Below are 42,037 nucleotides of genomic sequence, written 5' to 3' on the forward strand. Positions count from 1 at the left end.
CCCCCGAGGGGCCGGCGGGCGTCGCTGTCGGAGACGGGTGCGGGATCAGGCGTCGCCGCCCGCGTTGCCGGTGGTGCCGGCGGTGACCTCGTCCAGGCGGTAGCGCTCGAACGCCCGGGCCGGGGCCCCGTCGTCCACCTCCCCGCGGTCGGCGAGCATCTGCAGTGCCCGCACCACGATGGAGTGGACGTCCGTCCGGAACCAGCGCCGGGCCGCGGCGCGGGTGTCGGAGAAGCCGAAGTCGTCGGCGCCCAGGGTCGCGAAGTCGTTCGGCAGGTACTGCCGGATGCGGTCCGGCAGCTCCGAGACGAAGTCCGTGGAGGCGATGACGGGCCCCTCCGCCCCGGCGAGCTGCTGGGCCACGAACGGCACCCGGCGCGGTGCCCCGGGGTGGTGGAACGCCTCCCGCTCGGCGGCCAGGCCGTCGCGGCGCAGCTCGTTCCACGAGGTCACCGACCACACGTCCGCAGAGACCTGCCACTCCTCGGCCAGCAGCTGCTGGGCCTGCAGGGCCCACGGCACGGACACGCCCGAGCCGAGCAGCTGGACCTTCGGACCGGGGTGCTCGGAGCGGGCGACCCGGTGGATGCCGCGCACGATGCCCTCGACGTCGACGCCCTCCGGCTCGGCCGGCTGCTGGTACGGCTCGTTGTAGACCGTCAGGTAGTACATGACGTCCCGATCGGGCGAGTCCGGGCCGTACATCTGCTCGAGCCCGTGCCGGACGATGTGCGCGATCTCGTAGCCGTAGGCCGGGTCGTAGCTGCGCACCGCCGGGTTGGTGCCGGCGAGCACGGGGGAGTGGCCGTCGGCGTGCTGGAGGCCCTCGCCGGTGAGCGTGGTTCGCCCGGCGGTGGCCCCGATGACGAACCCGCGGGTCATCTGGTCGGCGGCGGCCCAGAAGGAGTCGCCGGTGCGCTGGAAGCCGAACATCGAGTAGAAGATGTAGACCGGCACCATGGGCTCGCCGTGGGTGGCGTAGGCGGTGCCCGCGGCGGTGAACGCCGCGACGGCGCCGGCCTCGTTGATCCCCGGGTGGAGCAGGACGCCCTGCGGGGACTCCTTGTAGGCGAGCATGAGCTCGCGGTCCACGGAGAGGTAGTTCTGGCCGTTGGGGTTGTAGATCTTCGCGGTGGGGAAGAAGGAGTCCATGCCGAAGGTGCGGGCCTCGTCGGGGACGATGGGCACGATCCGGTGGCCGAAGTCCTTGGCCCGCATGAGGTCCCGCAGCACGCGCACGAAGGCCATGGTGGTGGCCGCCATCTGCTTGCCGGAGCCCTTCTTCGCGGACCGGTAGGCGTCGTCGTCGGGCAGCTCCACGGGCGCGGGACGGTTCCGGCGTGCGGGCAGGCCTCCGCCCAGCGCCCGGCGCCGCTCGAGCAGGTACCGGATCTCCGGGGCGTCGGGGCCCGGGTGGTAGTACGGGGCGCCGTAGAGGTCGTCGTCGATCTGCTCGTCGGTGACCGGGATGCGCAGGAGGTCGCGGAAGGCCTTGAGGTCCTCCAGGGTCAGCTTCTTCATCTGGTGGGTCGCGTTGCGTCCCTCGAAGGAGGCGCCCAGTCCGTAGCCCTTCACCGTCATCGCGAGCACCACGGTCGGCCGGCCCTCGTGCTCGGTGGCGGCCTGGTAGGCGGCGTAGACCTTCCGGTAGTCGTGGCCACCGCGCTTGAGGGCCCAGATCTCGTCGTCGCTCATGTGGGCGACGAGCTCCTTGGTCGTGGTGGACCGGCCGAAGAAGTGGTCGCGGACGAATCCGCCGGACTCGGCCTTGAAGGTCTGGAAGTCCCCGTCGAGGGTCTCGTTCATGATCCGCACCAGCTCGCCGTTCGTGTCGGCCGCCAGCAGGGGGTCCCACTCCCGTCCCCACAGCACCTTGATCACGTTCCAGCCGGCGCCGCGGAAGAACGCCTCCAGCTCCTGGACGATCTTGCCGTTGCCGCGCACCGGCCCGTCGAGGCGCTGCAGGTTGCAGTTGACCACGAAGTTCAGGTTGTCGAGCTTCTCGTTGGCGGCCAGCTGCAGGAGGCCGCGGGACTCCGGCTCGTCCATCTCGCCGTCGCCCAGGAACGCCCAGACCTGCTGGTCGGAGGTGTCCTTGATGCCGCGGTGCTGCAGGTAGCGGTTGAACTGCGCCTGGTAGATCGCGTTCATCGGTCCGATGCCCATCGAGACCGTGGGGAACTGCCAGAAGTCCGGCATCGAGCGGGGGTGCGGATAGGACGGGATGCCGTTGCTGCCCTTGGACTTCTCCTGCCGGAACCCGTCCAGCTGCTCCTCGGTGAGCCGGCCCTCCAGGAACGCCCGGGCGTACATGCCCGGGGAGGCGTGGCCCTGGAAGAAGACCTGGTCCCCGCCGCCGGGGTGGTCGGGGCCGCGGAAGAAGTGGTTGAAGCCGACCTCGTAGAGGGTCGCCGCGCCCGCGTAGGTGGAGATGTGGCCGCCCACCCCGATTCCCGGGCGCTGGGCCCGGTGCACCATCACGGCGGCGTTCCAGCGCAGCCAGCGGCGGTAGGTGCGCTCGACGTCCTCGTCGCCGGGGAACTCCGGCTCCTGGTCCACGGCGATCGTGTTCACGTAGTCCGTGGTGACCGCCGGGGCGGCAGGGGTCGCCGATCCGGGTCGGGGGGCCGACGCCTGGAGGATGTACTGCGTCCGCTCCCGCACCTGCTTCTCGATGAGGTCCTCGAACGATCCCGCCCACGCCGCGGTCTGTCGCGGGGAGCCGTGGGGGAGATCGGGTGCCGGTCGGTGGTGGGTCTCGACCAAGGGGTCAGGGTTCACGTCAACTCTTTCTCAGTAGTGATGGGTGGAGAAGAGATCTGTCCGGTGCACGACCTGCGGCGCCGGGGTCCCCGGCGCCGCAGGAGGTTCACGGTGGATCGATGCTGGTGCGTCAGTGCGCGGAGGAGCCGCCGGGGCCGCCCGGGGTCCTGCAGACCCTGGTGTCGATGATCTCGCCGGCGGCGGTGACCACGGGGACCGGATTGCCGTCGCAGTCCACGAGCTTGCCGTCCTTGACGGTGTCGCCCTCCTGCAGGTGGTCCTGCAGGTGCTCCAGGCTCTCGTAGCGCACGGCGCGCACCGGGGCGTTGGCGAAGACGGAGCCCGTGCCCCGCGCCGGGTTGCCGGCGCGGAACTCGTTGTAGAGCAGGTTCAGCAGCACGGCCATCACGGCCGCGGAGCTGATGCCCGAGTGGAAGATGGTCTCGAACCAGCCCGGGAAGTTCGCGTAGATCTCCGGGACCGCGATCGGCAGCATGCCGAAGCCGATGGACGTGGCCACGATGATCAGGTTGGCGCCGTTCTTGTAGTCCACCTTCGCCAGGGTGCGGATGCCGGAGGCGGCCACGCTGCCGAAGAGCACGATGCCGGCCCCGCCGAGCACGGGCGGCGGCACCGCCGCGACGACCCGGCCGAGGACGGGGAGCAGGCCGAGGACCACCAGGATCACACCACCGGCCGTGACCACGAAGCGGCTCTTGACGCCGGTGATGGCGACGAGCCCCACGTTCTGGGCGAAGGCGCTCTGGGTGAAGCCGTTGAAGAGCGGGGCGACCGCGGAGGCCGCCATGTCGGCGCGCAGGCCGTCGGCGATGCGCTTCTTGTCGACCTTGGTGTCCACGATCTCGCCGACGGCGATGATGTCGGCGGTGGTCTCGGTGAGGATCACCAGCACCACGATGAACATGGAGAGGATCGCGGCCACCTCGAAGACCGGGGGCCCGAAGGCCAGCGGCTCCGGGAAGGCGAAGATGTTGCCCTCGAGCACCTGGCTGAAGTCGGCCTTGCCGAGCAGCGTCGCGGCGATCGTGCCCAGCACCAGGCCCAGGAGGATGGACAGCCGGGAGATGACGGCGCTGCCCACCTTGGACAGCAGCAGGATGATCAGCAGCGTCAGGCCGGCCAGCCCGAGATTGCCCACCGAGCCGTACTCGGGGGACTGCGCGTTGCCGCCCATGGCCCATCGGGCCGCCACGGGGAACAGCGTCAGGCCGATCGCGGTGATCACCACGCCGGTGACCACCGGGGGGAAGAAGCGCACGATGCTGGCGAAGAAGGGCGTGATGAGGAAGCCGAGGACCGCGGAGGCGATCACGGCGCCGAAGACGGCCTGGATGCCGCCGTCGCCCTGGGCGATCGCGGTCATGGTGGCCACGGACGCGAAGGAGGTGCCCTGCACGAGGGGCAGCTGGGAGCCGAAGAACTTGATGCCCCACGACTGCAGGATCGTGGCGAGACCGCCCACGAAGAGGCAGGCCGCGATGAGCAGGCCCTGCTCCTGGGGGCTCACCCCGGCGACGCCGCCGATGATGAGCGGTGGTGCGATGATGCCGCCGTACATGGTGAGCACGTGCTGCAGCCCGTAGCCGAGGCTGCTGCCCACCCCGAGGTACTCGTCCTCCGGACGGGGTCGGGTGCGGGTGCTGGGCGGCTCGGCGGTGCGTGACCTGGCCATGGTGTTCTCCTAGGGATCCTGGTGACGGGAGAGACCCGGTGCCGGCGTCGGGGCGGGACCGGGGCGGAGCGAGGAGGTCGAGAGAGGTGCGCGGTGCGCGGTGGTCGCGGCAGGAGTGCCGGACGGGCGGGCGGCGGGCTCGCCGGCCGCAGGAGGGTGTGGCGGGGGCCCGTCGTCGTCGTGCGCGGACGGCGACGACGGACCCCGGTGGCGCCGCCGTGGGCGGCGCCGGGCGGGGCGCGGCTCAGCAGAAGCCGGCGATGCCCATCCAGGCGTGCTCGTTCTCGGGCGCTCCCTTGCGCTGGACGGTGGCCTCGATCAGGCCGAACGGACGGTCCGCCGCGTAGTGCGTCTCGTTGTTGTTCGGCAGGTCGCAGAACCCGAGGTCGTAGACGAAGTGGTGCTTGTTCGGGCAGGAGAACTTGATCTCGTCGATCTCCGGGTGGGCCTCGATGACGGCCTTGCCCATGAGGTAGAGGGTCTCCTGCAGCGCCCGGGAGTAGTGGTCGGTGAACTTGCTCAGGATGATCTTCTTGACGTCCTCGTAGACGGCGTCGAAGTCCACGTCGGTGGTGTTGTACCGCCAGCGGGTGGCCACGTCCGTGGACATGATCCGGTCCTCGGTCTCGGGCAGCGTCGTGTACTGGTCCTTGGGGTAGCCCGCGAAGCCGGACTCGGTGGACTTCAGGACCGTGAGGTCCTTGAACCCGGAGATCACGGTGCGGGACCCGCCCTCGGCCACGACCACCGCGGTGCGCACCTCGTCCTTGTTCTGCACGAAGCAGTGGTCGTGGTCGTCGATCCGGTTCCAGGCGTGCTCCTGGGCGGCCCAGCGGCCCCCGGTGATCCACTCGAACTCACCGGTGAAGTGGTCGGCGAGCTTGAGCAGGAACTGCTCGGGCGACTCGATCCCGTACTGCTGGGCGAAGGCGAAGACGGTGTTCTTCTGCGTGTCGGTCGGCACGCAGTGGGCGTTGTCGCCCTCCGTGTGCACCGCTTCGAGGTCGCCGCGCAGCTGCGAGGTGACCACGAGGTCGCGGATCTCGTGCCGGTCGGTGGCGCGGTCGACGCGCACGACGTGGTTCTCGGCCTTGCCGTACTGGTTCTTGCCCAGGACGACGGTGTCCGTGGCCGTCCGGGTGGTGACGTCGGTCATGACGGTTCTCCTTCGAGTGTGCGAAGTGCTCTCTGCTGCTCGGGGCGGTCGAAGACGGGCGGACCCGTCAACTCCTGGGTCAACTGCCCCGGTAGGTGGAAAAGGCGAACGGGCTCAGCAGGAGCGGCACGTGGTAGTGCCGCTCCTCGGCCTGCACCGTGAAGTTCACCGTCACGAACGGGTAGAACGTCGGCTGGTTCCGGCCGGCGAAGTACTCTCCCGTGGCGAAGGTGATCCGGTAGTCGCCGGATTCCAGGGTCTCTGGGCCCAGTTCGGGCACGCGGCCGTCGGCGTTGGTCTCGGCGGTCGCGACGGAGGTGCCGTCGGCGGCCTCGAGGGTCACGGCGATCCCCTGGGCGGGGGTGCCGGTGACGGAGTCGAGGACGTGGGCGGTGACGTAGCTCATGGGGTGACGAGTCCTTCGAGTCGGAGGAGGGCGATCTGGCGCAGCTGGTCGGCGACCACGGCCTGTTCCGTCCCGGGGTCGTTGTCCATGCGGGCGGAGAGCTGGTCGAGGATCTCCTCGGGGGTGCGCCCGGCGGCGCGGATGAGGAACACCTGGCCGAACCGCTCCTCGTAGGCGAGGTTGCCCTCGCGCAGGCGCTGCTGGACGCCGGCGTCCGACGGGTCGACCGCAGACTGCTCCGCGCGCGAGAGTCCCGCCTCCGCGTGGTCGCCCTCGGCCCGCTCGCCGATGCGAGGGTGGTGGGCCAGGGCCCCCTCGATCTCCTCGGCGCTGAACGGCTTCGCGGCCGTCCGGGCCGTGGCGAGCAGGGCATCATGGTGGGCGTAGGGCCGGGCGTCGACCACGGCCTCCAGCCAGCGCGGGACGTCGAGCGCCGGCCGGACGACCTCGGTCGCCTGGGTCCTGTTGAGGGTGTTGAACTCGGTGAGCTTCATGGGGTGCGCCTTACGACCTTTCCGGATTCCATAATGTGGAATAAAACTTTCACTACATACAGTGAACTGGCTCACAGGCGAGAAGTCAATGGGTCGGGGAATATTCCACCGACCATGACGGGCCCGTGGTCGCGGCGTCCGTGCACACCAGGATCGAGGAGGCAGAGATGCAGGCAGCGAGAGATGTGGCAGAGGGGTCGGGGCAGGGGGCGGCGCACGAGAAGGTGGCCGTGGTGACCGGGGCCGGCTCGGGGATCGGCCGGGTCGTGGCCCGGCACTTCCTGGCGGCCGGATGGGTGGTCGTGCTCGCCGGCCGGCGGCGCGCCGCGCTGGTCGAGACGGCCGGAGGGGATCCGGGTGCCCACATCATGCCGGTCGACGTGGCCGACGCGCAGAGCGTGTCGGAGGCCTTCCGGGAGATCGAGCGGCTCACCGGGCGGATCGACGTGCTGTTCAACAACGCGGGCACCTTCGGGCCCCGCGGCGAGGTGGACGAGATCGATCCGGAGGAGTGGGGGCGCACGCTGGGGGTCAACCTCACCGGGGCGTTCCTGTGCTCGGCGCAGGCCGTCCGGATCATGAAGCGGCAGACCCCCCGGGGCGGGCGGATCATCAACAACGGCTCGATCTCCGCGCACGCGCCCCGGCCGCTGTCCGCCGCCTACACCGCGAGCAAGCACGCCGTCACCGGCCTCACCCGGTCCCTCGACCTGGACGGGCGCCCGTACGGCATCACCTGCGGGCAGATCGACATCGGCAACGCGGCCACGGAGCTGCTGGCGGGGCTGGGCGTGGACGGCGGCGCCCTGCAGGCCGACGGCACGCTGCGGCCGGAGCCGAGCTTCCCCGTCGAGGAGGTGGGACGGGCCGTGCTGATGATGGCCCAGCTCCCTGCCTCCGCCACGGTCAACTCGCTCGTGCTGACCGCCTCCGGGATGCCGTTCGCCGGCCGCGGCTGACGGGGCGGGGGTGCACTGCGACGCATCGGCGGCGGCGCCCCCGAGGTCGCGGCCCCTCTTGACGGCGAGCCCTGGAGTCGCTAAATTCCATATTGTGGAAACATAATTCCGTAGTACGAATCCAGGAGGAACCCGTGAACCACACCGCGCCGTCGCCCGCACCTGCGGTCTTCTTCGACTACACCGCCATCGACTGCGACCCGGACCTCAGCCGCCCGCTGCAGCGGCACCGGCGGACCGCCCCCCTGTGGGCGCTCGCGGTGTCCTCGGCCTGCGTGGGCGCGATGGTGGGCCGCGTGGCCGCTCGACGCCTCCCCTAGCCACGTCCTCCAGGAGCCGGAACGGACCAGCGCGCCGGCTCGCTTCACCGATCCACCCCTTGAGGAGCTCCCATGACCCAGCAGATCCAGACCGGCCGGCAGGCCCCCGACCTCGCCCTCACCGACCACGAAGGACGGCGGGTGCGGCTCTCCGAGCTGCGCGACCGCAAGGTGATCGTCTACTTCTACCCCAAGGCCTTCACCCCCGGCTGCACCTCCGAGGCGTGCGACTTCCGGGACAACCTCGCCTCGCTCCAGCACCTGGGCTACACCGTGCTCGGCGTCTCCGGGGACGACCCCGAGACCCTGTCCCGATTCGCCGAGGAGCACCACCTTCCCTACCGGCTGCTCTCCGATCCCGACGGGCAGGCCGCCCGGTCGTGGGGTGCCTGGGGGGAGAAGACGGTCAACGGGCAGATCCGGACCGGCCCGCTCCGCTCGACCTTCGTCATCGCGCAGGACGGCACCGTGAGCTCCGCGGAGTACAACGTCCAGGCCGAAGGCCACGTCAAGAGCCTGCGGGAGCGGCTGGGCGGCTGAGCAGCACCGGTCCGGACAGCGGCGCGCGACGACGAGCGCACCGAGCTGCCGAATCCCTCCCCCTTTCCCGCGTGCCGATGACAGGACGTTCCATGAGACGAGCGAAGATCGTTGCCACCTTCGGCCCTGCCGTGGCCGGCCGTGCCCGGACCCGGGCCCTGCTGGCGGCCGGGGTCGACGTGGCGCGGCTGAACATGAGCCACGGCGACCACCGGGTCCACGAGACCACCTACCTCGACATCCGGGCGGCCGCGGCCGAACTGGGCCGCGAGGTGGGCGTCATGGCGGATCTGCAGGGACCGAAGATCAGGCTGGGCCGATTCCTCGACGGCCCCCACCACCTGGCCGTCGGCGACCGGTTCACCATCACCGTCCGGGACGTCGCGGGCACCCCGGAACTCTGTTCCACCACCTTCACGGGCCTGCCCCGGGACGTCCGCGCCGGCGATGCGCTGCTGATCGACGACGGCAAGGTCGCCCTGCGGGCCGTCGAGGTCACGGAGCACGAGGTGGTCACCGAGGTGACGGTGCCCGGGACGGTGTCGGACAACAAGGGCATCAATCTCCCCGGGGTCCCGGTCGATGTTCCCGCGCTGTCGGACAAGGACGAGGCGGACCTGCGCTGGGCGCTGCGCCGGGGGGTCGACTTCATCGCCCTGTCCTTCGTCCGCGACGCGGCCGACGTCGACCGCGTCCACGAGATCATGGACGAGGAGGGCCGTCGGGTCCCGGTGATCGCCAAGATCGAGAAGCCCCAGGCCGTGGCCGCCCTGGAACGCATCGTCGACGCCTTCGACGCCCTCATGGTCGCCCGCGGCGACCTGGGCGTGGAACTGCCCCTCGAGCAGGTGCCGATCGTGCAGAAGCGGGCGATCGAACTGGCCCGGCGCTGGGCCAAGCCGGTCATCGTGGCCACCCAGGTCCTGGAGTCCATGATCGACAGCCCCCGGCCCACCCGCGCGGAGGCCTCCGACTGCGCCAACGCGGTGCTCGACGGTGCGGACGCGGTCATGCTCTCCGGGGAGACCAGCGTGGGCGCCCACCCGGTGGGCACGGTGCAGACGATGGCCCGCATCATCACCTCCACCGAGGCCCACGGACTGGAGCGCATCCCGCCCCTGGGCAGCGCACCGCGGACCCGCGGTGGGGCCGTCACCCTCGGCGCGGTGGCCATCGCCGACCAGCTCGGGGCGCACTCCATCTGCACCTTCACCCAGACCGGGGACTCCGCCCGCCGGCTCTCCCGGCTGCGCCCGCTCCGACCGGTCTACGCGTTCACCCCCGCCCGGGACGTGCGCAATCAGCTCACCCTCGCCTGGGGCGTGCATCCCGTTCTCGCCCCGGCGCCTGCGCACACCGACGCGATGGCCGCCCACATCGACACCGCGCTGCTGGGCATGGAGCTGGCCGCGCCCGCGGACCTGGTGGTGATGTCGGCCGGCTCGCCTCCCGGGGTGCCCGGATCCACCAACCTCATCAAGCTGCACCAGATCGGCGACGCATCCGGCCGAGCCGCTGATCCGTCCCCCGGGGTCTGAGCCCGTCGAGCGCTCCGGCCCCGGAGGGCGGTCGGGGCTCAGCCCCGGAAGGTCAGCTCGGTGCAGAGGTCGTCGCCGAGCACGAAGCGGCGCACCGGGGCGCGCAGGGCGCCGGAGAGGTGGTCCGCACCCGGGAACCGGATGCCGGGCACCCCGTCCCCGATGAGCATGGGCGCGGTGGTGAGGTAGAGCCGGTGCAGCGTCCCCGCGGCCAGGAACCGGGAGACGGTGCGTCCGCCGCCCTCGACGAGCACGCGCTGCAGGCCGCGCCGGGCCAGCGCCCCGAGCACGACCGGCGGAGCCAGCCCGTCCTCGCCGACGGGCACCCGCAGCACCGTGACGTGCGACGCAGGCGCAGCGGGCACGTCCGCGTGCGCACCGACCACCCACAGCGTGGGCGCGGCGCCGTCCGTGAGCACGGCCGAGGTCAGCGGGGCCCGCGCCGAGGGGTCCAGGACCACCCGGGCGGGGTGGGCGCCGGGCACGGCGCGGACGGTCAGCCGGCAGTCGTCGGCGACGACCGTGCCGACGCCCACGACCACGGCGTCCACCAGCGCCCGCAGCCGGTGCAGGTGCTCCCGGTCCTCCGGGCCGGTCACGAACTCGGCGTGGCCGGTGCGGGAGGCGATGAACCCGTCCAGGCTCTGTCCCAGCTGCGCGAGGACGAGGGGGCCCCGGTGCGCCACGAGCGGTCCGTAGCGCTCGACGAGCTCCGCCCCCGGCTGCGGGACGGACCGGGTCCGGCCGGCGAGCAGGGCCTCCCAGGCCACGGCCGCGGCGCCGGTCGTGGCAGGGCCGTCGTCGTCGGGGGACGGCGGGGCGTCTCCGGCGACGCGGGGCGCGGGGCTCTCGGGCACGGGGGCAGCCACGGGGTCCGTCACGGGGTCAGTCCCGGGCGAGGAACCGGTCCCGGGCCGTCTCCTCGGCGATGGCCCGCAGCCGGTCGTACTGGTGGGCGGCGCTGGACTCGAGCGTCCGCAGCTCCTCTGCGTCGAGGCGCGGTTCGGCGGGGACGAGCTCCAGGAGCGTGACCCACATGCTGCGCTTGGCGACCACCAGGGACTGCAGCATCTCGAGCTCCCCGTGGGCGGCGATGCCGGTCCGCTCCCGGATCCTGCTCAGCGGATTGAGCCGGGAGGCGATGCCCGTGACGGTCCCGAGCCCCTTGGCCACCCGCCGCCGGGCGGAGGCCGGGCGGCCGGAGCCCGGACGGCCGGAGCCCAGCCGGTCGAGCATCGCCTCGAGGCGGCCGATGTCGTTCTTGATCTCGTCGACGAACGTCGCGAACCGGTCCCCGTAGGGGGTGCCGGCCCACGTGGTGGCCGCCTCGTCGAAGAGCCGCACCCCGGAGAGGGCGCCCATGTAGTGCCCGAGCATGTACGCCTCGAGCTTGTCGGTCTGGACCCGTGCGTCCGCGGTGCCGTTCGGGCCGGCGTGCGCCTGCTCGCTCATCTGCTTCTCCTCGCTCGTGGGAAGGACCTTGCCGGTGCGCGCCAGGAGCCTGCCGGCACCCCGTGCGGATCACCCCGGTCCTCCACCCTACTGACTCCGTTCCCGCCGCGGCAGGAGGGCCGCGGCGGGAGCAGTGCGGCGGGAGCCGGTGCGGGGCGACCGGCGGGGAGGGAACCATAAGGGATGTGACTATCATGGGGCCCATGACTGAGAACGCGAGCGGATCCCCGGATCCCGACGAGCAGCAGACCATCGGCGCCTCCAGCCCCGAGCCGGGCAGCGGGCTCGACCGCGACCCGGACGACTGGGCCACCGGCGAGGAGCCGATGACCAGCGCCCAGCGCAGCTACCTCGACACCCTGGCCCGCGAGGCCGGCGAGGAGCTGCCGGCGGACCTGACCAAGGCCGAGGCGTCCAAGCACATCGACCGTCTGCAGGGCGAGAGCGGCCGGGTCCAGGACCAGTAGGTCCTGGACGGGCGGAGGGGGAGCACCGTGAAGATCGTCGTCCTGGGAGCCACGGGCAACGCGGGCACCGCGGTGCTCCGGCGGCTGCACGCCGCGCCGGAGGTCACGCGGATCGTCGGAGTCTCCCGCGAGGGGCCGGAGCGGGACGGTGAGCCCTACGACGGCGTGGAGTGGCACACCGTGGACGTCGCCGCGAAGGAGTCCACCGCGGCGCTGGCGGAGATCATGGCCGGCGCCGACGCCGTGATCCACCTCGTGTGGCTCATCCGCCCCAACCGGGACTTCGCGCTGATGCACGAGACCAACGTGGACGGCCTCGTCCACGTGCTCGACGCCCTGGTCCTCGCGGGTGTGCCGCAGATCGTCTACCCCTCCTCGCTCGGCGCCTACAGTCCCGGCCCCAAGGACCGGACCGTGGACGAGTCCTGGCCCGTCGGCGGCGTCGACACCTCGCACTACAACGTGCAGAAGGCCGAGACGGAGGCGCTGCTCAACCGGTTCGAGGAGGCCCACCCCGACGTGGTGGTGACCCGGCTGAGGCCCGGCTTCCTGTTCCAGGCGGGCGCCGCCCCCGAGATCGGGGACTACTTCCTCGGCGCCCTCGTGCCCAAGGGCCTGATCGCCCGGCTGCGCCTGCCCGTGCTGCCGTTCCCCGAGAAGTTCCGCTTCCAGACGCTGCACACCGACGACGTCGCGGACGCGTTCTGGCGGGTGATCCAGCACCGCGCCGGCGGGGCGTTCAACATCGCGGCCGAGCCGGTGATCGGCGCCGACGGCGTGGCACAGGTGCTCGGCGCCCGGCGCGTGCTGCCCGTGCCCCCGGCCCTGGTCCGGGCGCTCGTGGCGATCACCTACCGGCTGCGGCTGCAGCCCACCGACCCCGGCTGGATCGACCTCGCCGGCGCCGTGCCGATCATGGACACCACGCGGATCCGCGAGGTCACGGGCTGGTCGGAGTCCGTCAGCTCGCTCGAGGCGCTCCGCCAGCTCGTGGACCACCTCGACGACCGCGAGGGCCTCGGCAACCGGGAGCACCGGCCCCGGTCCCCACTGGTCTAGCCGCACCGGACCGCCGCGGGCGTCAGCGCACGGCCGGGGCGGCGGGACGTCGCCGCAGCCAGAGCTCCGCCGCCAGGGCGTGGAGGCCCAGGCCCAACCAGAACGCCGGCGCGAAGGCGTCCTGCAGCGTCATGCCGCCCGCACCCACGAACACCCCGATCCACAACCGGATGGTGCCCACCCCCAGGCCGACGGCGAAGGCGCGGATCATCCACCTCCGGTGCGCCGCGATCCTGCGGCTGCGAACGGCGCGGTAGGCCAGCACCAGAGCCACCAGGAAATAGGCGCCGAACACCGCGGTCGCCGCGGACTGCCAGAAGCCTCCGTAGGAGAACGGGATCCCGAAGGCCAGGGCGAACACGCCGCTGACCATCCCCAGGGAGAGGACCGCCCTGCCCATCCGCCGGTGCAGGCGGAGATGCCGTCGGCGGAATCCGCGGGAGAGCTGGAACGGGGCGCCCACGAGGTACAGCACCCCCGGCACGATGTGCAGATAGGCCGGCCAGGGACGACCCACGTACCGTTCCTCGAACGAACCGGTCGCGGCGGGGAGCCCCAGCACGATCAGCGGCAGGTCCGTGCTGACGCGGATGACCGCGAAGACCAGCACCACCGCCGTCAGGAGGACCACCGCGGACCAGATCGCGAACCGGCCGGACGACACGCTCACCCCGCCAGTCTAGGGGCCCCGGTCACCGGACCGGCAGCCCGCGTCCGAGCGATGTCGCGGAGCGGTGCCGCCGGTCAGCGCCCCCGTCGCCGGAGGGCGGCCATTGCCGCGCTGATCACGACCATGGCGCAGGCCGCGCCGACCGCGGCGGCGAACGCGCCCCGGTGCCCGGCGCTCTCGGCCAGGAGACCGGCCAGCGCGGCGCCTACCGCTGAGCCGAGGACCACACCGCTCGCGAGCATCGTCATGACCGTGCCCAGCCGCTCCGGCCGGGCGACGTCCCCGCCGATGGTGTAGATCGTGACCATGGCGGGCCCCAGCGGCAGACCGGCGAGCAGCAGCACCACGAGCATCGCGCCGATCCCGCTCGGCAGCAGGAACAGCAGGCTCAGGGCGGCCATCGCGGCGGAGCTGACCACCCAGCGGGCGGCGGGCCGGAAGCCCTGCGGCCACCACGCCACGGACAGCGCCGCGGCCGCGGAGCTGATGCCGAGCACGGCGTAGAGCAGCCCGGTGGCACTCTGGATGCCGAACGCGCCGCCGAAGGCGTTGAGGCCGTTCTGCACGGCGCCGAAGAACGCGCCCATCGCCACCATCCCCAGGACGGGGAGCAGCACGAGGAGCCGCTCGCGGCCCGGGACGGGACGGACCGCGGCCCGCCGCCGGTCCTCGCGGGAGACGGCCGGGACCGCGAGCCGGGTGGGGTGCACGGCGAAGGTCGTGACCATCGTGAGCGTCAGGGCCGCGGCGAGGAGGAAGGGGGACCAGGGGGCGACCAGGGAGGCCAGCAGACCCACCAGGGCGGGCCCGAGGACGAAGGTCAGCTCGTCGGCGGTGGACTCGTAGGACAGTGCGGTGTCCAGCTCGCGCCGGTTCCCGCCGACCAGTCCCCGCCACCGCACGCGGGCCAGCGGGCCCACCTGGGGGCAGGTGGCGCCCACGAGCAGGGACGCGCCGACGAGCAGCGGCACGGCCGGGGCGCCCGGCCCCGCGGGTGCGTAGGCGGTGAGCAGCAGCAGCCCGATGGCCACGGCGTGGGCGAGGGCGGAGACCAGCAGCACGATCCGCTGGCCCAGCCGGTCGGCGAGGTGGCCCATCAGGGGCCCGCCCAGGGCGGAGCCGATCCCGACGCCGCCCGCGGCCAGCCCGCCGACGACGTAGGAGCCGGTGACGGCGGTGGCGAGGGTGAGCGCGCCGACCGTGAGCATGGCCAGGGGGAGCCGGGCCGCGAAGGCGATCGGCAGGAAGTCGCGCCCGGCGAGCTGCACGAGCCGGGCGTACCGGCCGCCGGACGAGGGCGTCGTCCGGCGGCCGGTGTCGTGCGGCGGGGCGGTCGCGGGGGGAGCCGCGGCGGGGGCCGGGGCGGCGACCGGGGTGGTGGAGGCGCGGGCGGCGCGCTCCGCGGTGGACGGGGTGGTCGGCGGGTTCACGGGGGTCCTCGAAGGATGTGCGCACCGTCCCCCCTCCCGGTGCGCCCGACCCGGACAACAGGGACCAGTCTACCGTCGGGACGCCCCGCTGCCAGGGGTGGGGACGCCGTCGCCGTACGTGATCTCCGCCGCGCCCACGGCCGAGGAGACGTACAGGCAGGGGCGGTCGTCGGGAACGGCGGCGCAGACCGTGGCCGCCGTGAGGTCCTCGGGGTCGCGCTCGTCCGCGCCGGCCACGGCGGGGGTCCACCAGTCGGCGTCCGGGACCGAGGCCTCGACGGCCCCCGTCCGGGTCGTGACGGACACGCGCTGCGGCGCCTCGCCGACGAGCCGGACCTCGGTGGCGCCGACCTCGGTGTGCACGTCCAGGTCCTCGCGCACCCGCACGCCGTCGAGGTCCACGGCGCCGAAGTCCGAGGCCGCCCACAGGGTGTTGGCGCCGCCGCTCACCTCGATCACACCGGCCCGGGTGTCCAGCCGGACGTCGCCGAAGTCGCCCTCGACGCTCACGGCGCCGGCGTCCCCGGAGAGCCGGAGGTCCACGGGCTCGTCCTCGGCCGGGACGGTGATCCGCACGTGCATCCCGCTGCCGGCGCCCGGCCACGAGGAGGACGGGGCGGCGTCGATGCTCAGCCGGCCGTCCTCGATCCGGGGCTCGGGGGCGCTCTCGAGCCGGAACCCGGCGTGCACGGACTCCACGCGCAGGTCCGGGACGTCGGCGGTCACGACCTCGATGACGGCCGACCGGCCGTCGACCACGACCGTGTCCACGTCCTCGGTCACGGTGGTGTCCGTCCGGTGCTCCTGGACGGACAGGGACGCGGCAGCGGTGGCGCCGCCGGCGCCCAGCAGGAGGAGGGCGCCGATGCCGCCGAGCACGGCGGTCGGCACGAGCCAGGCGGTGCGCTCGTTCGCGCTGGGGACGTCCGGGGCGGCGGGGTGCTCGGGGTGGGTGCTCATGGCCGGTGCTCCTGGTGGGACGGGTGGACGGGCGGGGTGTGGCCGGGCCCGGGGTCGGGGTAGCCGAGGTAGCGCAGGACCGCGCGGACGCGGCGGTTGCCGCCGTCCTCGTGGGCGAGGCCCAGCTTGGTGAACACGGAGCGGATGTGCTTCTCCACCGAGGACTCGGTGAGGAAGAGGTTCGCGGCGATCGAGGCGTTGGAGAGCCCCTGCGCCATGAGCCCGAGCACCTCGTGCTCCCGCGGGGAGAGCAGGTCCAGGTCCTGACGGTGCCGCGAGCGCACGAGCAGCTGGGAGACGACCTCCGGGTCCAGGACGGTGCCGCCCGCGCCCACGGTCTCCACGGACTCGAGGAACTGGTCGACGTCCGCCACCCGGTCCTTGAGCAGGTACCCCAGTCCGTCCCGGCGGGACGCGATGAGCTCCGAGGCGTAGCGCTCCTCGACGTACTGCGAGAGCACGAGGACCGCGATCCGGGGGTGCTGGGAGCGGACGAGGACGGCGGCGCGGATGCCCTCGTCCGTGAACGTCGGCGGCAGCCGCACGTCCACGAGGGCGAAGTCCGGCTCGTGCTCCTCGACGGCCCTGAGCAGGTCCTCCGCGGTGTCGACGTCGGCGACGACCTGGTGGCCGGCCTCGGTGAGCAGCCGGACGAGGCCCGCGCGCAGGAGGACGGCGTCCTCGGCGATGACGATGCGCATCAGGACCCCGCCCCCCGGGCGACCGGCAGCTCCACGGTCAGCTCGGTCGGCCCGCCCGCGGGCGAGTCGAGGAAGAAGTGCCCGCCCGCGGAACGGATCCGGTCCGCGATTCCGGACAGCCCTCCGCCGGGGACCACCACGGCGCCGCCGCGGCCGTCGTCGGCGATCCGGGCGACCACGCGGGAGGCGCCCGCGGGATCGTCCTCGAGGACGACGCGCACCGAGGCGGCCCCGGCCTGGGCGTGCTTGACCATGTTGGCGATGCCCTCGGAGACCGCGAAGTACACGGCGGCCTCGGTCTCCGGCGCCAGCCGCGGCACCCGGACGTCCACGGCCACCGGGACGGGGGACTGGGCGGCCACGGCGGAGAGGGCGGCGTCGAGACCCCGGTCCTCCAGGACCGCCGGGTGGAAGCCCCGGGCCAGGCGGCGCAGCTCGGCGATGGCGGCCTTCGTGGTGGCGTGCGCCTCCCCGATGAGGTCCTTCGCGCCGGCGGGGTCGTGGTCGATCCGCCGCTGGGCCATCGACAGGTTCATGGCCACGGACACGAGCTGGGGCTGCACGCCGTCGTGCAGGTCCCGCTCGATCCGGGAGCGCTCGGTGCGGGCGCCGCGGACCGCGGTCTCGCGGGCCGCGGCGGCCTCGGCGGCCCGGCGGCGCAGCTCCGCGGCCTCGTCCACCCGCAGCAGCAGCCGGGACAGGCCCCGGTGCGCGGCCACGGCGAGGACCACGACGAGCAGACCGACGAGGGCCAGGGTGATCCCGGCCAGGACGACGGCCCAGTCGGGCCACGTCCCGACCAGCTCGGAGGGCCAGAACGGGTTGTTCGGCGCCGCGTAGAGCGGGGCGAGGGTGAGGGCCGCGGCGGCGCCGGTGCCGGCCAGGGCGGCCACGGCGACCCAGCCCAGGACGGTGGTGAGGAGCAGGTGCAGCAGGCCCGTCCAGAAGGCGGCGTCGGAGACGTCCAGCCACCACTGGTGGACGATCCGCCAGCCGTCGGTGCGGGGGGAGCGGCGCCGGCGCGGGGCGGGCAGGTACAGGCCGAACGCCGCCTGCGTGCGGCGGCGCTCGACCCACTCGATCCCGCGGACCGCGTAGATCGCGGCGACGAGCAGGACCACGCCCACCAGGGCGGCGAGCGAGGCGATGCCGGCGGAGACCAGGGAGACGAGGGCGGTCAGCCACAGCGTGCCGAGCGCGGCGTCCACCACGAGATCGGTGCTGCCGAAGAAGAGGGTCTTCGGGGACCACGGTCCCCACTCCGGGGGCCGGGGGCCGGCGGAGGAACCGGCGGGGCCGGAGCCGCCGGCGGGGCGCGGGGGGTCCTCGGGGGCTCCGTGGTCGGTGCCGGGGGCGTCGGCCGGGGTCCCGGCACCGGTGCCGGGGTCGGTGCCACGGTTGCCCCACGGTACGGGTGGCAGGGGTCGGGTCTCGTGCGGTGTGCTCATGCCTTCACGCTACGGTCGTGCGGGCCCTCCGCACCGCGACGTTCTCCACCCGGTGCTCCTGCGGTTTTCCGCACCCGGGCACCACGGCCCGGTGCCGCCCGCACGAAGCGGGATCAGCCGGCGTCCAGCAGGCTCACCCCCGTGGCCGCCAGCGCGCCGAAGGCGACGCCCCACAGGACGATGGAGACGATCTGCCACCGGATGACGGCGTTGCGGTCCGCGCCGAAGGACACCATGGCCGTCGCCGTGATCTGGCTCGGCAGGATGGTCTGGCCCAGCAGGCTCACGCCCGCCACACCGTACTTGTCGAAGGCCCGGCGCAGCCTCTGCTGCCGGGCCGAGGGCTCCTGCGGGTCGCCGGCGAACCGGCGGCGGAGGCCGTGCGCGCCCAGGACCAGCGCGAGCATGGAGGCGACGTTGCCGACGACGGCGGCCCCGACGGCGATCGCCGGGTCGAGGCCGGCCAGGATGCCGACGACGGACCCGAAGTAGGACTCGACGAACGGGACCGCTCCGGCCACCACCACCCCGAGCCACTGGAGCAGCGGCGGCAGGGAGGCGGTGAACTCCTGCAGGGCGTCGATCATCGGGGTCCTCTTCCGGGAGTCGGCGGTACGGCCGGCCCGCGTCCGTCGCCGGGGCCGCTCCCTGCACGCTATCGGCGGGCGCTGCCCCGGGTCCTCCCCCGGCAGGCGGAGCGGCGGGCGGTGCGCCGGCGGAAACCGTCGGCCGCCGCCCGCCGGTTCCGTCCCGGGGCGGAGCCGGCCATCAGGCCGCGGTCGCCAGCTCGCAGCGGCGCAGCCGGTGGCTGCGGAGGGAGACCAGCCGCCGGAGCCCCGTGCGGTCCTCGACGACCCACGCGATCCCCAGCTGCGGGACCACCTCGCTGATCGTGCCGGTGAAGCACGGCCGCCGGTGCTCCCGGGCCTCGATCCGGTCGCCCGGCAGGACCCGGGCCAGGCCCAGGATCCATCTGCTGCTGTCGCTCATGGGGAGCCCCTTCCACGTCGTGCGCCCGGCCCCTCCATCCTGGCCCCGGCGTGTGGCGGCAGGGTTTCCGGCAGATGGAGATCCCGTGACGTCCTCCCGGCGTCCGGACCGGGAGCCTCCGCGGCGGCGGAGGACGGCGCCGTCCTGCGCCCGGCCCGCAGCGACCACCCCGCCGGCCACGAAGCAGGCCGTCGGGTCCGGCGTCACGGTCGTGGACTGCACGTCGTCGGCGTCCCCGCAGGCGATGAGCTGGTCCGGGAGGTGCTCGAGGGCGGCGCCGGCACCGGGTGTTCCGGGCACGTGCCGCGGCCGGGCGCCGGGGGTCCGGGTGCACCGCCGTTCCGCGGGACAGTACGTATGCTGAGCACCGCGGTGGAACGCGGTCGCCGGAACCGCGCCGGTGCGCGGCGGTGAGCTGCGGGTCGGGGTCTCGGAGAGCCCGCCCTGGACGGAGGTCGCCGACAGCGGCCGGCCCTCCGGCGTCGAGGTCGAGCTGGTCGAGGAGTTCGCCGGGCGGATCGACGCGGAGGTCGTCTGGTATCCCGGTGCCGAGAGCCATCTGATCCGCTCGCTCGAGGGCGGCGACCTGGACGTCGTCGTCGCCGGCCTCACGGACACGTCCCCCTGGGAGCAGCACGCCGCCCTGACCCTCCCGCACACGGAGATCGGGACGTGGGACGGCCGCACCGAGAGGATCGTGCTCGCCACCCGGCTGGGGGAGAACGGCTTCCTCACCGAGCTCGAGACGTTCCTGGTGGAACGGGAGGAGGGGCGGTGAGGCGCGTGCCGGAGCAGGCGCGGTTCGGGGCGACGGAGCTCACGGACGAGCAGTCCGGGACGCTGCGGCGCGCGGTGCGCCTCGAGTGGATCACCATCGGGGTGCTCGTGCTCATCGTCGCGGCCGTGGAACTCGTGGCGGGGCAGTCCCAGGCCATGAAGACCGCGTGGGTCGAGGACATGCTCTCGTTCCTGCCGCCGATCGCGTTCCTGGCGGCCGCGCGCATCGCCCGGAGACCTCCGACGCCGCGGCACCCCTACGGATACCACCGGGCCGTGGGCGTGGGGCACCTGGTCGCGGCCGTCGCGCTGCTGGGCATGGGTGCCACGCTGGTGATCGACTCGGGGACGGCGCTGCTGACCGGCGACCGGCCGCCGATCGGGGTGCTCGACGTGCCCGGCAACCTCAGGGGCTCCGTGGCCGACCTCGTGGACGCCCGGGCCACCACCTTCGACGACGCCGCGCCGCACCCCCTCATCCAGGACGTGACGACGGTGCTGCGCCAGCAGCCGTGGGTGCAGGACGTGGGCGTGCGGGTCCGCGACGAGGGCCACGTCTTCCACGTGGAGGCCTTCGTGGTCCCGGCCGCCGGGGCGCTGCCGACGCTCGAGCAGCTCGCGGCCGCCCGGAAGCGCTGCGCGGACCTGGACTGGAAGGTCGAGGACGTGGTCGTCGCCCCCGTGGCAGAGCTGCCGGAGCACCAGGTCCCGCGCTGAGCGGTGCCCGGGGGAGCAGCAGCAGGGGCCGTGCCCGGCCGGTGCGCACAGAGCGCGCCGACCGCCACGACCCCCGGTGCCGCGGGGTCCGGCCCGCGCCCTTCCGGGCCCGGCCGGACACCGGTTCCTGGCCTCCGGCTGTCCCTCGGTTACCCCTCGGCCGCCTCGCCGGGAGTGACCTCGGTGGCGCGGAGCCAGGGATCTCCCTCGTAGTCGGTGTACAGCTCGTCCTCGAGGTCCACCCCGAGCTCCTCCTCGGCGGTGGCCAGCTCGAAGGAGGCCATGACCGTGCCGACGACCTCCACGGCCTGGTCCTGCTCGAGTCCCGTCGCGCCGAGGTCGTGCAGCACCAGCAGCGGATCGAGGGTGATGTCGTCCGGGTCCCCGATCTCCAGGGCGTTGCCGGAGACGATCTCCACGATCTCGGCCGTGAGAGTGACCTCCTGGCCCTCGTGGACCGCCTGGTCGTCGGTGAACTCCCGGTCGTACGCCCCGTAGAAGGGCATGCGGGTCGGGGTGCCCTCCGCGGCCGGAGTCTCCTCCGCGTCGGGGGTCTCCGCGACCTCGCCGCCGGTGATGTCGTCGACCTCGGTGCCGGCCTCGTCCTCGCCGCCTCCACCGCATCCTGCCAGGGCGAGTCCGGCGGCGGCGAGCAGGCTCACCGCGGCCTTGCGGGTGGTGTGGGTCTCACGCGATCTCATGATGTGCCTCCTGGGTTCGGCCATGGTCACCGGTTCGGCGCATCGACGGTGAGGCACCGGGATCCGGCTGCGTGCCGTTCCACCGTAAGAACGCGCTTCGACCGCTCACAAGGGACGACGCCGGACTCTGCGGATGTTCCCCCAGGCTGTCCGGAGCACTCTGCGCAAGTCGTGACCCGCGTGTGACCCGCCGGCCGGGCGGCGTCAGAGCCTCAGGTGCACGAGGCTCGGCCCCTTCACCGCGAGCGCCTCGAGGACCTTCTCGGCGAGGTCCTCCCGGGTGGCCTCGAGGCCGACCGCGCCGAAGGCCTCCGCGAGCGCCGGCCAGTCCGGCTGCCGCAGGTCCACGGCGAGGGGATCGATGTCCCGGTCGGTCATGTTCTGCCGGATCTCGCCGTAGCCGCCGTTGTCCACGCACACGATCGGCAGGTCCACGCCGAGCTCCACGGCGGTCATCAGCTCCTGGATCGAGAACATCAGGGCGCCGTCGCCCACGAGGCACAGCACCGGGCGGTGCGGGGCGGCGAGCTTCGCCCCGATCGAGGCGGGCAGGCCGTAGCCCAGGGTCGCGTAGGTCCCCATGTAGAGCAGGGAGTGCGGGAGCTGGGCGCGGAAGAACGTGGTGGAGCCCAGATAGGTGACCTGGGAGGAGTCGCCGCCGATGATCGTGTCCTCCGGCACCACGGCCATGATGGTCTCGTTGAGCGCGGCGAGCTCGGGCGCGGTGCGGCGGCCCTCGTCGTCGAGCCGGGCGAAGACCTCGGTGAGGTCGCGCGGGGGGCGCGGGGCGAGCGGGCCGATCGCCTCGAGGAGCTGCGGGACCACAGCCGCGGAGTGGCCGGGCAGCTCGATGTCCGGGTCGAGGTTGCACAGCATCTGGTCCCGCATGATGTCCACGCGCACGACCGGCCCGCCGGGGGTGATGTCCCCGCCCCACAGCTCGGCCTCGCCGACCTTGGAGCCGATCACCAGCAGGGCGTCGGCGGAGCGCAGGAACTCGTGCGCGGTGGACAGGCGCAGATCCGCGCCCAGCGAGAGGCGGTGCCGCTCGGGGATCGCGCCCTTGCCGTTGGTCGTGGTGATGACCGGTGCCTCGAGCAGCTCGGCGAGCTCGAGCAGCCGCGCCCCGGCGGCCAGCGAGCCGCCGCCCGCCAGGATGACGGGGCGCTCGGCGCCGCGCAGCACCTCGGCGGCGCGGCGCACGTCGTCGACCGGGGCCGGCTGCGGGGCCCCGAGCCGGCGCGGCGCCACCTGCCGGTCGGTGTAGTCCAGGTCCGCCTCCAGCACGTCCAGCGGGATCTCGATGTGCACGGGGCGGGGGCGGGAGTGGGCGAAGTCCCGGAAGGCGTCGTGGACCATGGTCACGGCCTCGGCCCCGCTGGTGACCCGGCGGCTGCGGCCCACGATGGCGTCCACGGCCGCGGACGGGTTCTTCGTCTCGTGCAGCGAGCCGATGTCCCGGAAGTCGTGGCCCACGGGCCGCCCGGGGGACAGGATGATCATCGGCCGGGACTCGGCGTGGGCCGTGGCCGCCCCGGACAGCGAGTTGAGCAGACCCGGCCCGGAGGTGGTGATGACCACGCCCGGCAGTCCCGAGACCTGGCTCCACCCGTCGGCGCCGTAGGCGGCGCCCTGCTCGTGGCGGGTGGTGACCGCCCGGATGCCGAGGTCGCGCAGCGGGCGGTAGAACTCCAAGGAGTGGGTGCCGGGGATGCCGAAGACGGTGTCGACGCCGTAGCCGCGCAGCGTCTCCAGCACGGCTCGGGCGGTGGTCCTGCGGGCGGTCATGAGCGGTCCTCCAGGGGGATGGGGTGCGGTGGGGTGTTCTCGTGCGGCGGGAGCGGGTCAGTCCTCGGAGGCGGGCCCGTCCGCCACGTAGAGCAGGCGCTTGTTGACGAACTCGTCCATGCCCAGCGGGCCCAGCTCGCGGCCGTAGCCGGAGCGCTTGACCCCGCCGAAGGGCATGCCCGCGCCCTCGGCCTCGGCGGCGTTGACGGCGGCCATCCCGGCCTCCAGGGACTCGGCGAGCCGCCGGGCCCGGTCGGGGTCGGTGCTGAACACCGCCCCGCCGAGCCCGTAGGGGGTGTCGTTGGCCAGGGCGAGGGCCTCGTCGTCGTCGGCCGCCCGGTAGACCACGGCCACGGGCCCGAAGAGCTCCTGGTGGTGGGCGGCCATGCCCGGGGTGATCCCGGTGAGCACGGCCGGGGCCAGATACGCCCCCGGCCCCTCGAGCAGCCGCCCGCCGGCGTGCAGGGTCGCCCCGGCCTCCACGGCCTCGCGGATCTGCACGGCCAGGGTCTCGGCCGCGGCCCGGGAGGACAGCGGCGCGAAGGTCCCGGGGACGGCCTCGGCCGGATCGCCCGGGGTCAGCGCCTCCGCCAGGCGGGTGAGCTCGGCGACGAACTCGTCGTAGATGCCGGCGGTGACGATCATCCGCTTGTTGGAGTTGCAGGCCTGGCCGGTGTTGCCCATCCGGGTGGCGAAGGCCGCCCGGGCGGACTCCTTGACGTCGTCGGTGTCCAGCACCACGTAGGGGTCCGAGCCGCCCAGCTCCAGCACGACCTTCTTCAGGTTCCGCCCGGCGATCTCCGCCACGGCCGCCCCGGCGCGTTCGGACCCGGTCAGCGACACCCCCTGGACGCGGGGGTCGGCGATGATCTCGGCGATCTGGGCGTGGGAGGCGAAGAGGTTGGTGTAGATCCCGGCGGGCACCCCGGCCTCGTCCATCAGCTGCTGGAGGGCACTCGCCGCCCGGGGGCAGGACTCGGCGTGCTTGAGCACGATCGTGTTGCCCAGCACCAGGTTGGGGGCGGCGAAGCGGGCCACCTGGTAGTAGGGGTAGTTCCACGGCATGATCCCCAGCAGCACCCCCACGGGCCGCTTCTGGATCACCGCCCGCCCGGTCCCGTGCGGGGTGGGTAGGGCCTGGTCGGCGGCCAGGGCCGGGCCCTGGGCGGCGAAGTAGGCGAAGATCTCGGCGCAGAAGGCGGCCTCCTCCCGGGCCTCGGTGATCGGCTTGCCCATCTCCTGGGTGGCGATGACGGCCAGCTCCTCGGCGCGCTCGGCGAACAGCTCGCCGACCCGGGCGGCCACGGCGGCCCGTTCCTCGATCGGCCGGGCCCGCCAGTCGCGGAACGCGGTGTCGGCGGCGGCGAGCGCCTGCTCGACCTCGGCGTCGGCGGCGGTCGGGAACTCGGCCAGGACCCGGCCGGTGGCCGGATCGACGGAGCGGTACGCGGACGGGGTGGCGGGACGGGCCTCAGCGGTCATGGCGGGGTCTCCTCTGCGGGGGTCGGGCGGCGCCGACGGCGTCGTGGCGCCCGGGACGGGGAACGGTCGGTCCGGGAAAGGGCAAGGGACAGCGGAAGGACAAGGGCATGCGGACGGGGCTCACAGCTGCATCGCCACCGCCCGCACGGGGGAGCCGTCCAGTCCGCGCAGCCGCAGCGGCAGGGCGCTCAGCAGCGGGTCCTGCCAGTCGACGGCGTGCAGGTTCGTCAGGTTCTCGATGATCGCCCCGCCCGCGCCCAGGACCGCCGCGTGCACCGGCAGCTCGGGCGGGCCGGTCGAGGCGGCGTCCGGGGTGCGGTCCGGGTTGAGGGTGTCGGTGCCGAGCACGCGCACGCCCGCGGCCAGCAGGCGCCCGGCGATCTCGACGTCCAGCACCGGGTGCGCCAGGTAGCGGGGCGTGCCGAAGTGCCGCGACCAGTCGGTGCGGAACAGCACGATCGAGTCGGCCCGGACGTCCTCCAGCTGGTCACGGACGTGCGCCCAGCGGACCACCTCGTGCTCCCGGAGGTCCGGCACGTGCACGATGCGCGCCGGTCCCACCAGCCGGGCGAGGTCGAGCTCGTCCACGGACGGGCCGCCCTCCACCGTGTGCAGGGGCGCGTCCACGTGCGTCCCGCTGTGCGTGCCCAGGTGCAGCTCGGCCACCTGGAAGCCGTCCTGCGGCACGGACGCCGCGAGCCGCGAGACCACGGGCGGGTCCCCGGGGAAGACCTGCATGCCGGCCTCCACGGGGTGGCTCAGGTCAACGAGGCGCATCGCCGCTCACCTCCGGCTCCCCGGGCGAACCGGTCCCGCCGGTTCCTCCGGTCCCGACGGCGTCGCCGGCCGCGGCGGAACCGGGCCGCGTCGCGGCGGTCTCCGCCGCGGTCTCGTCGGCAGCCTCGGCCAGGTGGCGCTGCACCGGCCGGTCCGTCACGATCCGTCCTGCGGCCAGGGCCCAGCCGAGGTACAGCGCCGCGGAGAGCGCGAACGTGGGGATGGTCGCGCCCACGGGGCTCGGCAGCACGTAGGTGAGCACCAGCGAGGAGACCGCGCCGAGGACCCACACGGCCACGGCGGCGGGATTGACCCCGCCCCGGTACCAGTACCGGCCGCCGCGTCCTCGCAGGATGTCCGCCGCGTAGGCGCCGCGCCGGACCACGTAGTAGTCGACCAGCATGATCGCGAACACGGGGATGAACAGGGAGCCGATCAGCACCAGGAACTCGGTGAACTGGTCCAGCAGCCCCAGCCGGGTGGACCCGAGGACCGACACCGTCCCCAGCACGAGCGCCGTGGGCAGGAACCGGACCCTGCGCGAGGGCGCGAGGTTCACCACCGAGGAGACCATGCCGTAGACCACCATGGTGTTGGTGGCCATCACCGACAGGAAGACCACCACCGCCAGGGGCGCGCCGAAGGCGGCCACGAGCACCGTGGGGTCGAAGCCGACCGCCTCCCCGCCGTCGAGCACCACGTAGGCGATGGCGGTGGCCCCCAGGCTCATGGCCGCGACCGTGGACAGCACGTACCCCGTCCCGGAGCCGATCATGCCCGCCGACTGCCTCCGGGCGAGACGGTTGAACTCCGCGGAGAGCACCGTCCAGGAGATGGCCGTGGCGATGACGACGTCCAGGACCGTGATGGCGGACCAGCCCGCCTCCGGGTCCACCGGCAGGGCGGCGAAGTCCACCACCGGGTAGGCGGTGAAGGCCACCGTGAACACCCAGGCCATGATGCCCAGGATCACCACCGCCAGCCACGGCTCCACGCGGGCGATGCCCTCGTGGCCGAGGACGGCCAGCGCCACGACCAGCGCCTGGCAGAGCACCGAGAACAGCACCGGGTTCGAGTAGCCGGTGGCCTGGGCCACCAGGAAGTTCACGGTGACGCCGGCGAGCATCGCCTGCACCCAGCTCCAGCCCATGAGGATGACCACGTTCGCGGCCACCGGGAGGAAGGAGCCGCGCAGGCCGAACGAGCCCTTGGTCAGGGACATGGTGGCGAGACCGGTGCGCGTGCCCATGTTCCCCACGAGCACCAGCACCGCCCCGCCGATCAGCGTGCCCAGGACGATCATGCCCAGGGCCGTGGGCCAGGACACCCCGGGCACGAACAGCGTGCCCGTCAGCAGCGTGGTCACCACGAGGTTCGCCGCGAGCCAGATCATCCCGATCCGGCCCGCCCCCAGCGTGCCGCGCAGCGGGCCGTAGCCCTCGGAGTTCTCGTCGAGGTGGTCGGAGAGCCGGGACCAGGCGCTCACGGGCGGACCTCCGTGCGGTCGGCGCCGGCCGGGCCGGAGCCCGCGAGACGCTCGTTCCACTGCCGAAGCACCCCGGCGTGCGTGGGCCGCGAGAGCAGCGAGACCACCACGTAGACCAGTGCGGAGGTCGCGAGTCCCAGGTAGATGGGGGCGTTGGCCAGCACGCCGAAGACCGCCATGGACGCCACGGTCACCACGGACCCCACGAGCATGGACAGGGCCGCGCCGAGGCTCGTGCCCCGCCGCCACACGAGCCCGCCGAGGATCGCGACGAGCAGACCGCCCACCAGGATGTCGTAGGCGATGGTCAGGGCCGTGACGGTGTCCGAGACGAAGATCGAGATCACGGTGATCACCACGCCGAAGACGAGCACGTAGATCCGGTCCCCGCGCAGCGCCTCGGCGGTGCCCTCCGGGGCGGGGGCGGCGTCCCGCGCGAACAGGGACCTCAGGGTGGGCACGACGTCCACCCGGGCCACCGTGGCCGCGGCGATGAGCGCGCCCGAGGCCGTCGACATCATGGCGGCGACACCGGCGGCGAGCACGACCCCGCCGAGCCCGGCCGGGACGTACTGCTGGGCCATCGTGGCGAACGCGTCGTCCGGGGAGGCGAGGTCCGGGGCCACCGCGGCCGCGGTCATCCCGATGACGGCGCCGGCCACGCCGTAGAGCGCCACGTAGGCCGCGGAGGCGAGCCCGCCCCAGCGGGCCACCTGCGGGGAGCGGGCGGTGAAGACGCGCTGCCAGATGTCCTGGCCGATCAGCATGCCGAAGCCGTAGACCACGAACTGGGTGACGATCGCCTGCGTGCCCATCCCGCCCCAGGTGAAGAACGTGGCGTCCAGCCGCTCCTCGAGCCCCGACCAGCCGCCCGCGGCCGAGAGGGAGAACGGCAGCAGGACCAGGAAGATCCCCACCGTCATGAACACGAACTGCATCATGTCCGTGAGCGTGATCGACCACATCCCGCCGAGCACGGAGTAGCCCACGACCACCACGCCGCCGAGCAGGATCGCCCAGGCCCGGTCGATCGGGAAGAGGACCGAGAAGATCGCGGCGTACGCGGAGGTGGAGGTCACGGAGAGCATCACGGTGTAGGCCAGCATCACGAACGAGGACGCCTTGGCCCCGCCGCGCTCGCCGTAGCGCAGCTGCAGCATCTGGGAGACGGTGAAGACCTTGAGGGACTGGATGCGGCCGGCGAAGAACAGGCTCAGCGCGGCCAGGCCCGTGGCGATCGCCACGACCAGCCACATCCCCGAGATGCCGTAGGTGTAGCCGAGGCCCACCCCGCCCACGGTGGAGGCGCCGCCGAGGACCACGGCGGCCATGGTCCCCGTGTAGAAGCCGGGACCCAGGCGGCGACCGGCCACCCGGTAGTCCTCCGCGTCGTGGGCCCGGCGGCTGGCCCAGAGCCCGACGGCCACCATGGCGACCAGGTACAGCACGATGATCAGCACGTTCATGGATGTCACTGCTTCCTCGGGGCGCGGGCGCCCACGGGGTCGATCGGACGGTTTCCCGCCGACAGGTTGCTCGACAAGAAACAAAAGTTGTCCCACATAGTATGATGCAGATCATGTTTTGGGAACGGGTCCGGGTCGTTCCGGCCGGGTGGACCGTCCTGCAGGAGGAGGAGGCGCCGTGAAAGCACTGCCCATCGAGAGCTCCGGGCACTCCGCCGCCGTGGGGTCCCGGCTGCGCAACCACCGGCGGCGCAGCCACATGACCATCGACCAGCTCGCCTCCGCCGCCGGCCTCACCAAGGGCTTCGTCAGCCGGGTCGAGCGGGACATCACCTCCCCGTCCGTGGACTCCCTGGTGCGGATGTGCCAGGTGCTGCGGATCGACGTGGGCGCGCTCTTCGCCGGGCCCGCCGACGTGGAGCTGGTCCGGCTCGAGGACGCCCCGCACGTCGACCTCGGCGGGGAGGGGATCGAGGAGCAGCTCGTCACGCCGTCGGCCCAGCGCCAGGTCCAGGTCATCCGGGCCCGCGTGGCCGCCGGCGGCCGGGGCGAGGACGCGATGTACAGCATGGACTGCGAGACCGAGGTGCTGCACCTGATCAGCGGCCGGTTCCGCCTCCACGTCCCGGACCGCAGCTACGACCTGGAGGCGGGGGACACCGTGACGTTCCCCGGCTCCGAGCCGCACACCTGGGAGAACCCCGGTCCCGAGGAGGCGGTGCTGCTGTGGATCCTCGGCTCCTGAGCCGCCTCGTCCGTCCCGGCCCCCCGTCAGCACCTCCTGCAGCACCCCGTCAGCATCCACCGAGAGGACCGCACACCATGAACCCCGAGCGCATCACCGGCACCGCCCCGGACGGCACCCCCGTCGTCGGGCCCGTCAACGCCGCCCTGACCCCGCGCTGGGCCGGGCTGGGCACCTTCGCCCGGCTGCCGCGCACGGACGAGGTCGAGCACACGGACATCGCGGTGGTGGGCGTGCCGTTCGACGCCGGAGTGTCCTACCGGCCCGGGGCCCGCTTCGGGGCCAACCACGTCCGGGAGTCCTCGCGCCTGCTGCGCCCCTACAACCCCGCGCAGAACGTCTCCCCGTTCGCCGGGGCGCAGGTCGCCGACGCCGGGGACATCGTGGCCAACCCCTTCGACATCGCCGAGGCGATCGCGTCCATCGAGGCCCAGGCCACCGAGCTCATGGGGGAGTCCACCCGGCTCGTGGCGATCGGCGGGGACCACACCATCGCCCTGCCGCTGCTGCGCGCCGCCCACGCCCGGCACGGGAAGGTGGCGCTGCTGCACTTCGACGCCCACCTGGACACCTGGGACACCTACTTCGGCGCCGAGTACACCCACGGCACCCCCTTCCGCCGGGCGTTCGAGGAGGGCCTGCTGGACACGGACGCGGTGTGCCACGTCGGCACCCGCGGGCCGCTCTACGGCACCGAGGACCTCGACGACGACGCCCGCTTCGGCTTCGGCATCGTCTCCTCCGCCGACGTCATGCGGCTGGGGGTCGACACGGTCGTCGCGCACCTGCGGGCGCGCGTCGGCGACCGTCCCCTCTACGTCTCGCTGGACATCGACGTCCTGGACCCGGCCCACGCCCCCGGCACCGGCACCCCCGAGGCCGGCGGGATGACCAGCCGGGAGGTGCTGGAGATCCTGCGCGGTCTGCGCGGGGCGAACGTGGTGGGCTGCGACGTCGTGGAGGTCGCCCCGGCCTACGACCACGCCGAGCTCACCGGGGTGGCCGCCGCGCACGTGGCCTACGAGCTCATCAGCCTCCTGGCGCTGGGCCCCGGCGCGGCGCCGGACGGGCCCGCCTACGGGCTGGCCGGGCACGTCTACGGGGCAGCCGCCCCCGATCCGGCGCACGGGCCGGCGCGGCAGCCGGGGCAGCGCCCGGTGGGGGAGGACCGGTGACCGGGGGAGCGGCCGTGACCCCCCGGCCCGACCACACCTCGCTGTTCGCCCACCGTTCCGAGGAGTTCCGCCCCTCCCCGGTCCGGGCCGTGTTCGAGATCGCGATGCGCCCCGGGATCATCTCCCTGGCCGGCGGCAACCCGGACATGAGCGTCCTCCCGCACGACGTCGTGGCCGCGATGACGGCGCGGATCCTGACCGAGCGCGGGCCCGAGGTGCTCCAGTACGGCTCCGGGGCCGGGATCGAGCGGCTGCCCGAGCTGGTCGTGCAGCTCATGCGCCTGCAGGGCGCGGAGACCACGCCCGACACGATCCAGATCACCGCCGGCTCCCAGGCCGGCCTCGACCTCGTGACCAAGCTGTTCTGCGACCCCGGGGACGTGGTCGTGGCCGAGGGCCCCACCTACGTGGGGGCCCTCGGCGTGTTCGGCAGCTACGAGGTCGAGGTCGCCCACGTGGACGTCGACGACGACGGGCTGGACCCCGAGACGGTCGCCGAGCGGATCGACGGGCTGCGGGCCGCCGGCCGGAGCGTGAAGCTCGTCTACACCGTGCCGAACTTCTCCAACCCCACGGGCGTGACCACCACGGAGGACCGGCGCCGCCGGCTCGTGGAGGTCTGCGCCGAGCGGGGCGTGCTCATCCTCGAGGACGACCCGTACGCGCTGCTCGGCTTCGACCGCGCCCACCGGCTCCCGTCCCTGTACTCGCTGGACCCCGACACGGTGATCCACCTGGGCAGCTTCTCCAAGATCTTCTCGCCCGGACTGCGGGTCGGCTGGATCGCGGCGGTGCCGGCGGTGCGGGCCCGGCTGCAGATCGCGGCCGAGGCCGTGACCATCCACCCGTCCGTGCTGGGCCAGGAGCTCGCCGCCGAGTACGTGGGCAGCGAGCACTGGCGGCCCGCCCTGGACCGGGCGGTGGAGCTCTACCGCTCCCGCTGCGCCGCCATGATGACCGCCCTCGAGCAGTTCATGCCCGAGGGGGTGCGCTGGACGCGCCCCGCCGGCGGCTTCTTCACGTGGCTCGACCTCGACCCGGCCCTCGACCACGGGGACCTGCTGGGCCGGGCCGTCGGGCACGGGGTGGTGCTGGTGCCCGGCGGCGCCTGCTACGCGGACGGGCGCGCCTCCATGAGCCTGCGCCTGGCGTACTCGGCGGCCACGGAGGGGGAGATCACCGAGGGGGTCCGGCGGGTCGGGGAGATGCTCCGCGACTGAGCCGCCGGGCCGCCGGCTCCGGCGCTCCTCCGGTGCTGGTGCGGTGCCGGTGGCCGGGGCGATACTGGCCGCATGGACGACGAACGGGCCGGCCGGGCCGGTGCCCTGTGGTCGAGCGCACGGGGGAGCGGGCCGATCTTCGTGCTGCTGCACCCCGGGGGCACGGACTCCCGGGCGCTCGCACCGCTCGTGGCGGAGCTGACCGGGCGGTACCGGGTGATCACCCCCGAGCAGCGCGCGCACGGACACACCCCCGACCGTCCGGGCCCGCTCTCGTACGCGGCGATGGCCGAGGACACGATCGCCTTCCTCGAGCAGGAGTCCGGTGCGCCGGTGCACCTGCTCGGCTGCAGCGACGGGGCCGTCGTCGCCCTCTGCACGGCGCTGCGACGACCCGACCTCGTCCGGGACCTGGTGCTCGCCGGCGGGGTGCACCACCGCGCCGGGTGGGAGCCCGGCGTCCTGGAGGAAGCGGCGGAGGCGCCGGAGTTCATGGTCGACGCCTACGCGGAGGTCTCCCCCGACGGACGGGAGCACTACGGGGAGGTCGTGGCGAAGCTGCGGCGGATGCACGCGCGGGAACCGGTCCTCACCGACGCGGACCTGGCCGGTCTCGACCTCCCCGTCCTCGTGCTCGTCGGGGACGACGACGAGGTCCGGCTCGAGCACGCCGTCGCCGCCTACCGGGCCCTGCCGCAGGGGGAGCTGGCCGTGGTCCCGCACGCCTCCCACGGGGTGCTGGTCGAGAAGCCCGAGCTGTGCGCGCGCCTGATCACCGACTTCCACACCGCCGACAAGCCGGCCACCCTCGCCCCGAGGCGGCGCCGGACGGGATCCTGAGGGCGGTCCCGGCGGAGTCGCAGCACGTGCGTGCCCGGAGCCCGGCCCGGGTCGTTCCGTGACGGCGTCGGCGGGCCGAGTGGACGCCGGACTGAGGGTAGCCTAACCTCTCGTGCGGGGGTTCTCCCGATCATTCACCAGTCCTCGGCGGGCGCTCCGCCCCAGGACGTCCAACTGAGGTGGTTCTGTGCGCGCTGTGCTCCGGGTGTCGGCATCGATGGGTGTGGTCGCCGTTCTGACGTTGTCGGGCTGCGGCTTCAGCGGCGGGGACGGGGGGAGCTCGCAGGCGGGGGAGTCCGACCAGCGGATCGTGGTGGACAACTTCCGCGCTCCGGTGGCCGACTGGGCCCTGGAGAGCGACGCCGCTTACATCCTGTCCCTGTCCGGCTGCCTGGAGACCCTGACCCGATACGACGAGGCCCAGGGCGAGATCGTCCCGGCCCTGGCCACGGAGTGGAACCAGGTCTCGCCCACGGAGTGGGACTTCACCCTGCGGGACGGTGTGCAGTTCCAGGACGGCACCGGGCTCACCGCCGACGCGGTGGTGACCTCGCTGCAGAACGTGCTGGACGCGGAGGTCCCGGCCCGGGCCTTCAGCCCGGCCGTGGTCAGCGGCGTCGAAGCCGTCGACGAGCGCACGGTGCGGGTCACCACACCGGAAGAGAGCCCGCTGGTCCCCTACCGCCTGGCCAGCGTCAACACCGGCGTGCTGGCCCCGGCCGCCTTCGAGGGCGGGAGGGTGGACCCGTTCGGGCACTGCACCGGGCCCTTCACCCCCGTCTCCGAGCAGCCCAAGCAGTCGCTGACCCTGGACCGGAACGAGGACTACTGGGGCGGGCCGGTGCAGCTCGCCGGGGCCGAGGTGCGGTTCATCACGGACGGGGCGACGCGCGCGACGCAGGTGCAGACCGGCGAGGCCGACGTCTCCCTGTCCATCCCGGTCGCCAACCTGTCCGCGCTGGAGGCCGACGACGACGTCGAGGTCCTCAAGGCCGAGTCCCCGCGGACCGCGACGCTGTACATGAACAACGGCCGGGCGCCCTTCGACGACGTCGACTTCCGCCGGGCCGTCCGCTCGGCGCTGGACCTGGAGGCCCTGGCCGACAGCGTCTACGAGGGTGCGGCCCTGCCGGGCACCGGGCCCTTCGCCTCGTCCGAGCCCTGGGCCGTCGAGGGCGCCGGGACACCGCAGCGGGACGTGGAGGCGGCGAAGGAGCTGCTGTCCGCCGCCGGCTACACCGCCGAGCGGCCGCTGGAGATCATCGCGATCGTGGAGCGGGCCGAGTTCGCCGACGTGGCGACCGTCGTCCAGGAGAACCTGGAGAGCGTCGGCGTGCCCGTCACCATCACGACCAAGGAGTACGCCGCGGTGGAGCCGGACCTGCTGGCCGGGGACTACGACATGGTGCTCAGCCAGCGCAACCGGCTGATCGACATCGCCGACCCGATCGGGTTCCTCACCGCCGACTACACCTGCGAGGGCAGCTACAACCTCAGCCACTTCTGCGACGAGGACTACGACGCGCTCATCGCCGAGGCGGCCGAGACCGCCGACACCGAGCAGCGCTACCGGCTCTATGCCCAGGCCGGGAAGATCCTCGAGGAGCAGGCCGTGAACGTCTGGCTGGTCAACGAGCAGGCCATCGACGCGGTCCGCACCGATTTGCAGGACTACACGCAGGACCCGCTGTCCCGGTACGTGCTGCGCGCGGGGACGGCGAAGCCCGGCTCGTGAGCACGACCGGCACCTGCAGAGCCCTCCGGACACGGGGGCGTCGATGACGGCGTTCCTCGCCAGGAGGACGGCGGTCCTGGGGATCACCGTCCTCCTGGCGTCCTTCGTGGTGTTCCTCATCCCGTACGTCACCCCCGGGGACCCGGTGCGCAAGATCATCCGCTCCCGGGTGGCGGGGGAGGTGGTCGACGACGCCGCCGCCCAGGGGCTGGCGCTCGAGCTGGGGCTCCAGGACCCCCTCGCGGTGCAGTACCTGCGCTGGCTCGGCCGGCTCGCCGGCGGCGACATGGGGCTCTCCTACGCCAGCCGGACACCGGTGATCGAGCAGGTGCTGCCCGCCCTGTGGATCACGCTGAGCCTGGTGGTGGTGACTCTCGGGGTGGCGGCCACGGTGTCCGTGGTGCTGGGGGTCGTCGCCGCCCTGCAGGAGGGGCGCCCGGCCGACCGGGTGATCACCACGGTCACCCAGGCCTTCATCGCGATGCCCGAGTACTGGCTGGCCCCGGTGCTCGTGCTGGTGTTCGCGCTGCAGCTGTCCCTGCTGCCCTCCGCCGGGTGGGAGGGCCCCGCGTCCGCGGTGCTGCCGGTGACGGTCCTGGCCCTGCGCCCGATCAGCTACTTCACCGCGGCGGTGCGCGAGGGGATGCTCGAGGCGCTGAGCGCCGAGCACGTCGTCGCCGCCCGGGCCCGGGGGCTCAGCCACGCGCAGGCCGTGCGGAGCCACGTGATCCCCAACGGTCTGCTGCCGCTCACCACGCTGGTGGCCGTGTGGTTCGCCGGTCTGCTGGGCGGGTCCGTCATCGTGGAGGTCGTCTTCGCGATCCCCGGCATGGGGAGGCTGCTGTTCGACGCCGTCCGCAACAGCGACATCCCGCTGGCCCAGGGCGGGGTGGTGCTGGTCGTGGGGCTGGCGGTCGTCCTGACGACCGCGGCCGATCTGGTGCACGGCCTCCTCAACCCCCGGGTCAGGGGGCGTCATGCGTGAGCGGCCCGTGCTGGTCTGGGCGGCGGCGGCGGTCCTGGCCCTGATCGTGCTGTCCGTGGCGGTCGCGCCGTGGATCGCCCCCTATCCGCCCGCCGCCCAGGACCTCTCCGCACGGCTGCTGCCACCCGGTCCCGCGCACTGGCTGGGCACGGACCACCTGGGCCGGGACACCCTGAGCCGGCTGCTCGACGGCGGCCGGTTCTCCCTGGTGACCGCCGCCGTGGCCACCGTGCTGACCGCTGCGATCGGCACGGGGATCGGCGTGCTGAGCGCTCGCCGCCGGGGCTGGGTCGACGAGCTGCTCACCCGGACCAACGACGTCCTGCTGGCGCTGCCGGAGATGGTGGTGGCGCTGTTCCTGGTCGCCGTGCTGGGTCCCGGTCACCTGACCCTGCTGCTGGCCCTGACCGTGACCGGGTGGACGCCCTTCGCCCGGCTGGCCCGGGCGCTGGCCTACGACGTCTCGGCCCGCGGCTTCGTCGAGGCCGCCCGCGTCCTGGGGTGCTCGCCGGCGTTCGTCGTCGTCCGGCACGTCCTGCCGCACCTGGCCGGACCGCTGCTGGGGCAGGCCGCCCTGCGCTTCGGGCAGTTCCTGATCACCGTCGGCGCCCTGTCCTATCTGGGGCTGGGGGTGCAGCCGCCGCAGTCGGACTGGGGGGCGATGCTGGCCGCGGCCCAGCCCTACGCCGCCAGGGCACCGATGACGATCCTGGCCCCGGGTCTGGTGGTCTTCACCGTTGCGCTGTGCGTGACCCTCATCGGCCAACGGCTGGCGCACATGAGCAGCACCCGCATGCTGCTGCCGGCCTCGGCGCGGACGGAGCGCGATGTCTGAGCACCTGGTCGTCGAGGACCTGCACCTCAGCCACCGGCCGGTCGCGCGCGGGCCCGGCGCCCGCGGCCTCCCCCTGGTCTCGGGCGTCGACCTCAGCGTGGCCCCGGGGGAGTTCGTGGCGCTGGTGGGCGCCTCCGGGTCGGGCAAGACGCTGACGGCCATGTCCGTCCTGGGTCTGCTGCCCGCACAGGTGCACCGCGACGCCGGGACGATCCGGCTGGGCGGGACGGACCTCACCCGGGCCGGGGAGGCGGAGCTGAACCGGGTGCGCGGCGGCCGGATCGGCATGCTCTACCAGCAGCCCAAGCGGATGTTCAACCCGCGCCGGACCATCGGGGACCACCTGCGGGAGCCGCTGAGAATCCATGCCGGGCTCCGCGGCCCGCAGGCCCGGGCACGGGCGCTGGAGCTGCTGGCCGAGGTGGGGTTCGAGGACCCCCGGTGGTGCGCCCGGGCGCACCCCCACCAGCTCTCCGGCGGCATGGCCCAGCGGGCCATGGTGGCCGTGGCCCTGGCCGGGCGCCCCGGACTGCTCCTGGCCGACGAGCCGACGTCGGCGCTGGACACGGTGCTCGAGCGGCAGATCCTGGAGCTCGTCGACCGCGAGCGGCGCGAGCGCGGCCTGGGCGTCCTCTACATCACCCACAACCTGGCCACGGTGTCCGCCTACGCCGACCGGGTCGTGGTGATGGATGCCGGGCGCGTGCAGGAGACCGGGCCGGCCGGGACCGTGCTCAACGATCCGCGCAGCCCGTGCACGAAGGCCCTCCTGGAGGCGTCGGCGCTCACCCCCACCGGAACCCCGCCCGCCGGCCGCGGGACCCGCCCCGTGGTGGTGCTGGACCAGCTCAGCAAGCGCTTCGGGCCGCGGCGGCGGGCGGACCGTCCCGCCGTGGACCAGGTGTCCCTCGACGTGCGGGAGGGGGAGATCCTCGGGGTGCTGGGGCAGTCGGGCTCCGGCAAGAGCACCCTCGCCCGGCTGGTCGTCGGACTCGAGACACCGGACAGCGGACGCGTCTCGGCCGGCCCGGCGGCCGACCGCGGCGGCCCCGGTGCCGCGGGCCCGCACGTGCAGCTCGTCTTCCAGGACCCGCACGACTCCTTCGATCCCCGCATGCGGCTGCGCACCAGCCTCGAGGCACCCCTCCTGCGGCGCCGGAACGGCACGGCCGAGCAGCGGCGCGAGCGCATCCACGCGGTCGTGCGGGAAGTGGGACTGGAGCCCGGGCTGCTGGACCGATATCCCGGCCAGTGCTCCGGCGGCCAGCTGCAGCGGCTCACCATCGCCCGGGCCCTCCTGCTGGAGCCCGCGGTGCTCATCTGCGACGAGGCCACCTCGGCCCTGGACGCGGTGACCCAGCGCACCGTCCTGGACCTGCTGGTGCGCCTGCACCGGGACCGGAACCTGACCCTGGTGATGATCTCCCACGACCTGAGCGTCGTCCGCTACCTGAGCCACCGGGTCGCGGTGCTCTTCCGGGGGCGCCTGGTGGAGCTGGCGGAGACCTCGGAACTGTTCAGCCACCCGCGCCACGAGCACAGCAGACAGCTGGTGGCCGCGGCCCTGCCGCAGGTGTGCGCGATCCTGGACTCCCACCGCCTGCCCGAGGAGCGCCTCGATGCCCTTCCGTGACCACCGGACCGAGACCCGCACGCTACTGGGCGCTCAGCTGGTGTTCAACATCGGTTTCTACGCCGTGGTGCCCTTCCTGGCCGGAGCCATGGGCTCCGAGTACGGACTGGGCGCCGCCGCCATCGGACTCGTGCTGGGGGCCCGGACCTTCAGCCAGCAGGGCATGTTCCTGTTCGGCGGGATGCTGGCCGACCGGTGGGGCGCCCGCCGGGCCATCCTCACCGGCTGCCTGGTGCGCATCCTCGGCTACGCCACGCTCGCCGCCGCGTCCGACGTGACCCTGTTCCTCCTCGGCGCCGTGCTCACGGGCACCGGGGGCGCCCTCTTCTCGCCCGCCCTGCAGTCACGGCTCTCCCACGCCGATCAGCCGGCCGGGCCCCGCCGCGACGGAGCCCCCCGGAGGTCGGTGTTCGTGTGGCTGGCGATCACGGGGGAGATCGGCGCCGTCCTGGGCCCGGTGGTGGGGTCCTTCCTGCTCGGCTGGGGGTTCGACGCGGCCCTGTCCCTGGGCATCGGGGTGTTCGCCGCGGTGACGGTCCTGCTCTGGTACCTGCTCCCGGCCGAACCGGCCCGCCTGCCGCCGGAGCGGCGGGCCGGAGGGCCCGTCGCGGCAGCCCCCGCGGCCGGCTCCCGGTGGGCCTGCCTGCGCGACCGGCGCTTCGTGGCGTTCTGCGCACTGGCCGGCATGAACATGCTGGCCTACCACCAGCTCTACTTCGCCGTGCCCGTCGAGCTGGGCCGGCGAGGTCTCGACGGCGCCTGGCTGGGCGCCCTGTTCCTGCTGGCCTCGGTCCTGACCCTGGTGCTGCAGCTGCCCGTCTCCGCCGCCGGTCTGCGCATGGGCCCCGGCCGGGCCCTGGCGGCCGGCTTCGTGCTGGAGGCCGGCGCGTTCACCCTGGCTGCCCTGACCGCCGCGCGCCCGGGGGACGCTGCCGGATCGCTGGCGCCGCTGTTGGGCGTCGTCGCCGTCCTGATCCTCGGCCACATGCTCCTGACCCCCACGATCCTGTCGCTCGTCCCGCGGTTCGTCCCCGCGCACGGGGCCTCCGCGGGGCGGGGCGCCTACTACGGGCTGACCGCCACCTGCGGCGGCATCGCCGTGCTGGCCGGCAACGCCGTGCTCGGGCAGCTGCTCGAGCTCACCGACCGGCACTCCTGGTGGCCCGGCACCCCCTTGGCGCCCCTGGTCGTGCTCACGCTCGTGGCCGCCGCAGGGCTGCCGGTCGTGCTCCGCGGACAGCGCGGCGACACCCCGCCCGAGGACGTGTCCTCCACCACGGCGCCGGCCCGAAGAACCCGCTGACCCCCCTCCTGCCGTCATCCCCCGACAGGGCGCCGCCCGGGGCCGGGACGTGCCCTCTCCGTCCGGCCACGGTGTCCGCGGCTCGGCAGGGTCTTGGCGGGAGCCGTGCCACCGGGCAGGATGACCGCAACGGAGCACAACGGCTGCGCCCCGGCGAGGGCCGACGCCGAGGAGGCGGAATGAGCACGCGGAGTTCCGGTGCGGACGTCTTGATGCCGGCCCCGCGCACCATCCACGACGTCTACGGCTTCCCGCAGGAGCTCTTCGACGTGCAGTACCCGGCGCCCGGGCTGCCGGGCCTGGTCGAGGAGATCAGCGACACCGTCCACCCCACCTGGATCGGGGCCGACGTCGACAGCTGGGGCATCGACCACGGCACCTGGTCCGTGCTCACGCACGCCTTCCCGGACGCCTCGGTCCCGGTGCTGCAGATGAGCATCAACGCCGACAAGCCCCTGGACTACCACCTGGACCTCGGGGCCCGCCTGGCGCCGCTGCGGGAGGCGGGCGTGCTGATCATCGCCAGCGGGAACATCGTGCACAACCTCGGCGGGATGGACCGGACGCGCACCGACGACGGCTACGACTGGGCGAGGTGCTTCAACGAGGACGCCAAGGAGCGCATCCTCACCGACCCCACCGAGCTGGCGGCCCTGGACGCGCACCGGGACCGGGACCTGGCCGTGCCCACCCCCGACCACTTCATCCCGTCCCCGTACCTCGCCGGGCTCGCCGGGGCCGCCGGCTCCGCGGACACCGACGTGCTCGTCGACGGGTACTCCTACGGCTCCCTGTCGATGACCGCCTACACCCTGGGCACGGACCACCTGCCGGCGACCGGCGGGGCGCGGTCTCAGGCCAGCAGGGCCTCGGCGGCGCGGCGCCCGGAGCGCAGGGCGCCCTGGGTCGAGCCGTTGGTGCGGTGGTCGCCGCACACGTACAGGCCGTCCCCGAGGGCGGCGGGCCGGTCGGCCACGATCCCGGGCGGCTGCTCCGGCAGCGCCCGGCGCACCTCGTGCACGGTCAGCAGGTCCCAGGCCGCGGTGTCCGCGGACCAGATCGTGGCCAGCTGCCGGCGGACGTCGGCCTCGGCGGGGAGCTCGGCGCCCCGCGGCAGGAGGGCGGTCGCCTGGATCAGCGCCCGGCCGTCCGGGGCGTAGCCGGGGGCGGAGTTGCTGACCACGGCCGTGTCGATCAGCGGGCCGCCGGTCTCGCCCGGCAGCACCAGGCAGCCGAGCTCCGAGGGCGCGGTCCCGGCCCCGAACCACCAGGTCGCCTCGCCCTTCATGGGGGTGTCCGGCAGGTCCAGGAGCCGGGCGGCCGCCGGCCCCTCGGTGGCCACGACCACGGAGGACGCCCGCCAGGCGGCGTCGCCGGCGCCCACGGTCCACCCGTCGCCGTTGCGCTCCACCGCGTCCACCCGGGTGTTCAGCACGGCCGGTGCCCGCAGCCCGTCGTGGATCCAGGCGGGCAGCGCGCCCATGCCCCTGGCCGGCAGGCCCGGGGTGCCGAGCAGGAACCAGCCGACGAGCTCGCGGACGAAGGCGGCCGAGGTGCGGCCCTCGTCCTCGAGGATCACCCCCGCCAGGAACGGCTCGAGCACCAGGTCCCGCAGCGGTCCCCGCACCCCGGCGTCGTCGAGGCTCTCGTGCCAGGGCCGGTCCCGCTGCTCCTGGCGCCGCGCCCGCGGGTCCAGGCCCGGGGCGAGCCACGCGGCCAGGGCGGGCAGCCGGCGCAGCTCCACGAGCGGGCTGCGCAGCGTCCCCGGCAGCCGGGAGGGGACGCGCCGCGGATCGGCGAGGACGTCGATGCCGTCGCCGCGGCGGACGCCGGCCGCGGCGTCGAACTGCTGGATCTCCAGGGCCGCGACGTCCACGCTGCGCCGCAGCTCGGAGTAGGCGGGGTTGAGCAACTGGAAGCCTCGGTCGCAGCGGAAGCCGTCGACCGTGTCGGTGCGGACCCGGCCCCCGATCCCGTCGGAGGCCTCCAGGACCACCACGTCCAGTCCGTGCCGCTCGAGCAGGTGGGCGCACTGCAGACCGGCGAGCCCGGCGCCGACGACGACGACATCGTGGTCCACGGGGACCTCCTAGCGGATCGGGGCGGCCGCGGCGGGGTCGAGCTCCGCGGCCGGTGCCGCGGTCCGGGCGGGGATCGTGAACAGCGCCGACTCTACGGTCAGGCCCGGCCCGAACGCCAGGGCGCAGACGGTGCGGGTCTCGTCCGCGGGGGCCGCGTCGATCACCTGGCGCAGGACGTGCAGGACGGTCACGCTGCTCATGTTGCCGCGCGTGGCGAGCACGTCGCGGGACTCCCGCAGCGCCTCGGGGGCGAGCCCCAGGGTGTCCTCGAGCTTGTCGAGGATGCCCCGGCCGCCCGGGTGCAGGGCCCAGTCGGTGATGCTGTCCCGGTCCACGGCCCCCTCGGGCCCGTCCAGCAGGGCCGTCAGGGCGGTGTGGATGTTGTCCTCGAGGACCTGGGGCACCGCGGCGCCCAGGATCATCTCGAACCCGGCGTCGCCGATGGTCCACGCCATGGCGTCCTCGCCGTCGGGGATCACGAGGGTGCGGAACCGGTCGAGCTCGAGCAGCGGGGTGACGCCCGGGGGCGTCCTGGCGCTGACCACGGCCGCCGCCGCGCCGTCGGCGAAGAGGGCGGCCCCCCGGATGGCGTCGGCGTCCCGGGCCGGGCGCAGGTGCAGCGTGCACAGCTCCACGGCCACGAGCAGGACCACGGCGTCCGGGTCCGCCGTGGCGATCGCCGCGGCCTGGCGCAGCCCGATCAGGCCGCCGTGGCATCCCATGAAGCCGATGTGGGCGCGGCGGACGGCCGGGTCGAGGCCGAGGTCCCGGACCAGCTGGTAGTCGGGGCCGGGGGCGAAGAAGCCGGTGCAGGAGACGGTCACCACGTCGGTGACGTCCGCGGGGTCCAGGCCGGGGCAGCGCGCGAGGGCGTCCCGCGCGGCCTCGGCGAAGAGCGCCGGGGCCCGCTCCACGTAGGTCCGGTTCCGGACGCCGGTCAGGGGCGCCAGGAACCGGCCGTCCGCCGTGATGTACGGGGACCCGGCGCGGGCGTCCTCCGCGGTCAGCTCGGGGAGCACCGTGTGCCGGCGCTCCACCCCGGAGGCGCCGAACACCGTGCGCAGCAGCCGGGCGTTGAGCCGGTCGGTGCCGGGCTGGGCCTGGTAGAGGTCCTGGGCGTCGGTCTGCTCGAGCACGTGCGGCGGGAGGGCCGTGCCGAGGGACAGGAGTGCGGGCGTCATCCCGTCCAGTATCCGTCCTCGGGCTGACAGGTGCCACGGAGGACGCGCGGGGGCCGGGCGGACC

At 73.7% G+C, this 42,037-nt stretch carries 39 protein-coding genes and 1 pseudogene; 18 read left to right on the forward strand and 22 right to left on the reverse strand.

What is annotated here, in order from left to right; translation table 11 throughout:
- Positions 1-45: 45 nt before the first annotated feature.
- The 5 genes from aceE to uraD all read right to left on the reverse strand — a co-directional run bounded on the left by aceE (position 46) and on the right by uraD (position 6,512).
- On the reverse strand, positions 46-2,781 hold the full coding sequence (gene aceE / locus ACFU0Y_RS02960) for a pyruvate dehydrogenase (acetyl-transferring), homodimeric type (protein ID WP_380212954.1): 2,736 nt from the start codon (positions 2,779-2,781) through the stop codon (positions 46-48).
- A 112-nt stretch (positions 2,782-2,893) separates the two neighbouring features.
- Positions 2,894-4,456 carry a nucleobase:cation symporter-2 family protein gene (locus ACFU0Y_RS02965; RefSeq protein ID WP_380212955.1) on the reverse strand — a complete coding sequence of 521 codons (1,563 nt, stop codon included), beginning with the start codon at positions 4,454-4,456 and terminating at the stop codon, positions 2,894-2,896.
- Between the two features lie 244 nt (positions 4,457-4,700).
- Positions 4,701-5,612, reverse strand: coding sequence for a factor-independent urate hydroxylase (gene pucL / locus ACFU0Y_RS02970; protein WP_380212956.1), 912 nt, complete (start codon positions 5,610-5,612; stop codon positions 4,701-4,703).
- Between the two features lie 79 nt (positions 5,613-5,691).
- Entirely contained in the window at positions 5,692-6,018 is a 327-nt protein-coding gene (gene uraH / locus ACFU0Y_RS02975) for a hydroxyisourate hydrolase (RefSeq protein WP_380212957.1), read from the reverse strand.
- Positions 6,015-6,512 (reverse strand): 2-oxo-4-hydroxy-4-carboxy-5-ureidoimidazoline decarboxylase, encoded by a 498-nt coding sequence (gene uraD / locus ACFU0Y_RS02980; protein WP_380212958.1) that lies wholly within the window; start codon positions 6,510-6,512, stop codon positions 6,015-6,017. Before uraD ends, uraH begins: the two co-directional genes overlap by 4 nt.
- 167 nt (positions 6,513-6,679) lie before the next feature.
- On the opposite strand from uraD, the gene ACFU0Y_RS02985 reads away from it, so the two are divergent.
- The 4 genes from ACFU0Y_RS02985 (at position 6,680) to pyk (ending at position 9,869) form a co-directional block, all read left to right on the forward strand.
- Complete coding sequence (locus ACFU0Y_RS02985; RefSeq protein ID WP_380212959.1) at positions 6,680-7,471, forward strand: SDR family oxidoreductase; 792 nt, start codon at positions 6,680-6,682, stop codon at positions 7,469-7,471.
- Between the two features lie 134 nt (positions 7,472-7,605).
- A complete protein-coding gene (locus ACFU0Y_RS02990; protein ID WP_380212960.1) occupies positions 7,606-7,791 on the forward strand; it encodes a hypothetical protein in 186 nt (61 codons plus the stop codon).
- A 72-nt stretch (positions 7,792-7,863) separates the two neighbouring features.
- Positions 7,864-8,331 carry a thioredoxin-dependent thiol peroxidase gene (gene bcp / locus ACFU0Y_RS02995; protein ID WP_380212961.1) on the forward strand — a complete coding sequence of 156 codons (468 nt, stop codon included), beginning with the start codon at positions 7,864-7,866 and terminating at the stop codon, positions 8,329-8,331.
- Positions 8,332-8,423: 92 nt separating this feature from the next.
- Positions 8,424-9,869 (forward strand): pyruvate kinase, encoded by a 1,446-nt coding sequence (pyk, locus tag ACFU0Y_RS03000; RefSeq protein ID WP_380212962.1) that lies wholly within the window; start codon positions 8,424-8,426, stop codon positions 9,867-9,869.
- A 38-nt stretch (positions 9,870-9,907) separates the two neighbouring features.
- On the opposite strand, the gene ACFU0Y_RS03005 is transcribed toward pyk, so the two are convergent.
- A complete protein-coding gene (locus ACFU0Y_RS03005; protein WP_380212963.1) occupies positions 9,908-10,750 on the reverse strand; it encodes a RibD family protein in 843 nt (280 codons plus the stop codon).
- A 4-nt stretch (positions 10,751-10,754) separates the two neighbouring features.
- Complete coding sequence (locus tag ACFU0Y_RS03010) at positions 10,755-11,321, reverse strand: hypothetical protein (RefSeq protein ID WP_380212964.1); 567 nt, start codon at positions 11,319-11,321, stop codon at positions 10,755-10,757.
- A gap of 203 nt (positions 11,322-11,524) precedes the next feature.
- Here ACFU0Y_RS03010 and ACFU0Y_RS03015 point away from each other — a divergent pair, with 203 nt between their 5' ends.
- Together ACFU0Y_RS03015 and ACFU0Y_RS03020 are read left to right on the forward strand one after the other, a co-directional pair.
- On the forward strand, positions 11,525-11,788 hold the full coding sequence (locus tag ACFU0Y_RS03015; RefSeq protein ID WP_344122979.1) for a DUF3072 domain-containing protein: 264 nt from the start codon (positions 11,525-11,527) through the stop codon (positions 11,786-11,788).
- Positions 11,789-11,815: 27 nt separating this feature from the next.
- The gene (locus ACFU0Y_RS03020) at positions 11,816-12,847 is read left to right on the forward strand and encodes an NAD-dependent epimerase/dehydratase family protein (RefSeq protein ID WP_380212965.1); all 1,032 of its coding nucleotides are present in this window, start codon (positions 11,816-11,818) and stop codon (positions 12,845-12,847) included.
- A gap of 22 nt (positions 12,848-12,869) precedes the next feature.
- On the opposite strand, the gene ACFU0Y_RS03025 is transcribed toward ACFU0Y_RS03020, so the two are convergent.
- The 7 genes from ACFU0Y_RS03025 to ACFU0Y_RS03055 all read right to left on the reverse strand — a co-directional run bounded on the left by ACFU0Y_RS03025 (position 12,870) and on the right by ACFU0Y_RS03055 (position 19,046).
- Positions 12,870-13,517 (reverse strand): DUF2306 domain-containing protein, encoded by a 648-nt coding sequence (locus ACFU0Y_RS03025; protein ID WP_380212966.1) that lies wholly within the window; start codon positions 13,515-13,517, stop codon positions 12,870-12,872.
- Positions 13,518-13,591: 74 nt separating this feature from the next.
- A complete protein-coding gene (locus ACFU0Y_RS03030; RefSeq protein WP_380212967.1) occupies positions 13,592-14,947 on the reverse strand; it encodes an MFS transporter in 1,356 nt (451 codons plus the stop codon).
- A gap of 69 nt (positions 14,948-15,016) precedes the next feature.
- Positions 15,017-15,907: a hypothetical protein gene (locus ACFU0Y_RS03035; protein ID WP_380212968.1), complete on the reverse strand. Its 891-nt coding sequence runs from the start codon at positions 15,905-15,907 to the stop codon at positions 15,017-15,019.
- Entirely contained in the window at positions 15,904-16,608 is a 705-nt protein-coding gene (locus ACFU0Y_RS03040) for a LuxR C-terminal-related transcriptional regulator (protein WP_380212969.1), read from the reverse strand. Before ACFU0Y_RS03040 ends, ACFU0Y_RS03035 begins: the two co-directional genes overlap by 4 nt.
- Positions 16,608-18,056, reverse strand: a complete 1,449-nt coding sequence (locus ACFU0Y_RS03045; RefSeq protein ID WP_380212970.1) for a histidine kinase — start codon at positions 18,054-18,056, stop codon at positions 16,608-16,610. The genes ACFU0Y_RS03040 and ACFU0Y_RS03045 overlap by 1 nt, the downstream gene beginning before the upstream one ends.
- 113 nt (positions 18,057-18,169) lie before the next feature.
- Positions 18,170-18,643: a hypothetical protein gene (locus ACFU0Y_RS03050; RefSeq protein ID WP_380212971.1), complete on the reverse strand. Its 474-nt coding sequence runs from the start codon at positions 18,641-18,643 to the stop codon at positions 18,170-18,172.
- 181 nt (positions 18,644-18,824) lie between these two features.
- The gene (locus ACFU0Y_RS03055) at positions 18,825-19,046 is read right to left on the reverse strand and encodes a hypothetical protein (RefSeq protein WP_380212972.1); all 222 of its coding nucleotides are present in this window, start codon (positions 19,044-19,046) and stop codon (positions 18,825-18,827) included.
- A gap of 400 nt (positions 19,047-19,446) precedes the next feature.
- Here ACFU0Y_RS03055 and ACFU0Y_RS03060 point away from each other — a divergent pair, with 400 nt between their 5' ends.
- On the forward strand, positions 19,447-19,824 hold the full coding sequence (locus ACFU0Y_RS03060) for a substrate-binding periplasmic protein (RefSeq protein WP_380212973.1): 378 nt from the start codon (positions 19,447-19,449) through the stop codon (positions 19,822-19,824).
- Positions 19,821-20,540 (forward strand): cation transporter, encoded by a 720-nt coding sequence (locus tag ACFU0Y_RS03065; RefSeq protein WP_380212974.1) that lies wholly within the window; start codon positions 19,821-19,823, stop codon positions 20,538-20,540. Before ACFU0Y_RS03060 ends, ACFU0Y_RS03065 begins: the two co-directional genes overlap by 4 nt.
- Before the next feature lie 149 nt (positions 20,541-20,689).
- Here ACFU0Y_RS03065 and ACFU0Y_RS03070 read toward each other — a convergent pair whose 3' ends face one another.
- The 6 genes from ACFU0Y_RS03070 to ACFU0Y_RS03095 all read right to left on the reverse strand — a co-directional run bounded on the left by ACFU0Y_RS03070 (position 20,690) and on the right by ACFU0Y_RS03095 (position 28,240).
- The gene (locus ACFU0Y_RS03070) at positions 20,690-21,241 is read right to left on the reverse strand and encodes a hypothetical protein (protein WP_380212975.1); all 552 of its coding nucleotides are present in this window, start codon (positions 21,239-21,241) and stop codon (positions 20,690-20,692) included.
- Positions 21,242-21,445: 204 nt separating this feature from the next.
- Positions 21,446-23,029, reverse strand: a complete 1,584-nt coding sequence (locus ACFU0Y_RS03075; protein ID WP_380212976.1) for a thiamine pyrophosphate-binding protein — start codon at positions 23,027-23,029, stop codon at positions 21,446-21,448.
- 57 nt (positions 23,030-23,086) lie between these two features.
- Positions 23,087-24,511, reverse strand: coding sequence for an NAD-dependent succinate-semialdehyde dehydrogenase (locus ACFU0Y_RS03080; RefSeq protein WP_380212977.1), 1,425 nt, complete (start codon positions 24,509-24,511; stop codon positions 23,087-23,089).
- Positions 24,512-24,631: 120 nt separating this feature from the next.
- A complete protein-coding gene (locus ACFU0Y_RS03085) occupies positions 24,632-25,288 on the reverse strand; it encodes a cyclase family protein (RefSeq protein WP_380212978.1) in 657 nt (218 codons plus the stop codon).
- A complete protein-coding gene (locus ACFU0Y_RS03090) occupies positions 25,275-26,774 on the reverse strand; it encodes a purine-cytosine permease family protein (RefSeq protein WP_380212979.1) in 1,500 nt (499 codons plus the stop codon). Before ACFU0Y_RS03090 ends, ACFU0Y_RS03085 begins: the two co-directional genes overlap by 14 nt.
- Entirely contained in the window at positions 26,771-28,240 is a 1,470-nt protein-coding gene (locus ACFU0Y_RS03095) for a sodium:solute symporter (protein ID WP_380212990.1), read from the reverse strand. The genes ACFU0Y_RS03090 and ACFU0Y_RS03095 overlap by 4 nt, the downstream gene beginning before the upstream one ends.
- 178 nt (positions 28,241-28,418) lie before the next feature.
- Here ACFU0Y_RS03095 and ACFU0Y_RS03100 point away from each other — a divergent pair, with 178 nt between their 5' ends.
- From ACFU0Y_RS03100 to ACFU0Y_RS03145, 10 genes and pseudogenes are all read left to right on the forward strand, one after another.
- Positions 28,419-28,985, forward strand: coding sequence for a helix-turn-helix domain-containing protein (locus ACFU0Y_RS03100; protein ID WP_380212980.1), 567 nt, complete (start codon positions 28,419-28,421; stop codon positions 28,983-28,985).
- Positions 28,986-29,062: 77 nt separating this feature from the next.
- Positions 29,063-30,160 (forward strand): agmatinase, encoded by a 1,098-nt coding sequence (speB, locus tag ACFU0Y_RS03105; protein WP_380212981.1) that lies wholly within the window; start codon positions 29,063-29,065, stop codon positions 30,158-30,160.
- A gap of 14 nt (positions 30,161-30,174) precedes the next feature.
- The gene (locus ACFU0Y_RS03110) at positions 30,175-31,380 is read left to right on the forward strand and encodes a PLP-dependent aminotransferase family protein (RefSeq protein ID WP_380212982.1); all 1,206 of its coding nucleotides are present in this window, start codon (positions 30,175-30,177) and stop codon (positions 31,378-31,380) included.
- A 72-nt stretch (positions 31,381-31,452) separates the two neighbouring features.
- A complete protein-coding gene (locus tag ACFU0Y_RS03115) occupies positions 31,453-32,220 on the forward strand; it encodes an alpha/beta fold hydrolase (RefSeq protein ID WP_380212983.1) in 768 nt (255 codons plus the stop codon).
- Between the two features lie 217 nt (positions 32,221-32,437).
- Complete coding sequence (locus ACFU0Y_RS03120; RefSeq protein ID WP_380212991.1) at positions 32,438-33,955, forward strand: ABC transporter substrate-binding protein; 1,518 nt, start codon at positions 32,438-32,440, stop codon at positions 33,953-33,955.
- A gap of 43 nt (positions 33,956-33,998) precedes the next feature.
- A complete protein-coding gene (locus ACFU0Y_RS03125; protein ID WP_380212984.1) occupies positions 33,999-34,940 on the forward strand; it encodes an ABC transporter permease in 942 nt (313 codons plus the stop codon).
- Positions 34,933-35,775 carry an ABC transporter permease gene (locus ACFU0Y_RS03130; protein WP_380212985.1) on the forward strand — a complete coding sequence of 281 codons (843 nt, stop codon included), beginning with the start codon at positions 34,933-34,935 and terminating at the stop codon, positions 35,773-35,775. The genes ACFU0Y_RS03125 and ACFU0Y_RS03130 overlap by 8 nt, the downstream gene beginning before the upstream one ends.
- Positions 35,768-37,408, forward strand: coding sequence for an ATP-binding cassette domain-containing protein (locus tag ACFU0Y_RS03135; protein WP_380212986.1), 1,641 nt, complete (start codon positions 35,768-35,770; stop codon positions 37,406-37,408). Before ACFU0Y_RS03130 ends, ACFU0Y_RS03135 begins: the two co-directional genes overlap by 8 nt.
- On the forward strand, positions 37,395-38,711 hold the full coding sequence (locus tag ACFU0Y_RS03140; RefSeq protein WP_380212987.1) for an MFS transporter: 1,317 nt from the start codon (positions 37,395-37,397) through the stop codon (positions 38,709-38,711). Before ACFU0Y_RS03135 ends, ACFU0Y_RS03140 begins: the two co-directional genes overlap by 14 nt.
- A gap of 212 nt (positions 38,712-38,923) precedes the next feature.
- Positions 38,924-39,496, forward strand: a pseudogene (locus ACFU0Y_RS03145) (dioxygenase); the annotation flags it as partial.
- A gap of 68 nt (positions 39,497-39,564) precedes the next feature.
- On the opposite strand, the gene ACFU0Y_RS03150 reads toward ACFU0Y_RS03145, so the two are convergent.
- Both ACFU0Y_RS03150 and ACFU0Y_RS03155 read right to left on the reverse strand, forming a co-directional pair.
- Positions 39,565-40,791: an NAD(P)/FAD-dependent oxidoreductase gene (locus tag ACFU0Y_RS03150; RefSeq protein WP_380212988.1), complete on the reverse strand. Its 1,227-nt coding sequence runs from the start codon at positions 40,789-40,791 to the stop codon at positions 39,565-39,567.
- 9 nt (positions 40,792-40,800) lie between these two features.
- Complete coding sequence (locus ACFU0Y_RS03155) at positions 40,801-41,973, reverse strand: type III polyketide synthase (protein WP_380212989.1); 1,173 nt, start codon at positions 41,971-41,973, stop codon at positions 40,801-40,803.
- Positions 41,974-42,037: the final 64 nt, after the last annotated feature.

The sequence above is a fragment of the Kocuria sp. NPDC057446 genome (assembly GCF_042802875.1).
Classification (GTDB): Bacteria; Actinomycetota; Actinomycetes; order Actinomycetales; family Micrococcaceae; genus Kocuria.

What these genes read in the sequence shown, in the direction of transcription:
- ACFU0Y_RS02965 (WP_380212955.1), bottom strand. Translation starts at nt 4,456, where the DNA reads ATGGCCAGGTCACGCACCGCCGAGCCGCCCAGCACCCGCACCCGACCC.
- pucL (WP_380212956.1), bottom strand. Translation starts at nt 5,612, where the DNA reads ATGACCGACGTCACCACCCGGACGGCCACGGACACCGTCGTCCTGGGC.
- uraH (WP_380212957.1), bottom strand. Translation starts at nt 6,018, where the DNA reads ATGAGCTACGTCACCGCCCACGTCCTCGACTCCGTCACCGGCACCCCC.
- uraD (WP_380212958.1), bottom strand. Translation starts at nt 6,512, where the DNA reads ATGAAGCTCACCGAGTTCAACACCCTCAACAGGACCCAGGCGACCGAG.
- ACFU0Y_RS02985 (WP_380212959.1), top strand. Translation starts at nt 6,680, where the DNA reads ATGCAGGCAGCGAGAGATGTGGCAGAGGGGTCGGGGCAGGGGGCGGCG.
- bcp (WP_380212961.1), top strand. Translation starts at nt 7,864, where the DNA reads ATGACCCAGCAGATCCAGACCGGCCGGCAGGCCCCCGACCTCGCCCTC.
- pyk (WP_380212962.1), top strand. Translation starts at nt 8,424, where the DNA reads ATGAGACGAGCGAAGATCGTTGCCACCTTCGGCCCTGCCGTGGCCGGC.
- ACFU0Y_RS03010 (WP_380212964.1), bottom strand. Translation starts at nt 11,321, where the DNA reads ATGAGCGAGCAGGCGCACGCCGGCCCGAACGGCACCGCGGACGCACGG.
- ACFU0Y_RS03015 (WP_344122979.1), top strand. Translation starts at nt 11,525, where the DNA reads ATGACTGAGAACGCGAGCGGATCCCCGGATCCCGACGAGCAGCAGACC.
- ACFU0Y_RS03035 (WP_380212968.1), bottom strand. Translation starts at nt 15,907, where the DNA reads ATGAGCACCCACCCCGAGCACCCCGCCGCCCCGGACGTCCCCAGCGCG.
- ACFU0Y_RS03040 (WP_380212969.1), bottom strand. Translation starts at nt 16,608, where the DNA reads ATGCGCATCGTCATCGCCGAGGACGCCGTCCTCCTGCGCGCGGGCCTC.
- ACFU0Y_RS03045 (WP_380212970.1), bottom strand. Translation starts at nt 18,056, where the DNA reads ATGAGCACACCGCACGAGACCCGACCCCTGCCACCCGTACCGTGGGGC.
- ACFU0Y_RS03050 (WP_380212971.1), bottom strand. Translation starts at nt 18,643, where the DNA reads ATGATCGACGCCCTGCAGGAGTTCACCGCCTCCCTGCCGCCGCTGCTC.
- ACFU0Y_RS03055 (WP_380212972.1), bottom strand. Translation starts at nt 19,046, where the DNA reads ATGAGCGACAGCAGCAGATGGATCCTGGGCCTGGCCCGGGTCCTGCCG.
- ACFU0Y_RS03070 (WP_380212975.1), bottom strand. Translation starts at nt 21,241, where the DNA reads ATGAGATCGCGTGAGACCCACACCACCCGCAAGGCCGCGGTGAGCCTG.
- ACFU0Y_RS03075 (WP_380212976.1), bottom strand. Translation starts at nt 23,029, where the DNA reads ATGACCGCCCGCAGGACCACCGCCCGAGCCGTGCTGGAGACGCTGCGC.
- ACFU0Y_RS03080 (WP_380212977.1), bottom strand. Translation starts at nt 24,511, where the DNA reads ATGACCGCTGAGGCCCGTCCCGCCACCCCGTCCGCGTACCGCTCCGTC.
- ACFU0Y_RS03085 (WP_380212978.1), bottom strand. Translation starts at nt 25,288, where the DNA reads ATGCGCCTCGTTGACCTGAGCCACCCCGTGGAGGCCGGCATGCAGGTC.
- ACFU0Y_RS03095 (WP_380212990.1), bottom strand. Translation starts at nt 28,240, where the DNA reads ATGAACGTGCTGATCATCGTGCTGTACCTGGTCGCCATGGTGGCCGTC.
- speB (WP_380212981.1), top strand. Translation starts at nt 29,063, where the DNA reads ATGAACCCCGAGCGCATCACCGGCACCGCCCCGGACGGCACCCCCGTC.
- ACFU0Y_RS03115 (WP_380212983.1), top strand. Translation starts at nt 31,453, where the DNA reads ATGGACGACGAACGGGCCGGCCGGGCCGGTGCCCTGTGGTCGAGCGCA.
- ACFU0Y_RS03120 (WP_380212991.1), top strand. Translation starts at nt 32,438, where the DNA reads ATGGGTGTGGTCGCCGTTCTGACGTTGTCGGGCTGCGGCTTCAGCGGC.
- ACFU0Y_RS03125 (WP_380212984.1), top strand. Translation starts at nt 33,999, where the DNA reads ATGACGGCGTTCCTCGCCAGGAGGACGGCGGTCCTGGGGATCACCGTC.
- ACFU0Y_RS03130 (WP_380212985.1), top strand. Translation starts at nt 34,933, where the DNA reads ATGCGTGAGCGGCCCGTGCTGGTCTGGGCGGCGGCGGCGGTCCTGGCC.
- ACFU0Y_RS03135 (WP_380212986.1), top strand. Translation starts at nt 35,768, where the DNA reads ATGTCTGAGCACCTGGTCGTCGAGGACCTGCACCTCAGCCACCGGCCG.
- ACFU0Y_RS03140 (WP_380212987.1), top strand. Translation starts at nt 37,395, where the DNA reads ATGCCCTTCCGTGACCACCGGACCGAGACCCGCACGCTACTGGGCGCT.
- ACFU0Y_RS03155 (WP_380212989.1), bottom strand. Translation starts at nt 41,973, where the DNA reads ATGACGCCCGCACTCCTGTCCCTCGGCACGGCCCTCCCGCCGCACGTG.